At 35.4% G+C, this 57,671-nt stretch carries 30 protein-coding genes (1 of these 30 running past the window's edge); 6 read left to right on the forward strand and 24 right to left on the reverse strand.

Annotated elements, in window-relative coordinates; translation table 11 throughout:
* On the reverse strand, window positions 1–6,090 hold a 6,090-nt coding region (locus tag ACFSC2_RS25080), incomplete at its 3' end, for a beta strand repeat-containing protein (protein WP_379818737.1).
* A gap of 917 nt (window positions 6,091–7,007) precedes the next feature.
* Between ACFSC2_RS25080 and ACFSC2_RS25085 the strand changes: the two genes are divergently transcribed.
* The 4 genes from ACFSC2_RS25085 (at window position 7,008) to ACFSC2_RS25100 (ending at window position 12,854) form a co-directional block, all read left to right on the forward strand.
* Entirely contained in the window at window positions 7,008–7,358 is a 351-nt protein-coding gene (locus ACFSC2_RS25085) for a hypothetical protein (RefSeq protein WP_379816584.1), read from the forward strand.
* 258 nt (window positions 7,359–7,616) lie between these two features.
* Window positions 7,617–8,612, forward strand: coding sequence for an SDR family NAD(P)-dependent oxidoreductase (locus ACFSC2_RS25090; protein WP_379816585.1), 996 nt, complete (start codon window positions 7,617–7,619; stop codon window positions 8,610–8,612).
* 29 nt (window positions 8,613–8,641) lie between these two features.
* Window positions 8,642–9,454, forward strand: coding sequence for a helix-turn-helix domain-containing protein (locus ACFSC2_RS25095; protein WP_379816586.1), 813 nt, complete (start codon window positions 8,642–8,644; stop codon window positions 9,452–9,454).
* An 82-nt stretch (window positions 9,455–9,536) separates the two neighbouring features.
* Window positions 9,537–12,854 carry a TonB-dependent receptor gene (locus ACFSC2_RS25100; RefSeq protein WP_379816587.1) on the forward strand — a complete coding sequence of 1,106 codons (3,318 nt, stop codon included), beginning with the start codon at window positions 9,537–9,539 and terminating at the stop codon, window positions 12,852–12,854.
* Window positions 12,855–13,006: 152 nt separating this feature from the next.
* On the opposite strand, the gene ACFSC2_RS25105 is transcribed toward ACFSC2_RS25100, so the two are convergent.
* From ACFSC2_RS25105 to ACFSC2_RS25160, 12 genes are all read right to left on the reverse strand, one after another.
* A complete protein-coding gene (locus ACFSC2_RS25105) occupies window positions 13,007–14,302 on the reverse strand; it encodes a glycosyl hydrolase family 8 (RefSeq protein ID WP_379816588.1) in 1,296 nt (431 codons plus the stop codon).
* A 25-nt stretch (window positions 14,303–14,327) separates the two neighbouring features.
* A complete protein-coding gene (locus ACFSC2_RS25110; protein WP_379816589.1) occupies window positions 14,328–15,284 on the reverse strand; it encodes a glycoside hydrolase family 43 protein in 957 nt (318 codons plus the stop codon).
* A gap of 2 nt (window positions 15,285–15,286) precedes the next feature.
* On the reverse strand, window positions 15,287–16,882 hold the full coding sequence (locus tag ACFSC2_RS25115) for a glycoside hydrolase family 43 protein (RefSeq protein WP_379816590.1): 1,596 nt from the start codon (window positions 16,880–16,882) through the stop codon (window positions 15,287–15,289).
* Window positions 16,883–17,014: 132 nt separating this feature from the next.
* Window positions 17,015–19,543 carry a glycosyl hydrolase 115 family protein gene (locus ACFSC2_RS25120; protein WP_379816591.1) on the reverse strand — a complete coding sequence of 843 codons (2,529 nt, stop codon included), beginning with the start codon at window positions 19,541–19,543 and terminating at the stop codon, window positions 17,015–17,017.
* Between the two features lie 28 nt (window positions 19,544–19,571).
* Window positions 19,572–20,498, reverse strand: coding sequence for a sialate O-acetylesterase (locus ACFSC2_RS25125; protein WP_379816592.1), 927 nt, complete (start codon window positions 20,496–20,498; stop codon window positions 19,572–19,574).
* Window positions 20,499–20,548: 50 nt separating this feature from the next.
* Entirely contained in the window at window positions 20,549–21,769 is a 1,221-nt protein-coding gene (locus ACFSC2_RS25130; RefSeq protein WP_379816593.1) for an SGNH/GDSL hydrolase family protein, read from the reverse strand.
* 46 nt (window positions 21,770–21,815) lie between these two features.
* Window positions 21,816–23,540 (reverse strand): glycoside hydrolase family 43 protein, encoded by a 1,725-nt coding sequence (locus ACFSC2_RS25135; protein ID WP_379816594.1) that lies wholly within the window; start codon window positions 23,538–23,540, stop codon window positions 21,816–21,818.
* A gap of 136 nt (window positions 23,541–23,676) precedes the next feature.
* Window positions 23,677–25,617, reverse strand: a complete 1,941-nt coding sequence (locus tag ACFSC2_RS25140) for a RagB/SusD family nutrient uptake outer membrane protein (RefSeq protein WP_379816595.1) — start codon at window positions 25,615–25,617, stop codon at window positions 23,677–23,679.
* Window positions 25,618–25,629: 12 nt separating this feature from the next.
* Window positions 25,630–28,719: a SusC/RagA family TonB-linked outer membrane protein gene (locus ACFSC2_RS25145; protein ID WP_379816596.1), complete on the reverse strand. Its 3,090-nt coding sequence runs from the start codon at window positions 28,717–28,719 to the stop codon at window positions 25,630–25,632.
* Between the two features lie 590 nt (window positions 28,720–29,309).
* Window positions 29,310–29,645 (reverse strand): NrtR DNA-binding winged helix domain-containing protein, encoded by a 336-nt coding sequence (locus ACFSC2_RS25150; protein WP_379816597.1) that lies wholly within the window; start codon window positions 29,643–29,645, stop codon window positions 29,310–29,312.
* 111 nt (window positions 29,646–29,756) lie between these two features.
* The gene (locus tag ACFSC2_RS25155) at window positions 29,757–30,011 is read right to left on the reverse strand and encodes an NUDIX hydrolase (protein WP_379816598.1); all 255 of its coding nucleotides are present in this window, start codon (window positions 30,009–30,011) and stop codon (window positions 29,757–29,759) included.
* 154 nt (window positions 30,012–30,165) lie between these two features.
* On the reverse strand, window positions 30,166–31,197 hold the full coding sequence (locus ACFSC2_RS25160) for a LacI family DNA-binding transcriptional regulator (RefSeq protein WP_379816599.1): 1,032 nt from the start codon (window positions 31,195–31,197) through the stop codon (window positions 30,166–30,168).
* A 187-nt stretch (window positions 31,198–31,384) separates the two neighbouring features.
* Here ACFSC2_RS25160 and ACFSC2_RS25165 point away from each other — a divergent pair, with 187 nt between their 5' ends.
* Window positions 31,385–34,012, forward strand: a complete 2,628-nt coding sequence (locus ACFSC2_RS25165; protein ID WP_379816600.1) for a glycoside hydrolase family 3 protein — start codon at window positions 31,385–31,387, stop codon at window positions 34,010–34,012.
* Window positions 34,013–34,112: 100 nt separating this feature from the next.
* Here the strand turns inward: ACFSC2_RS25165 and ACFSC2_RS25170 are convergent, their stop codons facing one another.
* The 4 genes from ACFSC2_RS25170 to ACFSC2_RS25185 all read right to left on the reverse strand — a co-directional run bounded on the left by ACFSC2_RS25170 (window position 34,113) and on the right by ACFSC2_RS25185 (window position 44,869).
* Entirely contained in the window at window positions 34,113–34,496 is a 384-nt protein-coding gene (locus ACFSC2_RS25170) for a hypothetical protein (protein WP_379816602.1), read from the reverse strand.
* 2 nt (window positions 34,497–34,498) lie between these two features.
* Complete coding sequence (locus ACFSC2_RS25175) at window positions 34,499–35,404, reverse strand: hypothetical protein (RefSeq protein WP_379816603.1); 906 nt, start codon at window positions 35,402–35,404, stop codon at window positions 34,499–34,501.
* Between the two features lie 66 nt (window positions 35,405–35,470).
* A complete protein-coding gene (locus ACFSC2_RS25180) occupies window positions 35,471–43,993 on the reverse strand; it encodes a LamG-like jellyroll fold domain-containing protein (protein WP_379816604.1) in 8,523 nt (2,840 codons plus the stop codon).
* A gap of 9 nt (window positions 43,994–44,002) precedes the next feature.
* On the reverse strand, window positions 44,003–44,869 hold the full coding sequence (locus tag ACFSC2_RS25185) for a tail fiber protein (RefSeq protein WP_379816605.1): 867 nt from the start codon (window positions 44,867–44,869) through the stop codon (window positions 44,003–44,005).
* Window positions 44,870–45,783: 914 nt separating this feature from the next.
* Between ACFSC2_RS25185 and ACFSC2_RS25190 the strand changes: the two genes are divergently transcribed.
* On the forward strand, window positions 45,784–47,070 hold the full coding sequence (locus ACFSC2_RS25190; RefSeq protein ID WP_379816606.1) for a tetratricopeptide repeat protein: 1,287 nt from the start codon (window positions 45,784–45,786) through the stop codon (window positions 47,068–47,070).
* 98 nt (window positions 47,071–47,168) lie between these two features.
* Here the strand turns inward: ACFSC2_RS25190 and ACFSC2_RS25195 are convergent, their stop codons facing one another.
* From ACFSC2_RS25195 to ACFSC2_RS25225, 7 genes are all read right to left on the reverse strand, one after another.
* Window positions 47,169–49,400: a DUF6055 domain-containing protein gene (locus ACFSC2_RS25195; RefSeq protein ID WP_379816607.1), complete on the reverse strand. Its 2,232-nt coding sequence runs from the start codon at window positions 49,398–49,400 to the stop codon at window positions 47,169–47,171.
* A 624-nt stretch (window positions 49,401–50,024) separates the two neighbouring features.
* Window positions 50,025–50,747: a toxin-antitoxin system YwqK family antitoxin gene (locus tag ACFSC2_RS25200; RefSeq protein ID WP_379816608.1), complete on the reverse strand. Its 723-nt coding sequence runs from the start codon at window positions 50,745–50,747 to the stop codon at window positions 50,025–50,027.
* A gap of 146 nt (window positions 50,748–50,893) precedes the next feature.
* On the reverse strand, window positions 50,894–51,445 hold the full coding sequence (locus ACFSC2_RS25205) for a toxin-antitoxin system YwqK family antitoxin (protein WP_379816609.1): 552 nt from the start codon (window positions 51,443–51,445) through the stop codon (window positions 50,894–50,896).
* 6 nt (window positions 51,446–51,451) lie between these two features.
* Window positions 51,452–53,314, reverse strand: a complete 1,863-nt coding sequence (locus ACFSC2_RS25210; RefSeq protein WP_379816610.1) for a PAAR-like protein — start codon at window positions 53,312–53,314, stop codon at window positions 51,452–51,454.
* Window positions 53,314–54,051 (reverse strand): hypothetical protein, encoded by a 738-nt coding sequence (locus ACFSC2_RS25215; protein WP_379816611.1) that lies wholly within the window; start codon window positions 54,049–54,051, stop codon window positions 53,314–53,316. Before ACFSC2_RS25215 ends, ACFSC2_RS25210 begins: the two co-directional genes overlap by 1 nt.
* Window positions 54,052–54,054: 3 nt before the next feature.
* Complete coding sequence (locus ACFSC2_RS25220) at window positions 54,055–56,127, reverse strand: T6SS phospholipase effector Tle1-like catalytic domain-containing protein (RefSeq protein ID WP_379816612.1); 2,073 nt, start codon at window positions 56,125–56,127, stop codon at window positions 54,055–54,057.
* Window positions 56,128–56,163: 36 nt separating this feature from the next.
* Window positions 56,164–57,671: the 3' portion of a DUF2931 family protein gene (locus ACFSC2_RS25225; protein ID WP_379816613.1), read on the reverse strand. The gene runs 19 nt beyond the window's last position; 1,508 of the gene's 1,527 nt are visible here — the last part of the coding sequence; the start codon falls outside the window, past its right edge; it ends in the stop codon at window positions 56,164–56,166.

Genomic DNA, 57,671 nt, shown 5'->3' on the forward strand with positions numbered 1-57,671 from the left:
GACTGCCGCATTAGGATTTACCGTAATGCTGCCGCTCAGGCTTGCGCTTGAACAGCCTCCTGTTGTGGTCACCGTATAGTTGAATGTTCCAGAAACTGTCGGCGTTCCGCTGATGGTGAACACGCCGTCTGCAAAACTTCCTGTAACACCCGCAGGCAGTGCGCCTGCTGTAAGTGCCGCTCCTGTTGCCCCAGATGAAGGCGTGTACACAATGCTTGTCAATGGCGTATTGATGCACAATGTCTGGCTTGCTGTTGCCGCTGCAGAACTCAGAGCGATTGCCGCATCAGGATTTACCGTAATGCTACCGCTCAAATTCGCGCTAGAACAGCCTCCTGTTGTCGTCACCGTATAGTTGAATGTTCCGGAAGCTGTCGGAGTTCCGCTGATGGTGAACACGCCGTCTGCAAAACTTCCCGTAACACCCGCAGGCAGTGAGCCTGCTGTAAGCGCCGCTCCTGTTGCCCCAGATGCTGGAGTGTACACAATGCTTGTTAATGGTGTATTGATACACAATGTCTGGCTTGCTGTTGCCGCTGCAGAACTCAGAGCGATTGCCGCATCAGGATTTACCGTAATGCTGCCACTCAAATTCGCGCTAGAACAGCCTCCTGTTGTCGTCACCGTATAGTTGAATGTTCCAGAAGCTGTCGGTGTTCCGGTGATAATGAAGACACCGCCTGCAAAACTTCCCGTAACACCCGCAGGCAGTGCGCCTGCTGTAAACGCCGCTCCTGTTGCCCCAGATGCTGGAGTGTAGACAATATCTGTTAATGGTGTATTGATGCACAATGTCTGGCTTGCTGTTGCCGCTGCAGAACTCAGAGCGATTGCCGCATCAGGATTTACCGTAATGCTGCCGCTCAGGCTTGCGCTTGAACAGCCTCCTGTTGTCGTAACCGTATAGTTGAATGTTCCAGAAGCTGTCGGCGTTCCGCTGATGGTGAACACGCCGTCTGCAAAACTTCTTGTAACACCCGCAGGCAGTGCGCCTGCTGTAAGCGCCGCTCCTGTTGCCCCAGATGCTGGAGTGTAGACAATATCTGTTAATGGTGTATTGATGCACAATGTCTGGCTTGCTGTTGCCGCTGCAGAACTCAGAGCGATCGCCGCATCAGGGTTTACCGTAATGCTGCCGCTCAGGCTTGCGCTTGAACAGCCTCCTGTTGTCGTCACCGTATAGTTGAATGTTCCGGAAGCTGTCGGAGTTCCGCTGATGGTGAACACGCCGTCTGCAAAACTTCCCGTAACACCCGCAGGCAGTGCGCCTGCTGTAAGTGCCGCTCCTGTTGCTCCAGATAAAGGCGTGTACACAATGCCCGTAAGAGGAGTGCTGATGCACAATGTCTGGCTTGCTGTCTCAACTGCAGAACTCAGAGCGATTGCCGCATCAGGGTTTACCGTAATGCTGCCGCTCAGGCTTGCGCTTGAACAGCCTCCTGTTGTCGTCACCGTATAGTTGAATGTTCCGGAAGCTGTCGGAGTTCCGCTGATGGTGAACACGCCGTCTGCAAAACTTCCCGTAACACCCGCAGGCAGTGCGCCTGCTGTAAGTGCCGCTCCTGTTGCTCCAGATGAAGGCGTGTACACAATGCCCGTAAGAGGAGTGCTGATGCACAATGTCTGGCTTGCTGTCTCAACTGCAGAACTCAGAGCGATTGCCGCATTAGGGTTTACCGTTACTGTTGCTATCCCACTTTGAGTTTGTTCACAAGCAGTAGTGCTGCCATCCTTAACGCTCACTAAAGTATAGCTGAAAGTTCCCGCTACTGTTGTTGGAACCGCGATTGTTGCTGTTTCAGAAGTAAGGTCAGTACTAGAGGATGAGACTGTCTGCGTTGCGCCTTTATCATCTGCATAAGTAAAAGTATATGGCGTTTTTCCATTTGCTCCCGTAAATGTTACCTGAGGTGCAGTTCCATTTAGGCAGACTGCTGTCGTTCCTGAAATTGTAGCCGTTGGCAATGCATTTACAGTAACTGTAGCAAAACCTGTTTGGTTTTGTGCACACGATGATAAACTACTATCTTGGACGCTCACTAAATCATATCTAAAAATACCTGCTGTACCTGTATCAATCGAAATACTTGTACTTTCTTCTGTTCCGTTTGTTTGTTTTGTTAAATTATTTCCGTTATTAATTTTGTACGTAAACGTATATGGAGGTGTTCCCCCCGCACCCGTGAAGGTCACTTCCGGCTGCGGAGCATTCTGGCAGACTGCTGCTGTTCCTGTAACCGATGCCATAGGAAGGGCATTGACCGTAATTATTGCTGTTCCTGTCTGAGCATTTGCACAGCTGTTTGCATCGCTTACGCTTACAAGCGTATAATCAAAGCTTCCCGCAGCGCCTGTCGGAACGGAAACAGTAGCCGAATCTCCCGATAGGGTCGTTGCGATCTGGTCTACTCCCCCGTTTATCCTATAGGTGAAGGTGTAGGGCGCCGTTCCTCCTGCCCCTGTGAAGGTCACTTCCGGCTGCGGAGCATTCTGGCAGACTGCTACTGTTCCTGCAATTCCAATAGTTGCTGTTGGCAATGGATTAAATGCTACCACAACTGGCATGATTGTACTGCATCCATTAGCATCTGTACCCTTTATATAATAGGTTCCTGAGGTTGATATGGTACTGGGCGAATTTAAAGGATCTGTTCCTTCTGGATTTGTGAAATAGGTAAACGTTAAATTTGGCGTACTTCCTGCTGTAACATTAGCTGCTGTAATATCTACCGATACTCCTAAACATACCGCTGGCGGATTTGTAATTTGAATTACAGGATTTGCGTTGACCGTTACTATAACCACTTTAGCTGGAGGAGGAATTGAGCAGACTCCATCTGCAGAAACGGTAACGTAATATGTAGTTGTTACGGTTGGGCTAACGGATGCTGTTGCTATATTACTGATAGAAGTTTCTAAATCAGGATCGGTATACCAAACAAACTGCGGATTTACAAGCGGGCTTGTCGCGGTTAATACAGCAGTTTCTCCCGCACATATGGTCTGATCTGATGTAGTAATATCGGTAAGCTGCGCTACGGGATTAACCGTAACGGTTACCGCTTTACGGTTCCCTGCTTCATTTACACAAAGATCTGTTCCTTCTACACCAATATAATAGGTAGTTGTAGTTGTCGGACTGACAGTAAGATGATCGTCTGTTCCTAATATCGAGGCCGACCCCAAATTACTATCGTACCAAGTAAAAATAGGATTTGATATTGAAGGCGCAAAAGCTTCTAAAAGTATATTATTTTCATTCGGACAAATCGTTCTTCCTTCTGCAATGATCTGAGAAACATCTGCACGCGGACTCATCACCACTGTAAAATTTGTCGTTTTATCTGTTCCGCAACCACTTGCTACGGCTGTAATAACAGCTGTTCCATTAAATGCTGTATTCCATTCAACTCTTTCAGGTATACCGCCTGCTCCCATTGTTCCCGCTTCTGGAGGAGAAATATGATAGCTTATTGATGAAGCATTGGGTGCCAATGCCGCATAATCAGAAAATTGCGGCGATACAGACTGACATAACAAACCAGCACTCGAAGCATTAAAAACGGGAACGCCTACTTCTGCGAGCGGATTTACAGTTACCATAGTAGAGCCATTTATAACACATCCAGCTGTAGAATTAATGCTAACTTTATATTCACCGCTATTTGCTGCAGTAAGATTTGGAATATTTAAGGTGTTACCGGTCACGGTAGAATTGTTTGGCAATGTCCAAACGATACTCGAAACTGGTCCAACTGCTACGGTCGAAAAATGAAGTGAAGCACCGCTGCAATAGGTATTATCACCAAAAATAACATCGGTAAGCTGCGCCAAAGTTGCCAGCGTAAAATACTGGTTTACTTCATAACAGCTTGTTTTTGCTTTCACAACATAAACTCCTGGCGTTAATCCGGTAAATACTGTACTAGTCTGACCCGTTGCTGGAAAAGCCGCATCGGTATCCTTTTTTATATAATACGTAACTGTTCCTACGGCATTATTCACTTTTACTGTCAGGCTCCCAGTTGAATTGCCTGGACAGATAACACCTCCCGACTGCGTAAGATCAAAAGCAGGAAAATTGGGCTGCACGGTTAGCGGTACAACGGCGGTATTTTCAAAAACTTCAGAGGGCAGTAACAATCGAGAATCATTTTTTCTACTTAAAGCTATTTGATAATCTCCTGACAAATCTGCGGCAAATGTGAAAGGAATTACAGCACTGCCTTTAAGAATAAAACTGGCGTCTGTTGATATAAAAGTAGTTGCCCCAGCAGGAGCACTTAATAACCTCGGATAAGAATACTCATTTCCATATACGGTATACAAAACTCCAGAAGTATCAAGCTGATTTCCAACTGCCGTAACTTTAATTTCCCCTTTTTTAACATAACGGTCACAAATTGTAGTACTCGGTACAGAGGTAACATTTTGTAATGCTACACTAACGATATAACTTCCGAGTACTATGTCGTAATCTGCTGTAAAACATTGTGAATCCCGTATCCTAATTTTATAAGTTCCAGGAGTCAGATTATTTCCCAATCCAATAAAATTACTTGATGCTGTAGGTGTTACGGTTAGGTTAATAGGTGATGGTCCGCTGACCGATTCAATGTATACAGGTGCAACAAGGCCAAGAGTCGTTGTAATACCACTTACGACAAGAGCCGATTTGCCAATGTATTTACTACTTAAACCATCTGTAAAAGTAATTTTATCTTTATTCGATTTAGGAGTATAATAAGCAGGGTCAATATAAAAATTATTGGGATCTGTTTGTCTTGGGGACTCGGTTATTGGTGAACTTGTTGAATTTACAAACACGTATGTAGGCAGCAAAGCTCCTGTTCCGTCTTTTGCTACAAGGGTGTATCTTTTGCCTATATCGAGTTTAAATTTAAAATTTTGAGGAAGCACATAATGCTGTGTATTTGATGTTCCGTTTTCGGTAACATCTAATGTTATAGGCTGACAACCTCCAGATTGAAAGGTGCTAGTCCAGACCTCAACCTGAGTTGGTGGTGTACAGGCTTCTGGTGTCGAATCATCATAAATAGTGAAACCTACATGTACAAAGGGTGTTATTTTAAATTGATTATATTGCGCTAAATCGAGCTGAGTAGTTTTTGTAATCCCACAAATGGTCACAGAAAGCTTGATTAATCCCCATTTACTCCTGTCATTTGGCAATGGATAATAAGTAGTAGGAGACGAAATCTGTGTCGCTGTTATGTTATCATAAACATCAAAACCTCCCGAAGCATTTTGAATTTCGATTTTATACATTTCGTTTCGGCCGTTAGGAAACGATGGCCCACCTGTTTGTGTTGTAATGTCGGAGATTGTTGCATTAAGTACGTAGGCAAGATTTTTTACCGAGGCTGATGCAATTCCGGAACAAACATCTCCTGGAGTATTATATATTACATTAAAAGAAGTGGTTGATGGCTGCGGGTTTACTGGTGCTAAAGTAAAATCAGTATAGGGTACGTTGGGCTGTACAGTTACAGTATTGGGAGCATATACTACTGTGCCGCAAGCATCTGTAGTTCTTATAGTATAAACGCCCTGAGGAACACCATCAAACGTTGCTGATGTTCCGGAACCTGATGTTTGTTTTTGCTGTATTACAGTATTCCCTGAATCTAACAATTCGGCAGTATAAGGCTTATTTCCTCCTGTCATCGTAACAATCACCCTGCCAAGAGGATCACCCGATGAAGGACAATACGTTAAACGATTAGAATAATAACTCGGGATAGATGGCGAAGTAGTATTGTACTGATTTGCTATAGAAATAGTATTGGAAGAAGGAACAAAAACGGCTCCATTGTAATAACCATAATAATAATTACCCGGTGGTAAAAAAGAAAAAACCGGAGACGTACTGCTTATGACATCTGTAGCTATATATGGAGATTTTGCTATGCCATAAATAATAGGAGTTGGCAGACCTGTTGCTGTAATTTCTATTTTACCATTTGCAGCACAAGTTGAGGGGGTCGCTACAGCGGTAACGGTTTGGGAATAGATACTCCATAAAGGCAAAAGAAGTAACAATATCAATAAAGTAATTTTTGTTTTCATAAAATCGTTTTTCATTAAACAATAGTTACGAATTGCCCAGTTTTCTTTAGAAGATTTCACTATATGTGTTTTTAGATTTTTTTGTTCTTAAAAATGCGGTGCAAATTTCAGTCACAATAGAATCTTAAAATGCCTCTGGAAGCCTGTAAAATGATAATCTAAGGCATATTTAAAGCAACTTTTAATCTTTAAGAGTTGTTTTTATTAGTTGATTGTGGATTATTACAATTGTCAAATTCTCAAAAAATTGTTCAGTACATTTGGCAAAAGGCAGATAGCAGTAAAGAGATGAAGAAGGAAATAATAATGAATGAAAGAAAAATAATCTGCTCGTTATAAATAATTAAATACAAATATACTGATTTTCAAATACTTAAAATTAAAAATTAATATTTTTATTAGAAGATATGCCTTTTTACAGGGCAAAAGTTAAGGTGCTTTAAACAGAAATTACCATAATAATGTTTGGCTTCTTTTTGGTTTGTGCGTTTAAAAATCAAAATGACAAAAGCAGCCCGCTAAAAAATAGTAATAAAAAGTTCCTTTTACTCATGACTCAAAAGTTTTAGATTCTGTTATTTAAAAAGTCTGCACCCTGAAAGAAGATGGTTATATGGGAAAACTATTCTACAAGGCTTTTCATCAAAATTATATAATAGCACTCAGCTATTCTTTTTAAAGATGTTGCAGATTATAAAAATGAAACATGTTTGTTTGACCTTTAAATCCGAACCTGATCATAAACACGTTGCAAATTATAATATGCAACCGAAACAAAATAAATGAAGTCTCTCGATTAATTAACTAGATTGCTCGTAGTTTCTCAAGAACTGAAAAATTTAATTTTGGAGTTGATACAGCTGCTGGTATATCAATTTCAAAAATTAGTATCTTGGAGTCTTTTAAATAAAAATTAAATGAATATAAAGTTAAAATGTTTACTCTTATTATGTATTCCGTTATTCTCTTCATGTTTGAATGCCGATTGTGAACAAGTATCTGAAATTTATAGAGAAAAAGAATGTTTGCTGATTGTAAAAGAAGTTCCTCATAAATACGGTGTTTATTTTAAAATAAAAGGCACAAGTTTAAAAACTGGAAAAGATACATTGTATGATGAAGAAAATAGATGGTTTAGTCTTTACCTTAAAAACATTAAAAAAGGTGATACAATTATTAAAAAGAAAGGAGAGCTAGTCTTTAGTATTCATAAAAAAGATACCGTTTTCAACTTTAATTGGGAATGCCACGGAAAAATTTATAAATAAAAAATTAGGAGAAGAAAAAGATAATTTCATAGATGTTTTTTTAACCAATATCGCTCAGATATATAGACAAGATTAGCGCGGAAATTTTTCCGTGCCCGCAAAGTGAATCGAGAGTAATGACTAATCCTCAGGGAGCGAGAAGATACATTATCTCAATTTAGCGGACGTTTAAACAAAATATATTCGGACGTTTAAACAAAACAGCAGCTTTTCATACCTTTTAACTTTGTCCATTATAATAATTAAAAATTAAAAAGAATGGAACAGAATAATTATCAGGGCATTTTACAAAAATCAATCAACTCTGGATTTAATAAAAATTCCACAGCTGCTGAAGTAATAAAAGGAATTGATCTGAATGGAAAAACGGCTATTGTAACTGGAGGAAATACCGGCATAGGTCTTGAAACTGTCAAAACACTTTCGACTGCAGGAGCCTCTGTAATTGTACCTGCAAGAGATATAGCTAAGGCAGAGAGAAATCTACGGGGCATTTCAAATGTGACTATTGAAGAAATGGATTTAATGAGCCCCGACTCTATCAGCAGTTTTACTCAAAAGTATCTTGATTCAGGAAGAACGCTTGATCTTCTTATAAACAATGCCGGTATTATGTGGGTGCCGCTTCGCAGGGACAGCCGAGGTTATGAATCACAGCTGGCTACTAATTATCTGGCTTTGTTTCAGCTGACTGCTCAACTATGGCCCGAATTAAAGAAAGACGGTGGTGCAAGAGTCATCAATGTATCTTCTGGAGGACATCAGTTTTCTGATTTTAATTTTGAGGATCCCAATTTCTTAACCCGAGAATATGAAACACTTCAAGCATACGGACAATCCAAAACAGCTGTTAATCTTTTTTCGTTAGAATTAGACAATCGCGCAAAATCGTATAATGTACGCAGTTATTCCCTATGTCCAGGGGCTGTTGGAGGAACGGAATTAGGAAGAGAAGCACCTCTTGATTTATTTCATAAACTTGGTTTTAGCGATGCAGAAGGCAATATACTGCCGGAAGTTAAAGCGTCCTTAAAAAGCGTTGAACAGGGTGCTGCCACAACAGTTTGGGCCGCTACAAGTCCATTGCTAAATTCTATTGGCGGGGTGTACTGCGAGCATGCAGATATAGCTGAGCTGCGTTCTGATGTATCTGTTATCGGCGGCGTTAAGCCTTATTCCCTAGATCAGAATAGTGCCGAAAGATTGTGGAAATTAAGCGAAGAGTTCACGGGAATAAAATTTGATATTGCTTAGATTTTGTATCTTTATGCCACATCAGTACTATGGATTATCAGGTAAATTATATAAACCCAGAGATTAAACTTTCCCTTTACAACGGTAAATTGTTTAAGACCGAAGCGGCATTTGATGACCATTTGCTGGTGTGGCTGATTTCAGGCGAAACCAAAATTATTCAGGCCGATGAGACTTTTATATTTGAAGCTGGGAGCACATTCTTAATTCCCAGAAATCAGCTAGCCGCCATAATCAACAGACCAAAAGACGGATTGCCGCATAAAGCTGTTGCAATGCATTTGAAGTCCGAAAGATTACGTGAAATTTACGGCCATGAAAATCCAAGATCCAAAACAGTACAGTCAAGAATATTCAGTTTTCATAAACATCCTCTTTTAGAAAGCTGTCTGGCTTCGCTTATTCCTTACTTTGAGATGCAGGAGAATTTCCCTGAACACATCGCTTCATTAAAAATCAATGAAGCAGTTTTCATCCTTAAAACAATTGAAAGAGATATAGACTGCATTCTAGCCGACTTTGAAGAGCCAGGGAAAATTGATTTATTGGCTTTTATGGAAAAAAACTTTATGTTCAACCTGCCTTTAGAAAAGTTTGGTTATCTAACAGGCCGCAGTCTTACCACTTTCAAACGTGATTTTTTCAAAGTTTTCAGTTCTACGCCACAAAGATGGCTTACAAAAAAGCGACTTGAAGCAGCGCATTATCTCCTTTCTCAAAAAAATAAAAAACCAGTAGATGTATTTTATGAAACTGGTTTTGAAAATTTTTCACATTTTTCTTTTGCATTTAAAAAACATTATGGTTACCCGCCAAGCCGACTTAACTCCCAAGATGTTTGATGTTTTTTTGTTAATATTACGTTAACACGACTCATTTTATATGTTATAATTTTGCCAAAAACTTTAAACTTATAACACCAAAATGAAAAAAATTCTATTTGTTTTATTTATTTTTCTAACAGCATTGGGACATGCACAGGTAACTGGTTCGGCTATGTCAGGTATTGTTAGATCAACTAAAGGAGAAGCACTTCCCGGAGCTACTGTAGAAATTATTCACAAACCTACTGGTACAAAGTACTTTTCTACTTCTGATTATGACGGAGGTTATTCTGCACAGGGTTTAAGACCCGGCGGACCGTATACTGTTAAAGTAAGTTACGTAGGATATAAGACTTCTGAAATAACGGACATTAACGTTGGATTAGGAAGTAACTTAACTGTTAACATTAAAATTGAAGAAGAATCAAATGCCCTTCAAGAAGTTGTGGTTTCTACAAAATCAAAAGGAAACTTCAACAAAGGCCGAACTGGAGCATCACAGCAGTTTTCAAACAGAGAAATTACAGCTGTTCCAGTATTAGGATCAAGATCTGTAAACTCTGTAACAAAATATAATGCAAATGCTGGTGCCAATGGTACATTTGGAGGACAGGATTCAAGATTAAACAACTTTACAATTGACGGTTCTGTTTTTAATAACGGTTTTGGTCTAGGTTCTGAGTCACAAGCTGGAGGAAGAACTGGATCTACAGCAATTTCTTTAGATGCTATTGAGCAGCTGCAGGTAAACATTGCTCCTTTTGATATTCGTCAATCTGGCTTTTTAGGTTCAGGTATTAATGCTGTAACTAGAAGTGGTACAAATGAAATTGAAGGTTCTGTTTACCATTCTTTCAGAAATAACAAAAAGAGTTTTATTGGGACTCATCCTGGTAAAGATGTAACAATTAAACCTGGAACATTCGACGAGAAAATTTGGGGAGCACGTGTGGGCGCGCCAATTATCAAAAACAAATTATTCTTTTTTGGTAACTTCGAAACTATCGAAAATGTAAGCCCGGCTACTACTTGGACATCTACTGGTTCTCCATCTGGAGGTTCGCAAATTTCTAATCCGACTTATACTGAAATGCAGACACTTTCAAATTACATGAAAGACAAATTCGGATACGAAACAGGTCCATGGGAAAACTATGATGCTAATAAAACATCTAAAAAATTCTTAACTCGTATTGACTGGAATATTAACGATAATCATAAACTTACAGCTCGTTACGTATTTCATAATTCATCTTCTGACGAATTAACTTCAAATTCAAACTCGTTAGGTTTTGGTAACCGAAGAACAAGTGTTTTGGCAATGTCTTACAAAAACAGCGGTTATACCATTTTAGATAACACTAGATCTATCGTAGTAGAATTAAATAGTAAATTTGGAAACTCATGGTACAATAACTTCATTGCTGGTTATGACAAACAAATTGAAGATAGAGGTCTTCAAGGCGGTGGATTATTCCCAACAATTGATATCAAAAATGGAGCAAATACTTATATTTCTGTTGGTTTAGATCCGTTTACACAAGGTAATAAACTTAGCTACTCTACGCTCCACTTTACTGATAACTTAACTAAAACTATCGGAAAACATTCTATTATTTTAGGAGCTAACTTTGAATATTTCAAATCAAGCAACTTGTTTTTCTCTGGTTCAAACGGAGTTTATGTATTCAACTCTTTAGCAGATTTTTACGCTGCTGCTGATGAATCTGCTGCAAACGGTGGTGCGCCATCTTCGGCTACAACTACTTCTCCAGCACGTTTTCAATACAGATATTCTGCATTACCTGGAGGTGAAGAGCCAATGCAGATTTTAAAATCTAATAAACTTGATTTATATGCTCAAGATGAGATCAAATTAAGCGATAACTTTAAATTAAGCGTTGGTCTTAGAGCTTCAAGAGTTTGGTTTGCTGATACAGCATTAGAAAACCCTACAGTAACTGCAATGACTTTTGCAAATGGAGAAAAATTCAATACAGGAGAGATGCCTGATGCACAATATTTATTTGAACCTAGACTTGGTTTCAATTTAGATTTAAACGGAGATGCTTCTACATTACTACGCGGAGGTTCTGGAATTTTCACAGGAAGAGCTCCATCAGTTTACCTTTCAAATCAAATTGGAAACAATGGTGTTCTTACAGGATTTGTTGATGTCAGCGGTGCTGCTTTAGCTGCAGGAGGATACGGTTTTACCCCTAGACCTGCAGATTATTTTACACCGGCAACTCCAACCTTGCCTACAAGTTTTGATTTAGCTTTTACAGATAAAAAATTTAAATATCCTCAGGTTTGGAAAACAACAATGGCTGTTGATCAAAAACTTCCTTTTGGTTTCGTAGGTACTGTTGAAGGAATCATCCAGAAAAACATTAATGCTATCAATTATTATAATGCTAATTTTGATGCACCTGTAGGAACTTTTGGAGGTCCTGACAACAGACCAAGATATTCTCGAAATGACGCAGGAACAAGAGTAAATGATAATGTTTCTAATGGAATTGTATTAACAAACTCTGACAAAGGATACTTCTACTCTACTACTTTCAAATTAGAATACCCATATCAAAATGGTCTTTGGGGATCGATTGCTTATACCCATTCTGAAGCTACAGATTTAATTTCTCCAGGATCAATTGCATCTGGTTCATGGACTGGTGCAAGATCTATTAACGGAAACAATGACTTAGCTGTTTCGGCTTCAAATAACAATACGCCACATAGAATCGTTGGGGTTATTGGTTATAGAATTGAATATGGTAAAGGTTTAGGCGGTGCTACTTCTATCAACTTAGGTTATATTGGAGAACAAGCAAACCCATTTACATATGCTTACGGAGGAGACATGAACGGAGACAGAGTTAACGGAAATGATCTTATCTACGTACCAAACAGTGCATCTGAAATTCGTTTTGCTCCATTATCAGTTACTAATGTTGTAAATGGTGCAAATGTTGTAACAACTTATTCTGAGGCACAACAGCAAGCAGCATTTGATGCTTACATTAATCAAGACAAATACCTTCGTACAAGAAGAGGTCAGTATGCTGAAAGAAATGGAGCTATTCTTCCAATGCTTCACAGATTAGATCTTTCTGTTACTCAGGATATCTATATTAAGATTAAAGGTAAAAAGAATTCTTTCCAAGTAAGAGCAGATATTCTAAACTTTACAAACATGATTAATAAAGATTGGGGAGTTACACAAAGAGCAACTAATGCAAACGTTCTATCTTACAACTCAACAGCTGCAGGAAATGTACCAGTGTATCAGTTAGCTACACAAACAGATACAAACGGAATTAGAACATTAATAAAAGATACATTCCAAAAAAACACATCAACGTTTGATGTATGGCAGGCACAATTTACCCTTAGATATACATTTGGTAATTAAAAAATTGTTTTTTTACCCCGTTAATTGTTTTTAAAAAAAAGCCCTCTCATTTACTTGAGAGGGCTTTTCTATACTAAACAGATTTGACGTGCTATCATAATGAATTTCAAATTTTGGAATTATTAACTTAAAACCTATTTGATTTGACCTGATCAATCCATTGGAGTTATAATTTGATAATTACCGCTAAGATGCATCAGACTAAAAAGATACATTAATCCATCATAATAGGGATCAAAATAACCATCTTTATACGGTTCTAATTTGGCGTTCCAGACAGCATGAACAAAATCCATACTTCCTTTTTTTGAATTTATTAATGAAGTTGCAGCAGCTGTTGATACCAATCCGATGGAATGTCTGAGTTTTTTTACCGGACCTGCCTGAAGTATAAAATCTGGAGTAGAACCATCGAGATTATATTGATCTACATAAGTATCCATTCCTTTTGATCGCAGAAAGTTTTGAAATCTTTCGGCATATTCTTGCTGCCATTTTTTATCTTTTCCGTACCAAGTATAATCCATTGCAATATTCATTGGGACACGCCATGAATCGTAGCGAAATGCCGCCGGCATCCAAGATGTTGAATGTGGTTCTCCGTTAAATTCGGTATAATCTGCTGTTAAACCTGTTACCGGATGGCAGGCTTTGTGCAGAAAATTACGAGAAACTTCTGCACATTCTTTATAAAACTTTTCGTGGCCGTCTTTGGCATAAACTGCCCATATTTCATAAAATGCAGGAACATGATAAGACGGATCGGTCCAATTATAACCGCCGGCTTCAGGAACAAAAGTTATTTGTTTGTGTTCAGTATTGATGATATTGAATACGTTATCGGTACCGTCTTTTTTCCACATAGCATCTAATATTCTTCTAGCTTCTTTATAATAATCTATTCCCGTATCATTACCCCATTTATTTGAAGCAAAAAGCAGACTTGTAATATAATACAGTTCTCCATCTGAAGCTGAACCCTGCGAGTTCTGTTTTTTTGTATGCGGATTTACACTCCATGCAAAATAAGCTTCACGAGGGCCGTTCTGATGCTGCATATACTTTACTGACCATCTCCAGAGACGGTCAAAAGCATCTTTTTTGTTGAGCTGCACGGCAATCATCATTCCGTAAGACATTCCTTCTGTACGAGCGTCATTATTTTTAATATCAGAAACATATCCTAATGAATCCCCTTCTATAAAATATACACGGTTTGGTCCTTCAAAAATATCGTAATAAGCTTTAGCCATTTTTTTATCTATTTCTGACTGACTGTAACCTGCTTCTTTAAAAAGATTACGGCAATAAGGTCTTTTTATATTTGATTTGTCTATTTTATTTTTAGTTTGCCCTATCGCCAAAATTGGAATAAGAAATAGATACATCATGATCAAAACTGGGACAGAGTTCCTGTTTTGCGTTTTAAAAATGCTTTTTGCAGTCATGAGTTTTATTTTTTTATAATGAAAATTACTTGACTTTCTTAACTCCTTCAGTAGTCTGTACTATTTTTTTAATACTTCCATCTTTATTATAATACAGATAGTCTACACAAATGGCACGTCTGTAACTGCCTCCAGTTGGCAGACTTCCGTTATGATAAAAAAAGTATGATTTGCCTTTGTAATCAATAATGCCCGGATGTGTTGTAAAACTGTTTGGTACATTTTCCTGAATTATTCCTCGATAATCCCACGGTCCTGTTGGACTTTTAGAGGTACAATATTCTATCATTTCAGGCTTCGTGCCTTCACTCGCATAAACTAAATAATACAACCCTTTTCTTTTGTACAGCCAAGGACCTTCTATATAATTTTTAAGCTCTACGACTGTTATAGAACTATCCAATTCTATCATGTTTTCTTTAAGTTTTACCCATTTACAGCTGCCATTTCCCCAGTACATATAGGCTTGTCCATCGTCATCAACAAATACAGTCGGATCTATGTCATCCCAAGAATGTTTCTTGTCTGTTGTCATTTCGTTAGTAATCAATGCCTTGCCAATTGCATCTTTAAAAGGTCCTGTAGGATTATCTGAAACTGCTACTCCTATTGCCGCCCCTCCTTCGCTTACATTATCCTTTTTATGAAATGTAGAAACAAACCAATAAAATTTCCCATTTCTCTCCACACACTGCGCAGCATAAGCATCTCCATTGGCCCAAGAAAATATACTTGGCGAAAGTACCGCTCCATGATCTTTCCATGTTTTCATATCTATAGTAGAAAACACATGCCAGTCTGCCATTTTGTAATTGGTATCCTCAGTAGTTGCTGTATCGTGTCCAGTATACAAATAAAGTATGCCGTTATGTACAAGAGGTGCTGGATCGGCAGTAAAAATATCTTTGATTATAGGATTTTGAGCTTGTATCTTAACTGATAAACAAATCAACATCAATAAAATTCTAACTGTATTTTTCATTTTTATCTTTTTTGTTTAATTATTTCCAAATCGCTTTTATCACTCAACTTGAAATAGTCAAAATCGACAAAGCCTCCCGTGTTTTGTGTTGCATAATTGAACAAACCAAATCGGTAGCCCATAAAGTGTGGAAGCGTATACGGCATCTTTATAGGTTTTCCAATGCTTATCCATTTTTTTCCGTTTAGACTGTAATAAAACCTGCCAGTATCGGCTTTGTTTTTAAAATCACATTCTGCTTTAAAATATATTTTGTTTTGGTGTAAAGGCACACTTTCAATTTCTTTTGCATTTCCTTTTTCAGCATCAATCATTACGATTTTTTTCGTGCCGTTTTCAACTTTCACGGCAATAAAACCAAAGTCTTTCTGCAATAAAGAAAGTCCAGCCATATCGCCTTCTTTCATATTAGAAAGTTCCAGCATGGTACTTCCCAAACATTGCGGACCAAAAGTTCTTTGAGTTAATGTATTTTTAGACTGAACAAAACTGCTGTCTATTCGCGCGGTTTTCAATCTTAAATAACCTTTTCTTTCGCTCAAAGACCAAAGTGAATTATCTGGATTATGATTCCACTGCCAAACCAGCGGAAGATTATTCTCGCCATTTTTACGGTTAAAATCATCTGAATTTACAATTCCGGGAATAAGGCTTTTATTGACAGGTAGATCCAGATTTTCCGGCACTTTGCCATTTTCACCTAAAACCGGCCAGTCGTTTTGCCATTTTACAGGAACGAGATACGGAATACGCCCTACGCCCCCGGCATCTCTAAATAAATAGGAAAACCATTTTCCATCTGGTGTATCAATTAGGCCGCCTTGTGCAACGCCAAAATCCTGCAATCCTATTTTTCCTTCCCAAGGTCCAGAAATAGTATTGGCTTTGTGAATAATGACTGTGCGCATACCGTCTTTGGGCCAGCAGATAGTAAACAAATAGTATTTTCCCTTTACTTTAAAAAGCTGTGATCCTTCAGAGGGAAGCATAATATTATCTCCGGCTGGAGCGTTGGCATTTTCGATCAAAACTCTTTTCGTTTCTTCTTTAACTGCTGAAAGATCGCTTTGTAATTCTGTGATGTATATTTTGCCGCTTCCCCAGACCAAATAAATTTTTCCATCATCATCAAATAAAAGCGAATGATCATGATACGAATGGTTTAAAACAGTTCTTTTCCATGGTCCTTTTTCAATGTTTTTTGTAGAAAAAATATACGTTTTGCTCGTTGTTCCAGAAAAAGTGCTTACATAATAAATGCCGTTATGAAAACGCAGACTGCTTGCCCAAGAACCTCTTCCATAATCGTTTTTACCGTTATCAAGATTTAATTTATCATCATCATTTTCGAGTGTTTGATAGGCGTAATTAACCAGTTTCCAATTTATTAAATCATTTGATTTCATGATAGGAACACCAGGATTCATGTGCATCGTTGTACTGCTCATATAATATGTTTCCTGAACGCGGATTATCGATAAATCTGGAACATCAGCATAAATGACAGGATTATGCGCTGTGCCTATTTGAGCCATAACATTTATGATGCTAAAAATCAACATTAAAACGGTATATGAAAGATGTCTTCTTGTTTTCATAATCTTTTGTTTTAGGCTGTTCATAATTCTTCGCAACTCACGGCTGATAAATCTTGGGCTTCCACTCCCGTTTTTTAATACAGCAGCAAATTTTATTTTTCATTTTATTCCGTATGTTATTAATAAAAGACTTTACTCAGCAGTCATTTTACTTTCTGGAGCTCCCAAATAAGAAGGTTTTAATCCGCCGGTATCAATTAAAATTTTCTGCAGTACGATTCCAGGATCTAAAACACGAAAACGAAGTATATGTTTTCCTGTTTTTGAAATGGTATGTTTGGTAACAGAATGAATTATATGTTCTGCCTGCCATTTCCCTAATTCACCGCGATAATGTCCATTAAAATTTACTTGCTTCGGTTTTTCTCCGTCAAAAGAAATTTCGTAGCGAAGTCCTTTATTGCTGTTGAAATTAAGCGTTGGAGCCAAAAGAAGTTCTACCGTAAATTCTCCAGTAGAAGTAAAATTAATTTCATATTCTACAAAAATATTTTCATCGGTGGCTGGATAACTATTTTGTGGAAATGTTGTAATACCGCTGAGTGTTTTTCCGAAATCCGGAATCACTTCCCAATGTATTTTTTTTGAATCTGCTGCTTTAGAAAAATGCTGTGCTTCTATCGATATGAAACCGTCTTTTTCCTGAAAAACTTTAGGTTCAATAATTTCTTTTTCCGAAAGATACGTTACTTCTGGCAGTATATTTTTTGGAGTGTCATGCCAGGCTTTGTATCCTATACGCATTTGATCAATCATATGTGTCCATTTTCCGTCTGAAATTTCGTTATTGTATTTATTTTGAAGGATTGAATCACGCTCAAAATTCTTTTTTACCTCAACCGCATAATAATTAGCAAGGCTGTTTTTTTCTTCTGCCAATTTTTTATTTTTCGCTTGAGCGAAATACATTTCATAAAGATTACAGCACGCATCGATTGGATATAAAATCAACTGAAAATAAGCATCTTTGTACACTGCTGGAAGTTCATTATAAACACGGTACGCATCTAGCGCTAAGTTTTTGTAGTCATTCACAACGGTTTGAAATTCGTTGTAATTTTCTAAACTATACGTTTTGCCGTCAAGCATTTCGGGTGTAACACGGCGGTTGAATTTTGGATACGTATTTAACAATCTGGCAATTTCTGCAGCATGTTTTTCTCCAAACTGATCTGCTGCCCATCTCTGGGTAAATTCAAAAAGGTTTTGTGAATTGAAATGCTTCGGATTCCAAGCCATATCGAGGAAGAAACTGATCGGAAATTCCATTGGTTTTAAATCGCCGACATTTACAATCCAGATTTTATCGACTCCGTGTTCATAACTCAAATTCATCTGCTCCCAAACTCTTTGTATTGGACTTATATTAATCCATTTTGAATTTCTCGGACCGCCGACATAATCAAAATGATAATACATACCGTAACCGCCTTTGTGTAAAGGTTTGGTAAGATCCGGCAGTTTACGCACATTTCCCCAGTTGTCGTCGCAAAACAAAAGTATAACATCTTCTGGCACACGCATTCCCTGATCGTAATAATCCTGAGCTTCTTTGTACAAAGCCCAGACCTGTGGTGTTTTATTGGCACTTTTACCTGTTTCTTTTTCTATAATTCGGCGTTGTTCTTTTACAATATTTTCCAGCAGAATTATATTAATGCCTTCGCTCATCGCTTCATCACCATCACCGCGCATGGCTATCGTGACTATTTTTTCCCAATTTTTACTGCGCTGAATTCCGGTTGTCCAAAATTCATCTAAAACGGTTTTGTTTTTAGAATAATCCCAAATGTTCGGAAGGTTATTTTTTTGGATGTAACGTCTCCAGTCAGTTTGTGCCAAAGCCATAGGTTCATGATGTGAAGTTCCCATTACGATCCCCATTTCATCTGCCAGCGGACCGCTCGCTGCGTCATCATCATAAAAAGCATTTCCCCACATAGCAGGCCATATATAATTAGCTTTTAGTCGAAGCATTAATTCAAAAACTTTTTCGTAAAATTTACTGTTAAAGCCTCCAAATGTGGCTTTTGCCCAGCCGCTTAATGCAGGCGCTTCATCGTTAAGAAAAATTCCTCTGTATTTTACAGCAGGTTCGCCGTCTGTATAAATTCCTTTTACAAAATAAATATTCTCTTTCTGTTTTACCGGAACATCAGCCCAGTAATACCAAGGCGAAACACCAATTTGTTTTGATAATTCGTAAATTCCGTAAATCGTCCCGCGCTTATCACTTCCTGCAATTACGAGTGCTTCATCAACTCCTTTAAACGGATTTTTTACTTGTTGTATAATGAATTTTTCATTTTTGCCTTTGAGTTCTTTTCCGTCGATTTTCTTTTGTTTAACTAAATCATCAATAATAGAATTAGAACCAATCATTCCGATAATAATTAAGGGTGAAGCCATTTTTGGACTTTCATTAAAAACAGCGGGACGATGTCCGGTTACTTTTTCAAAATCTAATTGAAGATTATTTACGGCACGCAAAATTCCGGCGTCTAAGCCTGCATTTACAAAAAAGGAAAGAGATTGCGATTTCTCTTTTAAAACCATTACGTTATCCGTTTTTGTATTCGTTATAAAAGGTTGTGACGCTTTTGAAACATGAAACAAAAGGATAATGACTGTAAAAGAAATCAATTTGAAATAACTTTTCATTGCGGATATTTTATCAATTATCAAATTCTTAGTTCTTTATAGCAGCTGGTACGTTTGGATTTAAAACATCAAATCCTAAAGGCGCCTGAATGATAACGGGTTCGGTAATATTACTTACTTTATACCCCAATAAACTTAACATTTGATCGGCGTAGCGTTTTCCTAATTCTTTGTAACCTTCAGTATTAAAATGTAAAAAATCGGCAGCAACGGCACAGCCTTTTGAAGAAATAACATAGGCTGTTGGAATTGTTTTAGGAAGTACAGCAATAATTTTATTCATGCTCGCGCATTTTCCTTTTTGTTCTTCGTGAACGGTTTCGCCAGAAAGCAAAGGCACTTTTCTAGGATCTAAGTTGAGATCTTTCATCAAATTATCATATACAATTTTGACTTTTTTCGGCCAAAGTGTATCGCCTGTATTCGATTCTCCCTGATGCAGTAAAATTCCCTTTATTACTCCTGTTTTTTGTGCAATTTTTGCCATTTCAACCAACCTGGCGTACGGACTTCCGTTGTATTCTTTTATCATTCCCTTCATCCAGTCGGGTGCAGTGGCAGTGTAACTTTCGGTTTTTTCAGGATCAAAAAGTTCAATTTTACAGCCTCCTACTGCAACGTTTACAACACCTACTTTGATATTTTTTGGAAGATTGGCGACCATGATTCTTCCAAAATTATCGGTAAGAGTAAATCCTGTTTTACAGCGACATAACGGTGGAATCGCGGTGTACCATTTGCCCATTTCACGTCCTAAATCTGGACAGTTAACAGCTTCTAAAACCTCAAAGCGAGGATCTACACCCAGTTTATCCTGAGGTTCTAATGGCGCCGCTCCTTCCATATTGGACTGTCCGAAACTGAGATAGATATGAAAATTGGGATCTTGAGAATACGCGTTTTGCATTATGAAAAAAACAATTGTAAATGCAAAGACTCTAATTAGTAATTTCATGAGGATGATTATTAAGTGAAAGAGCTAAAAAAAAGCTCTTTTTAATGTTATTACTGAAATAATTTTAAATCTACTGCTTCGCCCATTCGCTTATATCCCAGTTCATTTGGATGCAGAAAATCATTATCGTGCATGTTGGACAATATGGTTTTTGAACCAATTTCGGATTCCATTTCTTTGTCAAAGTCTATTACGGCATCAAAACTGCCGCTTCTAATCCATGCATTTACAATATCTCTGGCTTCCTGCTTAAACGGGGCATCATAAAATGATTTTTGAAAAGGCAGTATCGTACAGCCGTAAACTTTGATTCCTTTTGCGTGCGCTTTGTCGATCATTATTTTATAGGCGTCAATAATTTCCTTTGCTTTTGCGGGCGCCTCTTCGGCACGTTTAATTCCGCCAATATCATTGATACCTTCTAAAATAATTAGCCATTTTGTGCCAGATTGCGAAAGTACATCACGGTCAAAACGCTCGAGTGCCGTTGGGCCTAGTCCGCCTTTTACTACACAATTTCCTCCGATTCCTAAATTCAGCACGCCAATATGTTCTGTATTTTTATTAGCGCTCAATCTTGCTGCTAAAATATCTGTCCATCTATTTTGTTTGTTGGTGCCAGAACCTCTTCCGTCTGTAATTGAGTTTCCTAAACAAACAATATTTGAAGCTTTTTTTTCAGCAAGAACATCTAATCCCATAATGGTATACCAATGATCTGTTTTTACAGCCTCAGAAAACATTTCATCTTTTTGATGATCGCCTGACAAAATATAAGACGTCGTACGTGATCCGGGATGACCGGAGATAAGTTTTGGCGCTTTCTCGTAATGAATGGTAACCGCTAAAAGCTGTCCAGCCTGAAGCGGAAAATTAAAAACATCTGAATATATTTCTTTTTCAGGTTCGATTGTTACAGCAGTATTTCCATTAAAGTAAAGCATTTGCTGTGTTTTGATATCAATCGCTGGTGCTTCGGTAACATTTGCAATACTCACCGATTTTACAATCATTTTCTCATTAGTAAAAAGATTTGAAAAACGAAACCGCAACTGATTTCCTCCAATAGAAACTTTAATAATCTGCCTTAATGTATTGCCACTCAAACCCGGTTCTGGAGGCATATTATGAGGTTCTACCTGCATTTGCGCGCAAGTCCATGTTCCAGTCCAGCTTTGGTTTTTAACTTTGGCTGTTTGATTTGATTTACAACTTCCAATAAAAATGAGAAGGATAAAAAATACTATGTTTATGCAATGTTTTTTCTTCATGTTTTTTATTTTCTAAAGTTAAATTATCAGCACATTTTGGTTTATGCTACAATTTCGAATTATTAGCCGAAGTCGCATATAGCCCTACCAATGCACCTGTAAAACCTCCTGCGACATTTGTTGAAAGAATATCTCCAGAAACTGCACCGCCCAGATTTTCAAAAGTGGCATCTGAAACTGCAAAATTGAATTCGTAACTGTCTCCCTTTGCTTTTACCTGTAATTTAACTGTTTTTTTAATTTCTATTTTTTTACTGGCGATTATTTTCGACGCTCCTTTTTCTGTTCTTTCTAAAAGAATATAAGTGTCTTTTCCTTTTTTGGTAATCCCAAAAACATAATTAAAACGTTCGTTTTGCAGACAAACAATTCCAGCAAGATCTTTTTCTGATGCTGGTTTGTAATTTAATGTGGTTTCAAAAGAAAACGTATTGTGCTGCTGTCTGTAAAAAAGTGTCGAAGTTGGTTTTAATTCTTTGATATTGGTTTCAAAAGGATTAATTACAAGGCCTTGTTTGGTAATCGAAATAAAATTTTCGCGAGGCCCTCTTAATCCGATCCATCTATAATCCAATTTACTGGAAGTGAAATTTTCGGTGAACATGAAATTTCCATTCGGTAAGAAGCCGTCTTTCCCTGTTTTGTTTTCGACTCCTTTTGGCATTTTCAATTTGGGTTCCATCAGTACTAATCCATTTTCAAATACAGGAAAAGTTCCAGACCAGTCAACCGGAAGCATAAAAGTCTCACGGCCAATATTTACGCGGTCTTTATCGTTTGGACGAATGCCCAAAAATACGCCGTAATATTTATTATCTGGTCCTTCAATAATATCGGCATGTCCCGTCCAGTCTACTTTATTGGCTCTGTTTTTTGGAAAATATCTTTGGGTAAGTATCGGATTATTGGATGAAGGTTTAAAAGGCCCTTTTGGATTATCAGATATAAAAATCACTTCACTGTGATTGCCTCCAGTTCCACCTTCGGCACACATTAAATAATATTTTCCATTTTTTTTATATAAATGCGGCGCTTCAATCCAGATTGGCTTTTTTGAAAGATCTACTCCTCCATCGACTATAATTTTATCGGTTCCTGGAATTACTTTATCATTTTCGGTATCATATTCCCAGACTTTGATTACGCGATGACCGTTGTAGAGTTCTTTTCCTTTATCCGGCGCATCGTTATGCACTACGTAACCTTTACCATTGTCATCAAAAAAAATACTAGGATCAATACCACCGAAATCTAGTTTTATAGGACTTCCCCAGCCCTTCATCGGATCTTTTGTCTTTACGATGATATTACCCATTTTACCTGTAAAAGCGGTAACAATCATGTAAAAAGTATCGTTATGAGGATTGTAGGTAATTCCCGGAGCGTAAACTCCTTCACTGATTCCCGTATCATGAGGATTAAATTCTTTGACGTTATTTAGTACGCCGCCCAAATCTGTCCAGTTCACTAAATCTTTAGAATGAAAAATAGGAACGCCGGGAAACATAGCAAATGAAGAACAAACCATATAATAATCGTCTCCTTTTTTGGCAATCGCAGGATCTGGGTAACATCCCTGCAGTACGGGAGAGTAAAATTCGTCTGATTTTAGCGGATTTTTGGTGTAAATATTATCGTTCCCATTATAGATAACATTAGAAAAAACAGGCGATGGCACGCTTTTTTTCTTTGCATTTTTTTCCTGAGCTCCTGCTTGAAGAATAGTCAGGAAGGTTATGGAGAATAAAAGAAATCCTTTGCTTGAAATCATTTTTTGTTGTTTTAAAATGTAATGAAGAATGTCAAAAAGCCGAGAGAATTACTCTCGGCTTTTAACTAACAAAACTTAAACTTATGAAATAAACTCAATGTATTGTGATGCTTATGATAATTGTCTGTATAACTTCTTAATATCCTGGGTTTTGATAAGCTGCTTTATCTGCAGCAGACATTTCCATACCATCAAGCTGTCCCTGTGGTATTGGTCTTAGATAATGATGCGCATCAATAACTCTGGTTACCATTTCTGGCGTATGCTGTCCGTAATTAGATCCTCCAATCGAATATTTTCCTGCCAGTTCATTCCATTTTTGTGTTCTCACTAAGTCGTACCAACGGTATCCTTCTCCAAAAAGCTCACGGGAACGTTCCGCTAAAATGTAATTAATATCGATCACTGCAGGCGTAGCGGTTGTCATTGCGGTACTGTTATCTACAATTTTTGCTGTATTTCCGTTATTATCCCAACGCCATTTTCCTGCTCTTGCTCTAATTACGTTAATAAGAGTTCTTGCTGTTAAACTTCCCGTTGCACCTTTTACTGCCGCTTCTGCTGCAACAAAATACAATTCAGAAAATTTGGCTACAGGAAATGGTCTAGTACTTGCTGCATTTGGCTGTCCTAATCCTCCCGCGTTATCCGTACGATATGGACCTAATTTCCAAAATCCTGGATATACAATTCTGCTTATTCCGTTTGGAGAAATAACATAATCTGCTCTTCCCGGAAGTGTTCCTGCTCCTACACCGCTGTCTCCTTGTCCAGAAGGATAGGTAATTGCTGTTAATGGTTCGTCGTTTAGAAATGATAAAACAGCATCTCCCGGTTTAATTGTTAAACCATTGGCATTGGTTAAAGTGGCTACAGTTGTTAAACCAGTTCCCTGTAAATTCCAGTTACCGCGGAAAGTAGTTGCAAATGTTCCGTCGTATCTTGAATCATTTGTTTTGTCTGCAAATGTTTTTGTGAAAACTTCAATTGGCGGTGCCATCCTTGTCCAAGGACGTCCTAAAAACTGATTCGCTTCACGCTGTACAGACGAAACTGCAGCTGTTCCATTTTTACTTCTGATAGCAGTGTAATTCCACGTTACCATCCATCCGGCAAAGTTATCTGGCGCACCTCCGTTACCATACGTTAAACTTGAACCATTGTAGTATTCACTTTCCTGTGTATGATCAGCGTAAAGCATTACTTCTTTGTTTCGGTCATTTACACCTGCATTTACATCATAAAACGAATCTAGTAATCCGTAAGGGCCAGGATTATTAATTCCTGCCACTGATAAATTATATGCTTCCTGAAAATACCACTGCGCATTATGTCCGTCTGGATCTACTCTTTGAGCATCTGGATATGTTGGAATATTATTTGGATTCTCAAGCCACCATGCGTACGTTAAATAAGCTTTTGCCAAAAATAAGCGCGCCAGTGTTTTAGTTGCTGTACCTGTTAATCGAGCTGCATCTGGAAGTTCAGTTACCGCATCTCTTAAATCTGGAAAAATAGCTTTAGTGTAAACTTCAGGAACTGTATTACGTTTTGAATTTCTTGACGGTTTACTATTAAATCTTAATTCGCCTGCTCCAAGATCCAGAGGAACTCCTCCAAAAGTCTGTACCAGTAAAAAGTAATCAAAACCTCTAAAAAATTTAGACTCCGCAATCAGACTGCTTGCAATACCTACAGAGGCTCCATTTTCTATAATGCCGCTTGCTGTATTAATATCATAATAAGAATTATTCCATAAAACATCGGAACGACTTGAATTCGGATTTATAACTCCAACTCCCGACAAATCATGGTCTTTAAAGTTACCGTCGGCGCTTTGTGCGTAAGTAGCTTCATCGGTACCAGTTTGGCATGCGTTATAAAAATAAGCCTGTCCGTAAATCCAGCGCAAATGTGCGTAATGAGACGTTAATCCTTGTTTAACTCCTTGCTCTGTTTTGAAATAATTTGGTTCGTAAAAATCGTGCGGCTTTTCTTCTAATATATCAGAACAGCCAGCTAAGGAAAAGAAAACTGCAGATCCTACTATTATGTTTTTTAAAATATATCGTTTCATAAGAATGTCTGATTAAAAAGTTAAATTAAGTCCAAATAGATAATTTCTAGTGGTAGGAGTATTAGTACCAATAACCAAAAACCTTCTTTGGTAAGATGCTACAGCCTGATTCTCGTCTCCAAATGAATTTGTTTCTGGATCCATTCCGGATTTTCTATGATAAGGAGAAAATAGTACAAACGGATTTTGAGCGGTTACATAAAGTCTCAAATTGTCGATCCCCAAATTTCTTGTGAAATTTTTATCTAAAGTATAACCCAAAGTCAAAGCCCTGATTTTTACATAAGATGCATCAAAATATCCCATTGTTGAGATGTATTTTGGGTTATCCCCGCTTCTGATACCTCTTGGATTTGGAAATTCTGCATCTCTGTTATCTGGTGTCCAGTAATCAACATCGACATTGGTTCTTCTTCCGTTCATTAAGTTCAAATAACTTGCTCCTCCATAAAGTGTACTGATTAAGACACCACCGCTTTTAAATGCTCCAACAGCAGAAAAATCAAAACCTTTGTATGTTAAATTAGTATTGAATCCTCCTTGAAAATCAGGATCAGTTTCGATAATTTGTCTGTCACTTGCGTTGATGGCACGTGTCGGCGATCCGTCAGCATTGTAGTCTCCAGTATATTTTACTTTGATAGAACCTACTACTGTTCCCTGCTGATTAATTCCTGTTGGTCCTGGTTCTAAGATTGACATGTATGGATCTCCTTCCTGCCAAATACCTACTTTTTGGTAATCGTAAATAGAGTTAATGTTGTAACCTACAAACCAGTTATTTGCTTCATCACGGCTTGCTCCAGAGGCAAGTGCTACTAACTTATTTTCGTTTTTGTAAAAGTTAACGCCAACTGTCCAGGTTAAACCTTTTGGATTATCCAAAATAACGCCATTTAAAGAGATTTCGTAACCTTTGTTTTCTGTTTCTCCCACGTTCGCCACATAACCGCTTACACCAGAAGTTGCCGGTAATCCCACTCTTTGCAGTAAATCTTTGGTATTAGTTTTATAGTATTCGATTGTACCTGATAAACGATTATTGAAAAATCCGAAATCCAAACCGTAATTCCATGTTGTAGAAAATTCCCATCCTAAACTTGGGTTTGGAAGTTCTGTTACATAAACACCTGTTGAATTTGTGGTTCCAAAATTATAAGGCCTTGTACTTAAAGCTCCTAAAGTAGCATACGGAGCAACTGCTTGATTGGATGTTTCACCGTAACCTGCACGTAATTTTAATAAATTGATGTGTTTAACATCTTTAAGAAATGACTCATTTGAGATCGTCCATCCCGCAGAAACAGCTGGATACGTTACCCATCTGTTATCTGGCGAAAGTCTTGAAGAACCATCAGAACGAACTGTTCCTGAAATGAAATAACGATTATCGTACGAATACATTAATCTCGCCATATACGATGTTAAGCCCCATTGTGTGTAATCCTGATCGGCTGGGTTTATGACCGCTTCTTCTTCACTTTGTCCTAGATTGTAAAACTGAAAGGCATCAGAAGTAATTCCATTTCTGCTGATTCTAGAACTGTTTCCAGTATATTGTTCGTTAGAATATAACCCCACAAAATTTATCGTATGTTTTTGAGCAAAAGTTTTGTCATACGTAATTAAGTTTTCAAGAAGCCATTGTGTAGACCAAAAATTACTGATAGAAGCATTTGATAATGTTGAAGGGTTTACATCAAATACGCCTTGTCCTTCGTAGTAACCACTGTTTGAAGTTCGAAAATTAAGTCCTGTATTAAGTCTGTATTTTAATCCGTCGATACCCGGAATTTTAACCTCTGCAAAAATATTATTGTAGGAACTAAAAGCTCTCGTTTGATTAACATAAGCATCGCCCAGATTTTCGATTGATTTTCTGGTGTAAACCCAGTTATCATCTGCAGCCATACTTACAGTTCTTCTTAGTGATCCATCAGGATTATAAGGATTAGCAAGAGGCGAAGTCGCTAAGATAGTTCCTGTTCCGATATTATCGCCGTTTGAAAGTGTATAGTTTGTATTGGTATTAAAGCCTAAACGAATCGATCTGTTAATCTGCTGATCTAATCCAGCTCTCAAACTAAAACGCTCATAACTCTGGCCAGGTAAAACAGATTCTTCTTTATAATATCCTAGACCGGCATTATAAGCGCCCATTTCTGTACCTCCAGAAACACTTACGTCATGGCTGATCATTTCGCCAGCTCCGTATAATGAATCCTGCCAGTCTGTATTTACATTACGAGACTCTCCTACACCATCAACATACAGCCCTGTATAATCACGAAGTGCAGCAAATTTTGGTCCGTCCATCATAGGATATTTTCCAAACACCTGCTTTATACCACTGAAACCATTATAGCTGAATGTCGCTTTTTGGTTTTTGCGTCCTTTTAATGTTGTTACTAATATAACTCCATTTGCACCTCGAGAACCGTAAATCGCAGTGGCTGAGGCATCTTTTAAAATATCTACCGATTTAATATCCGTTGGGTTAATATCTCCAATAGAACCTGCAAAAGGAACACCGTCTAATACCACCAGCGGATCATTACTTCCGGTTAACGATCTGGTTCCACGGATTCTAATCTGCATCGCTGCTCCAGGTTTAGAAGAGGTTTGTGTTAACTCTACCCCTGCAAGTCTTCCTTGTAACGCTTGAGTAATATTGGCAGAAGCTACTTCGTTAAGATCTTTACCTCCTAATGTCGCAACAGATCCCGTTACGGCTTCTTTTATTTGTGTACCATATCCAATTACAACAACTTCTTTCAAAGTATTTGTATCCTCCTCCAACAGTACATTTATTTTTGTTTGTCCATTAACAGCTACTTCTTTGTTTTTAAATCCTATAAAGCTAAAAACAAGTACACTGTTTGAAGGAACACTTATAGAATAATTACCATCAAAACTGGTACTTGTTCCACTCTTTGTTCCCTTTAAATTAACATTAGCCCCAGGAATAGGACCATTAGCATCTGAAACGGTTCCGGTAACTGTTACCTGCGCACTTAAATGAGAAGAAAGCAGGAACATTAAGATCAAAAAACCAAAGCATCTTAAATGCTTTGATCGACTCGTAACAAAATAGTTAGTCATAAAAATTGATTTAAATTAAAACTGGTTTATGGTTTAGTTAGTAATCTTAATACAGCGTCTTAAATAAAATAATGAAGTCTATTTTTAAGTGTATCTTTTAACAAATATAGGAAAGACAATTAAATACACAATCGGTTGTGTTATTTTTTTTTATTAATTTTTAAAAAAAGGCGTATTAAAAAAACATTTAACATATAAAAAAATACAATTTATTAAATATAATTAAAAAACAAATACAAGCAATCAAACACATTTAAGGATTGTATTACGATTTGAAGCTATTATTAAAAAAAAGATAAAAAGAAAAATTTTCAGTTAATTGAATTAGATTCATAGACAAATACTTACAAATAGTAAGATTTAGAGTTTTTTTATTTTTGTATAATGAATTTACTTTGATGATTCTAAGACAAATCATTCAGCTAAAAAACTAAAAAACAATCGATTGCTCAATTAAAAACAGAAAAAATATATTGAAGAATTGTAAATTGATTTATATCACTATTTTGTATTTCAAACAAATACAAAACCCAATAACGTTCTATGACTATCAGGTAGTAGAATTGAAGTTTTGCGAAATATAATCTGGATTATTTAGGTCTGACGTTTTTGTCTTTTCCAGCTATATTTAGAAATTCGTAGTAAGGGTATTTTTCGTAATCTTGATTCAAAGTATAATATTTTGCCGCACGATGAGAAACATTTTTTTCTTTTTCTTCAGACGCTTTAAGTAATCCTCTTTGAAAAATTTTTCTTCTAAAATTCGATTTATCAATACTGAATCCAAAAATCTCTTCATATAAATTAACAGCTTGGAGTATCGTAAACTTTTCAGGCAGTAAATAAAAAGCCGCTGTAGTTAAACTGCTGTTGCTGCGCAGTTCCTTCAAACTAAAATCAACGATAGCTTTATTTTTATCATCCAAAACATCCAATTCATTAAACAAGACCCATTTTACATTTCCATTTAGCAAAATATGATCCGATGTTTTTATTTGTTTTTTAACGAGCGCACAGTAACCAATCGTAATATTTTCTTATATTGAATTTTCGTTTGTATAACCAAAAGCTTTTAACTGCGCTAAAAAATAATAATCATCGCTAGTATATTTCTTTATTATTTTATGTACCGTATTTTCAATCGTTTCTCCGCTTTTAATAGAATCGCTGGGCAAACTCCATTTTATCTTCTGCATAGAATCTGTTTCTTTCACAAGAAGAATTTTAAGATGATTATCGTCAAGATTGAAAATTACGCAGTCAATTTCTATTTTACTTTTCCCATTACTCATAAAAAACAACTTCTAGATAATACTTAAGGTGTTCCGTAATCAAATTTCACGCTTTAATCAAATTGCAATCGGTTGTGCTAATTTACAATAATTATCGAATCCAGGAATAAATTCTCACTTTAAATTAATGTCACAAAAAAACAAATCTTTAAAGTTATATTTTCTTTGAGGATTCTCTAACAAGAACTTCTGTATTAAGAAAGGTAATTTCTTTAGCTTCGTCTTCTCTGCGTTTCTCAATATTGTCAATAATAATTGATGCTGCAGCGCTTCCCATTTTTTCGGCCGGATGTGTAATGGTAGAAATGTTGGGTTCAATAATTTCTGAGATCGGATCATTATTAAAACCGATTACCGCGAAATCATCTGGCACTTTGACACCTCTTTTTTTTGCTGTCTGCACCGCACTTACAGCAAGAAGATCTCCAGGTGCAAAAAGTCCGTCGGGCATTGGTTTTAAATCAAAAAGTTTGTTGCTGGCCCTTACACCTTCTTCATAAGTCATTGTTTTCAGGGTGATTATCAAATTTTCATCGAAAGTTAAGCCATGTTCTACAATAGCATCGATATAACCTCTTTTTCTTTCGTTGTAAAGATGACCAAATTCTGATCCGGTTGTAATATGTGCGATTCTTTTACAGCCTTGATCAATAAGATGTTTTACTGCTTTGTAGGCGGCCGCATAATTATCGATGACTACTCGAAACGTATTGTAGCCTTTTGGAACACGATCCACAAACACAAGGGGAATATTATTCGCCGAAAACTGATCAAAATGCGAGGTGCTTTTTGTTTCCATTGCCAGCGAACAAATAACACCACTCACTCTGCTTTTAAATAAAGACCTTGCCATATTCACCTCATCACTATACGAATCATGAGACTGCATAATAATAACCGAGTAATCTGATTTTCTGGCCGTAATCTCTATACCACTGATTAATGACGATAGAAAGGGCTGTGTAATAGTCGGAATCAAAACGCCGATTGTTTTCGTTTTATTTCCCCGCAAACCAGCCGCAAGAGTATTAGGAACAAAACCCATTTCTTCGGCAGCCTTTTTTACCTTTTTAATGGTCTTATCACTTATGCTGTGATGATCTTTTAAGGCTCTAGAAATTGTAGATGTTGCAAGATTTAGTTTCTCGGCAATATCATAAATTGTTACATGTCTATGTTCTTCCATTTGCGAATCGTTAAATTGGAATAAATTTTAAATGCCTATTTTTTATTACAAATAATGAAATATTAATGATCTAAAAATGCATTTATATCAAATAAAAATATAAAATTAAAAATATTTTTCATTCCTTTACACAATCGGTTGCATTATTTTATTACAAATATGTCTTAATGACTTAAATTAATCTAATATGAAAACAAAAAATATCCTTCTTCAAATTACGCTGTTAGTATCGTTTTGGTGTTCTGCGCAAAGTAAAACAGAAAAATTTCCTTTTCAGAACAATTCCAAAAGCTTTGAAGAAAGGGTTGATGATTTAGTCAGTCGTTTAACGCTGGAAGAAAAAGTATCGCAAATGCTGAATGCCGCGCCTGCAATACCCAGACTGCAAATTCCCGCGTACGACTGGTGGAACGAAACTTTGCACGGCGTAGCCAGAACTCCCTTTAAAACAACGGTTTATCCTCAGGCGATTGCCATGGCCGCAACTTTCGATAAAAATTCCCTTTTTAAAATGGCCGATTATTCTGCTCTTGAAGGCAGGGCAATTTATAATAAAGCGGTAAAATTAAACCGTACCAACGAACGTTATCTGGGTCTGACTTACTGGACACCAAATATTAATATTTTTCGTGATCCGCGATGGGGACGCGGTCAGGAAACGTATGGTGAAGATCCTTATCTGACAGCTGTTTTGGGAGATTATTTTGTTAGAGGACTTCAAGGAGATGATCCAAAATACCTGAAAGCAGCGGCGTGTGCCAAACATTATGCTGTACACAGCGGACCAGAATCTTTACGCCATACTTTTGATGTTGATGTAACTCCATATGAATTGTGGGATACGTATCTGCCTGCTTTTAAAAAACTCGTAACACATTCTAAAGTTGCGGGTGTAATGTGCGCTTACAATGCTTTTCGAACACAGCCTTGCTGTGCAAGCGATATTTTAATGACAGATATATTGAGGAATCAATGGCAGTTTACCGGATATGTAACTTCTGACTGCTGGGCGATTGATGATTTCTTTAAAAATCATAAAACACATCCCGATGCTGAAAGTGCGTCGGCAGATGCTGTATTTCATGGTACTGATATAGATTGCGGTACTGATGCGTACAAAGCTTTAGTGCAGGCTGTAAAAAATGGAAAAATCAGCGAAAAGCAAATTGATATTTCTGTAAAACGTCTTTTCATGATCCGTTTCAGACTTGGAATGTTCGATCCCGTTGCTATGGTAAAATATGCGCAGACTCCTGATTCTGTTTTAGAAAGTGCGGAACATCAAAATCATGCTTTAAAAATGGCAAGACAATCAATTGTTTTACTTCGAAATGAAAAAAATACGCTGCCATTAAATAAAAATCTTAAAAAAATTGTAGTGCTTGGTCCAAATGCCGATAATGCTATTTCTATCTTAGGAAATTACAACGGAACTCCAAGTAAACTAACAACTGTTCTACAAGGCATTAAAGACAAATTGGGATCTAATACTGCGATTGTATATGAAAAGGCCGTGAATTTTACCAGCGATACTTTACTAGTTTATCAAAATAGTTTAAAACAATATTCTTTTGAAGGAAAACAAGGTTTTAAAGCTGAATATTTCAAGAATAAAGATTTAACCGGCGAACCTGAAGCAGTAAGAACAGAATCAGAAATTAATAACTTTTGGCAGGAAGGTGAAATGGTCGTAAAAAGCATTAAAGCCAATCATTTTTCATCGCGATATACGACCAATTATACGGCAGATAAAGATGGCTCTATTACTTTTGAAATTAGTGCTGACGATGGTTATCGTTTTTTAATTGATGGAAAAGAAGTTATTAATGCCTGGAAAAAGAACAGATGGGGAGAAAAAACGTTCAAATTGACTACCAAAAAAAATACGGTTTATAATTTAGTTTTAGAATATTGGCAAGGCGAAGGAAAAGCCAACGTTGCGCTACATACCGGAAATTTTGAAAAAACCGATTTCAAAAAACTTATTGAACGCCATAAAGATGCTGATGCTTATATTTTTGCAGGCGGTATTTCACCACAATTAGAAGGTGAAGAAATGCCGGTAAATTACCCTGGATTCAGTGGAGGCGACCGAACTTCTATTCTTTTGCCTAAAGTACAAACCGAATTACTGCAGTCGCTTCAATCTTCTGGAAAACCTGTTGTTTTTGTGATGCTTACAGGAAGCGCCATTGCCATTCCTTGGGAAGCAGAAAATATTCCTGCTATTGTAAATGCGTGGTATGGAGGACAATCTGCAGGAAAAGCTGTTGCAGATGTGCTTTTTGGAGATTATAATCCGGCAGGACGATTGCCTGTGACCTTCTATAAAAATGATACCGATCTGCCTTCGTTTGAAGATTACAGCATGAATAACAAAACGTATCGCTATTTTAAAGGAACACCGCTCTACGGATTTGGTTACGGTTTAAGTTACACAACTTTTAAATATGATGCTTTAAAAGTTACTCCAACAGTAAAGAAAGATTCGGAGCTTACTCTAACTGTCAGAATAACTAATACAGGAAAAATAGAAGGCGAAGAAGTACCACAGCTCTATGTCATGAATCAGGATTCAGGGATAAAAACGCCTTTAAAAAGTTTAAAAGGTTTTGAGCGTATTCATTTAAAAGCAAAAGAAAGCAAAACCATCACTTTTAAACTGCTGCCTGAGGATCTGTCATATGTTACCGCAGATGGAACATTAAAACCTTACAGCGGTAAAATAAAAATAGCTGTCGGAGGTTGTCAGCCAGACGAGAAAAATAAGGTTAACGCTAATATTATTTCTCAAACTATTCAAATTGTAAACTAAAGATTTTTTCAAATCTTAAATTATAATTCTGCTATCCTTACAAAACAAAAAAGAGCTGCCAAGTTATTGACAGCTCTTTTATTAATAAAACTTTATTCGTTTATTCTACCAGTTCAAAATCTCCCTGATCGACATATTTAAGAACCGTTTTTTCGTTAGTTCCTACAATCTGTGCAGTATTATCACCATTAGTCAACGTAATTGGATTAACCAGAGAGGTACTAGTGGCAAAAGTCATTGTATAGATCACGCCATTTACAGAATAATCTACTCTGAAAGGTCTATAAACATCAACAATATTGGTTTCAATTTTTATTCCATATTTTACATTTGGACTGATACATTCACCTTCAGCTATTTTTGAACCATCTGCATGTACAAAAGAAATGCTTTTAGCATTAATAGTTACTGGTTCTTCGTGATCTGAACATCCCAAAAACAAAAACATGACTAGTGCTAAAATGTAGTATTGCTTAATTTTCATTATTATTGTTTTTGATTTATTACTATTTCTTTATTCGTACTGCCTATAGTCACAGTATATTTTCCCACTTCTAAATTATCAAAAACTGCCTGACCGTTTTGAATGTTCTGGCTGGTGATTTTAACACCGTTTTTCAGTAAATCAGCTTGAACGTTATTTTCATCGTATAAGACTTTGATAACCCCGCCTGCATAACATACAGCATCTTTTTTATAAAATTGTGCACTGCCTAATTTTACAGTTACTGTCCATTGCTTTACAACTGACTGATCTTCTGAAAGCACCTGAAACTGTACCGGATTAGTAAAATCAATGCTATTTGATCCTGAAACTTTAGACGTTGTTCCTATAAACAATCCCGCTCCAGGGCTTAATTCGAACAAAGCATTTAATGCCGCAACATTTGTTCCTTTTGCTGCATAAAGCGTAATCTGTGAACCATTAATAGTTTTAGCCGTTTTTAAATCTTTAAAGCTGAAATCTGTAATTTCAGCTGTACTTCGCAATGCTGGGCTTGCAAAACTATAAGACTGGAACAGATCACCGTAGTGTTTGTTGTTTTCGAATACTTTTGTCTTGTCTACATTTTTAACAGCATTGTTTGCTGCATCATAGATTTTGAAACTAACAATTTCGTTATCTGTATTAGCAAAAACGGTTAAGTAAACTACATACTTTTTTTCACTTTGTACATAAATCGGGCTGGCAATACCACGGCATTCTCCATTTACAAAAGCCGCTACTTTATCATTACTGCTTGTTAAGTTCTTTCCATCAACATTGAGGAAAGCTTCAAATGACATGGTGTATTGAAATTTATTTTCATTTACGGACCAGTCCGGCGATTGGCCAAATACAGTATTACTTATTATCAAAAGCAATAGTGTTATATGGATATAATTTCTCATTTTTAATTGATTATAAACTCCCAAAACAACTTTAAAAGCTGTTTTAGGAGCTCAATTACTGGTTATTTAATTTTTGATCACTTTAGTTCTAATCAGTTTTCCGTCTACTCCAACCTCAACAATGTAAACACCTTGTGCTATATAAGGAGAAATTGAAACCACATTGTTACCGCTTTCAATAACTGTTTTTTGGCTGAATACCAATTGACCGTTTATTGAGAAAAACTGAATGTTTACTTCCTGCTTCTTAGCTGCATTCAATTCTATGTTTAAAGTCGTTGCAAAAGGATTTGGATAAATGCTGTTTTCGTTTTTTGAAACTTCTTCCAAAATCACTGGATTTGTAATGGTTCCTAATACTTCATTTCCTTTAAAAGTGAATGATTTAGAAGTTCCTTTTTTCGCAAATCCATCTCCCAGCGTAAACGAAAGTTCTTCGGTATCATCTCCAAAAATGGTAATGAAACTTAATTCTTTTCCGTTTATCATCTGGTTTCTTGCATTTCCTTTTAGAACACCTTTTGAATCGTATACAAATAATTCATCGTATCCTTTTGGAAGTAAAACAACGGCATTCATATTTTGTGAATACGTTGTGAACTCTGATCCGATTTCTACCTGTCCATTCTTTGATGCAGATTTTCCGGTTTTGCTTTTCTCCAAATTATCTGGATACTTGAAAGTTTGCGGTTTACTTGATTTAATCATGTACCCTTTACCTGCTTCTAAGTATTTTAAAGTTCCGTTCCATCCAATGATCGGGTCATAGATTGCAAACAAATTCTGCGATTTAATAACATCTCCATCAGTTGCATCAAAATAAGCCAAAGCCTCATTTGTCGTTTGGTTAGATCCTAAAGGATAGGCAAGCCAGTTCCATTCTTCTTTTATTGGGAAACTCCACGCTGTAACGTCTACGCTTTTTCCTTTGATTTTTAAAGTCTGTTCTTTTGTTACATTTATTTTGTACATTTTAGAAGAAGAAAGTCCTCCGTTTGCACTAATGGTACCCGACCATCCGCTGTTTGCAGGATTTGATTTATCTTTAAAATACGTATCCAATAATGCAGGAGAATGACTCAAAATACGGTTAGAAGTTTCTAAAGTTAAATTCTTCGTCAAGGCATTTAAATCTGAAAAATTAGTGTCGTTTGTGTTTAAAGAAACCCAAGTCCATCCTTTGTTCAGTTTAATTTCCTGTTCTACTAAACCTGAATTCACAAAAATATAAGGCTTGCTTAAAGTTCCTAATACTTCGTTATTCATGAAATTAATCGATGGAATAGTCTCTACAGAGGCTTCTAAAATTTTACCCTGAGAAGCGTCCCAGATTTTAAATTTCAGGTTTTCACCAGAATTTGCATTGCTGTAAACCGTTAAAAAGGCAAAATATTCTTTATAAGCTTCATTATAAACCAGTTTTGCAGATCCTCTAACTTCGTCATTATAAAAAGCAGCAATTTTATCATACGAATCAGCAGACAGCACGCCGTCGACTTTTATTTTTCCGATGATGTTCATACTGTAATCAAAATGCGTCGGATCAACAGTCCAGTTTGGTTCCGGAGCCAAGACTCTTAATTTTACCTGTAGTTTTTGGTCGTAGCCAAAATCAGTCTGTAAATATAAATTCTCCAGATACTCTCCAACAGCAACATTTTCATCTACGGTTGCTTTGATAGTCGTTTTAGTATTTGGGTCAATTGATCCTGTTGTTTTGCTTAAACTTAACCAGCTTGGCACATTGGTAATGGTGTATGGCTGTTGTTTTCCTCCTTTGTTAACCAGCGTAATTTCGAAAGTTTTTGCTTCGCTGCTATTCTTTGTAAGAGTAACAATTTCGTTGTATCCTTCGGCAAACCAGCTTACTTCGTTACGATTAACATAAGCCGTCCAGGTAACCGGAGATTCCTGCATATTATTGGCACTGTCAAACATTCTGTGTACCGTAATATCTAAGATTTGTCCTTCTAAAGATGCCCAGTCTGTAACAACCGGTGCGATAATCATTTCGCCATCTTTGATAACATTTGTAGTTACAAACTTAACAAGCTCACGTTCTGGTTTTATCGCCGGCACATCATTTGAATAATTTACTGTTCCTCCGCTCAAAACTGCATTGTTTACCACTACAGTCTGATTAGTATCGGCATGATAATATCTTGGTCCGTTTCCAGTAACCGGATCTGGAACATTTAATCGTGAGTACAATAATAAACCGATGCTTTCTACATCGACTTCATTATAACTATCTCTGTTGATTTGCTCCACATTACGAAGCGTATTCCATAAACGGAATTCGTCTATCTTACCTGTAAAAACACGATCAACTGTTTCTTTGCCTGAAAGATCTTTTGCTCCTCTGGCTCCCAGCCAAATTTTATTTCCAGAGAAACCGCCAATAGCCGTCATCTGGTTTGAAGATACTAATTGTGTATCTACATACGTTCGTAACGATCCTGTTCTGTTGAACAATAAAGTTACATGGTGCCATGTATTATCAGAAAGTCCTTTTGTTGTTAAAACATAAGACTGGCCTTCGCTTTTTAATAAAAGATTACCAGAATTATTCATATCAACAGACCATTTATTCGATAATCCATTGCTTTGAACAACGTCTGTACCATCGCCTTTTCCGTTTGAGAAAATAGTTGCTTCTTGTGAAGCAGGCGTTTTAATCCAAAACTCCATCGTAGCGTTCATTTCTTTAGTTACCTGAACAAAATTTACATTGTCCATTACTAAATATTGCCCGTTAGCAAAGTCGTATGAAGTTCCTTTTGGTTTGATATCCCACGAAGCATTTACTGTTGCGTGTTTAAATCTCACTAAATCTTTGGCTAATGCGTCTCTTCCTTCGTTCATTGGCCAATAACCAACAAGGTTCGCTTCGTTACCCATTAATTTAGAGTACATTTTTGAGTAAGCATCTTCTCTGCTCAATGTTTTATTCCATAAACGAAAATCATGCAGGTTTCCAACAAATGCGTTGCCGCCCACTACTAAAGCGTTATTATTAGCAAATTGTGCATTTGCTTTACCACTTTTAGAGCCGATTTCGGTATCATCTTCAAAAATTCTGTAATCACCGTTACTGCTGTTGTATGTAAAAGCATAATGGTGGAATAAATTATCGTTTTTCAATCCTCCCTTTACGGTAACATCGCCTAATGTGAAAGAAATATTTCCGTTATTTAGTCCAATGTTTAAACCGCCGTCCTGAGAAATTACAGAAGCACTTGAAGCCTTGGTTTCGTTATTTAACCAGAATTCAAGACTTAAATTTCCAGAACTGATCTGAGGGCTGTTGATTACTGCTGTATTATTAGTTCCTTCGAAACGTAAACTCACATTGTGACCAATTTTTAATTGATTGGTCTGTCCTTTTATTTCGATAGTACTTACTGCAGGATTATAGAAAATATTTTCATTAAAACTTAATTTCAAATCATCGCCAGAGCTTAAAATACCATTTGTTGGCAACGGTGTGCCGAATAATTGAGGCGCACTTAAATCTACTGTTCCTGAGATAATTTCAGAAATAAATTCGGTATTATTAGTACAGGTACTTCTAGCTCTAATTTGATATTTACCATCTGATAATTTTAAGCCAGCAATATCAAAATTATAATTTAAAGTCGTCGAAGCACCTATAGATGAAATCTGAGTTTCTTTATTATTTAATGCTTCATCATACAACTCCTGAGTTCCATAATACGTGTGAAGACGAATCCAGTTTGGGCTTGTCGCTAATTTATACTCAAGATCAATTTTCTTGAAGCTTTTAAACTTAGTATTGTAACCTGTCAAGTTTATGGCTAAAGGCTTAGTAGATCCATCTGTATTGAAAGCTTTCTCTCTATTGTAAACCCAGTTGTTAAGCGGTGCACTTACGGTTACGCTTGAACAAGAAGGAACAAAACTTGCTGAAATTAATACTTCCGAGCTTACATCTGCACCGTCACATAATGACTGAAGTCTGACTTTTATGTTTTTATATTCATAAACATCTGAAATAGATTTTCCTAAAGTCAGTTTATAGATTACTTCTTTTCCGTAAGGAACATATACTATTGTACCATTTGGTTCAACATTAATTAAAGCATTATTCGGATTTGTTGTATTGTCAACGACTAATAAGAAGTTTGCATCCAACCCTGCTGCGCTATTATTCGTAAGTTTTAATTCGAATTCAGCATTTTTGTTTTCTACAACATTAGTTATGTCATTATCTGTTACAACAATTTCCGGAACCTCAACTTTTTGAGTTGCAAAATTTAATGACTCTCGTTTATCTTCAGGTAGATTTTCAATTACTTGAGCTGTATCACTATAACTCGCTTTATTGTAAAAAATCGTTTTATCCTCTGCTTCATGCGGACACGATGTTTTACCACCTTGTGTAATAAAAATTGGTCCGTTACCATCAAAAGAATCTACTACATTTACACTTAAAAAGTTTGCAGCATCATTATCTTTAATGGTGTAACTTATGTTTGTAGTATTTACTTTTTCTTGAGACAATGCAGAATTTATATCCTGCTGGAAAAAAGTATTGGTATGTGTATCGATTCCTAATTTATTTACAGTAAAACCAAGCTGTAAAGCTACAGACTCATCTATTATAAGATTGTATGATAAAGATGATGCTGCGACAACACTTGTCTCCACACTTTTCGTATAGGATCCCAGACCTGAATCAAATGAAAGATTCTTTTGAAAATGATCTTCTAATAATTTTTTAATTTCATTTGATTGATTAAGCTTATTTGTCAATCTTTGTTTCGACGCTGGATCATTTACTTCATCATAAACTTTATTAATTTCATTTTTAAAATTATTTATAACGTTTGACAAACCAGCTTTGTATTGTTCAGGAGTATTTTTTGCAATGTATTTAGTTTTTTCATTATCTAAAATTACCTTTCTCCATAGTCTAATTTTTTCAGCATACTGTTCTCTCTTTTTTACGTTTTCAGCTGAATTTGGATTTGGACCATTCAGATTATTAGTAATGAATAACTCATATTCTGGAATTAATGTATTCAAAATGTGTTTTTGCGAATACATAAAGAATGTTGGACTGCTTTGATCATTTAAGATTAAAGCTTTTTGCTTACTAACGTATATCTGATCAGCACCAGTTCCAAGAGTTATATGGTCATTATCAGGTTTTGTTTTTGACACTTCAACTTTATCAAAAGTACCATAAAACATATTTTTTGAGTTGCCAATATATAAATCACCATCTGATCCTACATAATCTGTTGCATCACTTGTCGATATTGCATTATTGAAGGTAAATGTAGTTGTATTAGTTCTACCATCATTAGAAGTACTGGTTAACCCAACTCCAGTTTCTAAATCATTTTCAGTTTCATTTTCAACTACTGGTACAGGAACCAATCCTCCCGCTACATAAAATTTAAATCCAGAATGGACAGTAACATTTTGAGAAAATCCTTCCTGATGAGTAAGAGATGACTCTGAAGTGAATGAAATACTTTCTCCTTTTTCTATAGTAGCAAAACTGTTAGAACCTGGAGGGTCTCTTAAAATAATAGCAGGAATTTCTGGAGCCTCAGTAATAAATGTCTGACTTCCGTCTGATGCACCTCCCAAAATAATTCCAGTATCCTTAAAATTCTCAACGAGGTAATCTACTTCGTTTAATCGATATTTTAAAGTACTTTTTATTTCAAATGGCGGCGTAATTGAAGGAATTCCTCCTTTAAAAGAATAAGTCAGTGTACTTCCTTCTGATGTAATTGTTTCTGAGTCTGGTAAAGCTAAGTTGTTTGTTTTTACCAATTCCCCATCAGTTACTGGTACTTTCACCTCTATAGCTGTTCCTGAATCATTATTAATATAACGTTCAAAACGATTCATTACAATTTTATACGGCATAAACTGCGTGTAAATTGGTTTTGAAAAGTTTTCTGTAGATACTTTCGTTCCGGTAACATCAATAATCTTATCAGAAGTTTGTTCGACAACCTGTAAAACAGGAGTTGATCTGTATGTAAAACTTTTTTCGTGATGGTACGGAGTTCCTGTTAAAGTTTTTTCAACATTATTCTCTTTATACTTAAATTCAGGTGTTTTGGCAACTGGTATTACAGAAAAATCAAATGTTTCTGTAGTTCCTGCTTTTAACAACGAAATGTTTGCGTTGCTTTTTACAACCAAGTCATTTGCTTCTAAATTATAGTTTAAAGGCATTACTGAAACTCTGTATTCTCCCGAAGCTTCATTAGTAGTATAAGTAAACTTTGTATAAGGTGTAACATTAGCGCCAACTGGTGCGTAACCTAATGTAAAATCAGCTACACCAATGTTGTTTTTAGCACTTACTTCAAGATTTTTTGTGATTCCGGCATCTGTAATCGTTTTTGTTACTACGCCTGCGCCTCCAAAACCAATAGTTTTTTCAGCTTCTACAGAACCTCCTACTACTTTACCAACTACAGTAACTTTAGTATTGTTTACAAAATAAACTGGTTCATTGGCGTCTTCAAAAAACTCTTTAAATTCGCTTGTAGATGCAGGAAAACGTCCATTATAAGTAAATTGATGCCCGTCTTTTTTAATTGTAATATAATGTTTTCCAATTGGCACACTTACATCAAAATAACCATTATCATCTGTAACTACCGGCATGTTATTGGCATCCAGCACAATATTACCGTCGATATATATATTTGCTCCAACTGTATAGATTGAAGCATAACGATCTAAATAATCGTCTGATTTATCTGTTGGAGTTCCTGCATCATTTTTCCAATATTTAGCTTTAGGAAATTTTTCGCCATTGATTTCGTAGTAGTTATATCCCTCATCAAGAATATTAGCTCCTCCATCAATCCATGCGTCATTTTTATTTTCAGTTTTCTTTCCCTCAACCCATACATAAGATGGAAAAACACCTCGAGTATCATAAGCCACCACACCTTTAAAACTAAACGAAGACTGGTCGATAAAATCAATTTTGTTTACTACTTCGGAACCTAGTCCTAAATAAACCAATTGTTGGTTAGGCTCAAATTTATGCTGACCGTACATTGGAGTAATATTATAAGATTCTCCTGTACCTGAATATTGAATCGCACTGATTTGGTAATTTCCTTTACTATCCGTTACCCCTAAAATTCCTAATTGAGAAGTTGTTGGATAATTAGCTGCATCTACAGCCCATAAAACTTTATTGTTTACAGCCGTATTGGCATCCCAAAGTTTACCATGATTTTCGTTGTAATTAAAACCGCTTCGAGACAAATCATAAGCATAACTTCCTGCTTTTTCATTAGCTCTTAAATACGTTACCATTCTGGAATCGTTTCCGCTAATAAATCTAGAATAATCTGTTCTAATTACAGAAGATTCTAAAGCCGCTTTCCAGATTCTAATCTCATCAACGTAACTTGATTTTCCTCCTCCTACTTTAGCATTATTCCAATTTACTCCAGAAAGAATTGTTTTGCCAGTAGGAATTACGGCACTAAAATTAATATCCTTAAAAGAGGTATCAACAGTTTTTAGTTTGTCTATTTCATTAACATACACTTGTGTAATCTGTCTTCCGTTAATGTATAATAATGGAGTCTGATTATCATTTACAACTACTGTAAAATGCACAAAAGAGTTATTAAATTCTGAAACAGGCACAAACACATCATTTCCTCTCGAGTTTAAATTACCCGAAGGAAAATAATTATTCAATGTATATTTATTTCCACCGATATTAACATCCAATGATTTAGCCGCTGGATTTAATTTTACAGTAACATCAAGATTATCGGTACTTGTTGAACTTGAAATATTAAACAATCGAATAGCACTTTGAGAATCATTAGTATAAGCTCCGTTTGGTTTTACCCATGCCTGAAAAGTTGCCGCATTAGAAATTGTGGTACTTAACCCGCTAATATCTACAAAACCTGAGGCAGGAATATTTAAACCACTTCCTTTAGCAACAGCGCTACCGCTTGGAGTGGCCGTAACTACAACGTCTTTTACCGGATTTCCACCTTTATAGCTGATATTACCCGTTACAACCGCTGTTGGATTTCGATATCCAATACCTGTTATGTAAGTGCTGTACAATATTGGAATCGTGCTAATTCCTTGTGCTTCTACTTTATACTCGTATAAAACTCCTCCTTCGACATATTTATCTTCATAGGTAGTTTCTGTAGAAGAAAGTCCGACTACTAAAGTATAAGGAAGATTTCCTGCTTCTGTATATATCCTTCTATAGATTTTAATACTTTTCACCAAATTTTCATTGGCTCTTAAATTCCATGAAATTAAAACCTTATCGCCATAAAAACCTTTTGAAACATTAAAAGATTCTTCTGCAAATGTGTGATACAAATACAAAGTACTCCATGGGAAACGAATATCAGCAGGATTCGTTTTCCTTGGTTCTGTTTTGTTTTGGCCCAAAAAGGGAAGTCCAACCTGTATGTTGAAACCATTTTTTTGAATTGCCTGCGAAACGGGTACTATTCTAGCTCCTCCACTGTTATTTTGAGCATAAAGTCCCGCTCCCAGAACAAACATTCCGAGAACTGCAATTATTTTCTTCATAATTACAGTTTATAATTTGATGATATAGTTTACACCATAGTTTATTGGGCGTGATTCTGTTGCAGTACCATCTGCATCAGTTCTAAAAGTGTGATTATGATTGCCGCTTAAACCTGATTGTATGTTTCTTCTTCCTATCTTATTATCTCCTCCACTAAAACCTCCATCTACATTGCTTGGATCATATATATAAGTGCTCGACTCGGTATGGCTGTGCTCACCATTTGTAGCTGTAGTACCTGTGTGCGTATGGCTTTTATTAGTTGACTTTTGAACCGTATTTAGACTGTTTGCTTCTATTTCTGCGGCATTAGATGTGTTAGCATTTTGGCCAGCTCCTCTTAAAAACATACCTCTTAAATCGGGTGCATTTGCTCCTACCATACCAATCAAAGTTTTAGCAGTAGTTGGCAATGGCGCCCCATTACAAAGTGCCCATCCTTCTGGAGCAACAGTACCAATAAATGGCATAATAGAACCCGTTGGAACACCGTTATTAGCAGAAATTGCATAAGGAACATGACGTAATTTTTCATCAGAAATAACTTCAGAACCTTTTTCAATTCTAAGATAAGCGGCATTGTTGGCAAACAAACTATTGTTAACAGCTGTTGGATCGATTACGTCTGAAAAGACACCAAATGCATCTGTCGTTACATTTCTAGTAACTTTATAAATAGTCTGTTCAATACTTGAAGCATCCAAATAATACAACGTAAAAGTAAGATTGATTGTTTGATTTGTTAAAGCTGTATTATTAACATCTCTGGCAATACCCTGCACCGCTATTCCTGATTGAGTAGCTGAACTACTTTGAGCATAATTTGAAATTGCTGCTAAAAAAAGGCACAGCATTAAAAGTAATTTTGTTTTCATAGACGTCATTTAAAAATTAATATTTCGGTTGGTAAAAGATCCTTTTCCAGATCATAAATTGAACCCTCGAAAATATTTCAAAAAAAATGATTAGCTAAATTATAGATAGGGACAAAACGAGGACAAAACCGCAGTAACAAAAAATTAAAACACTAATTTACAAACAATTAAGAAATTATTTTTTTTTCAGCATTTGAATACAGCTTTTCTTAGTAATAATTATGCGTCTTTGGTTGTAAATAAGTACTGTTAATTCCTTTCTATTTTATTGAATAGAAATTTCTTTCAAAAACTAATTATAACGTCAATTATTTTTAAAAAAATTTCTGCTCATCAAAAGATATTTTAAACAGTCTATCAGAAAAATTTTATATTTAAGATTATCAAGATATTAGTTTTGAGTAATTTCTTTTTATCTCCAATTTTATTACGAAAAAACATTTATTTTTTTATAGTTTAGCGGCCGTTAAAGCCCCAATTTCAAAATGATTTTCTGTACAAAAAAAAATAGACTCTTTTTTGTCTTATACGCCTTTGTTTTTTTTCAGCAAGTAAACGCTCAAAAACTATCAGCTGCATCTACGGAGTTAATCAGTGATATTGAATCTATAATTTTAAAAAAAAATAATTTAAAAAAAGATACTGATACTATAGAGCTCCAAAAAAGTCTTTCTTATTTAAAGAATTCTTCAAACAAAAAATCAAATATTTTATATCATGTGCTTCTTGCAAATGGTTTTTCAAGCTATTTCGATAAAACAAATAAGAGAAGTGAGTATTTTTATTTAAAATCAATCGAGGAATCAAAAAAGCTAAATAATCCGAGCCTTATTATTTGGACACAGATAAACTACTCAAAATATTTATATTTCTACTGCCAGATTGACAAATTAATTCCAATTGTTCTGAAAACAATGGAAGAAACCAATCAAATTGATTCTTCTGAAATTATTTTTCCCGAAGAAACCTTTAAGTTTTTTGGCTGGATCATGTCTACCATAGAAGATGATTCTGCAATTACTTACTACAAAAAATCGATGCAGTATATGAAAAGTCCTTCTTCAGAATTTGCTGGTGTTTTAAACGCAATTGGCAATTGTTATTTTAAAAATAATGATTTATCAAATGCCATGCATTTCTTTGATCAGTCTGAAGCCATGGCTTTAAAAGTTTCTGACAGTATTCGATATGCAAAGATTCTGGGAGATAAAGCATTGGTTTATGAAAAAAAAGGAAATCTCCAAACTGCCGTACACTTTTTAAAACAAGATATTCTCTATTCTCAAAAATTTAATATTGAAAAGAATGAGATGTATGCTTCTATATTATTAGCCAAAATTCTTTTTAAACAAAAAGAAATAGATCAAACCGAAAAAATTCTCGTAAAAGCCGGGCAAATTGCTAGTTCAAAATCCTACTACAGAAGTTCCTTAAAAGAAGTGATCGAACTAAAAATCAGCATTCTAAATGGTAAAAATCCTAAAAAAGAACTGTTGTTAAGACGTCAACTAAAACAAATTGAGGAATACCTCCTTAGCACTAATGGAAATACTGTCCTTCAAAGATCTTATTGGCTTATTCAGAAAAAGAAATATGAATACAACACTAAAAAAATTCGATTAAAATTAGAAGAAGGAGAAAAAACGAAAAAAATCATTGTTGTAATTTTAATCTTAATTATCTCGGCAAGTCTAATTACCTATATTTCTTTAAAGAAAAAATTAAAGAAAAAAAGATTAAAAATTGAAAATGACAGACAGTTTTTTCAACAAAAACTTAATGATGCCAGCTCTAATATAGAAATTTATACGGAATATCTTAAAAATAAAAACAAGCAGATCTCAATTTTAGAAAATCAATTAGAAGAAATTAAAAATTCTGCGTCTACACAATTAGAAGAAGAAAAATTAAAACTTCAGGAAACCCTGAATTCCCATTTAATGACAGATGAAAACTGGAATACTTTTAAGAGAGAGTTCATAAAACAACATGGTGATTTTTATAATACTGTAATCGAAAATTTTCCGGAATTAAAGGAATCCAATCTCAAAATAATAATGCTCCAAAAATTAGATTTAAGTAATTACGAAATGGCTAATTTGTTAGGAGTAACAATCGACGCAATTAAAAAAAGTAAACAACGATTAAAGAAAAAATTGGGAGACCGATATGATTTACTATTCGAGATTATAGATAAATAGTTTAATGTCCAAATAATATCTTCGATATATACAAAAAAGCCTGCCCGATTGTAGTATCAGACAGGCTTTCTAACTAAAAAAAACAAAATAAAACTAACTTACTGTTTAACAAATGATTTGTTTATGACTTTGTTTCCTGCTTGAATACGCAGTAAATAAACTCCTTGTGCTAAATGGCTGCAATTATAAGGAATATCAATTCTACCGACTTCAAATGTCTGATTGGCAATTATATCTATTTTTCGTCCATTAGCATCAAACAATGATATAGATACTTTTTCTTGTTCTGTCTGCATAAAAGAGACCGTTAAATTTCCTCCTGTCGGATTTGGGAAAACACTTAAACTAATATCTTTATCATCTGTATTTTTTTGAGTTGAAAGCGTTGCGACGGTACAAGTTGGCGTTACGCTGAATGCCATTGAAGCTGCCGAAAAATTCGTAAAAGCTGGGTTAATATCGATATTAGAAACATCACTTGCTCCTTTTCCATCACATTCGCTTCTACCATTTCTCCAATAAGGAAATTGCAGATAAACTCCCGCGGTAGAACAGCTTCCAATTTCTGCATCGCCACCCACAACAACAGATCCTCCAAAGTTTCCTGCAAAAAGCATGGCATTTCCTTTAATATTTGCTGTATTGGTTACAGAACCGCCTTCCATCCAGCCATTTCCTTCTACAATTGCACTGCCCGATAATGCGGCATTATAAACACAACCATTATCTCTAACAATAGCGTTACCGCTAATATTACCGCCTTCAACCATTGCATAACCCTCTATACGAGCATTACCAGATATAGTACCGCCTCTTACTACCGCATAAGGACCAACATATACTGTTGACGCAATATTAGCATTATTAGATACCCATCCGCCACCGTTTGCGTGCAGACGTCCATTTGTTTTGAGAAACTTTCTAAAATCTGCTGCTGGTTGAAATCCTTCTGGATTAGCATTGGCAATTTTCAATTCATACGGATATCTTCTTTGTTTTGGATAACCAACATCCATATTATAATTGACATGTACTATTGGCGCCGAAAAAACTACCAAATAAATGCCTGCTTCTGTTGCGGTATTAAGACTAAAAGAAGCTTCTCCATCTGTATTATACATCGGGCTGTAACGCGAAACTGTGCCATCAGCTTTTGTTGTCACAAAACCATATCGCCATCCTGCCTGAGTTGGATTTACTTCTGTATGTCCTTTAAACTTTATAGTAACTTTCTTTTCAGTACCGCTGCATGTTGGGTACAACGGAATAATATTCATTCCATAATCCTGAGGTGCCCAATCGTTATTGGTATAAAACTGATCAGTTGTTCCATCAACTTTGGTCAATAATGTAAATTGTCTGCTGGTATATCTTGGCAAATAAGTTTGAATTGATTTATATACTTCTCTAATTTTCTTACCGAAATTACTAGTCGTATTGATTTGAGAAGTCCACTGAATCGGATAATCAAACGCGGGTTGTCGTTGTGCATAATTCCACAAATAATCGTTTAACTGTTCTTGTGTAAAACCTTTCAGCCTTTTGATCGTTTCTAGAGGATGTTCTTGATTTTTGGATTCGGCCCACATTCTTCGTGTAAAATCAAAACCTTCTTTTTCCTGAACATAATACATTAAATGAAAGTTGGTATAATGATGACGATTTGATGACCACATAAAATGTCGGGTCTGAATCCATCTGGTCAGCGTTCCGTCAATCTCTGCCCATTTTGAATACGCCTGCGCTCGCATAAAATTAGCATGACCCTCAAAGAACGGTCCCGCCCAATCATATCCCGAAAAAGCATTACCATTACCAGGATTTTCCTGAATCTGCATCATCATTTGGAGCGTATGAGCAAATTCGTGTGATAAAGCACCACCATCTCTTGTTGCTTCTGGATGTACAAACATGGCGCCAATAGTATTACTGAAAGAGCTAGCCTGCGCAAATGCCTGTAAGCGTGGATCTGTAGAATTCCAAGTATTCATCATCATAATAATGATTTTATACTTTCCTAAATTTTTTGTTGACGCATTACTAACAAATTTTAAATCGGTTATATAACGTTTAAAACTTGTTTCTAAAGTATCTGCAACCGATTTTGGCGTAAAACGCAAAGACGCATCTGAGTATGCTGCCGGATTTGTTCCTACTTTGTCTCCCCAATAAACTACAAAGTTTGTAGACTCATACATTCTGGAAGTGGATACATTATTGTAAAATTCGTTGTTTGGATTACTCCATTCTGTGGGTATAAAAAGTGTTTTCTGCCCAACTGCTAGATAACTACAGAGAAATAGGGCAACTTGCAATAAAAGTGTTTTCATATATTAAATGATTTGGGGTTTCAACAGCAATTCGGTAAGACTAAAACTTACTTTATTGTAAATGCTTTACATTGATATATCTGATGAAATTATTCTCCAGACTATCTCATTCAAAAAATAAAAAACAAAAATGTGTGATTTATACACTAATTAATTTTTATGCGAATATATATATTAATTTTAATATTAAAATTAAAAAACATCGATAAAATGCGCATTTTATCCGATTAAGTGCATTTCGCACATTCGGATCAAATTTTAAATTTCAAAATAACATCAATAATTTTGAAGTTTTAGGGAGTAATTGTTTTTCGCTTGCTGATAAATACATATTTATTTTTATGTATTCTAAAAAATGCCATTTTACAACTTGGTGACTTATATGCATCGAAGGTCTCAAATGCATTTAATGATCTTAAAGAAGTTTCATCAAGTACAAAAGTAAAAGTAAAATATGAGGGGAACAGCTTGGTTATAAGAGTGAAGCGCCTAAAAAAAATATGAACAGAAACAAAAAATATAGGATTTATTGTTCCTAAAATAGCTCCTACTTTTTGTAAAAGTAATGTTAAGTATAAGCCACATTTCTTTATACTTTGGTTTATAAAATTATAATTTTAGAATCTAATGACAAGGTTCTATTTTATTGAAAATACAATAAGGAAAACGTACATCTACTGAATCTTTTAAAGTATAAATTTTTGTACTATCTATTTTTCCTTCTTTATTGTAATATTTCCATTCTCCAAATTTGAAATTATTCTTTATTTCACCTTCAGATTTTAAAATCTCCTTTGAGTAATTCTGCGTCTTACCATTCCATTCACCATAATAGTAGTTTTTCAAAATACCATTTCCTTGTAAAAGAAGAACATTTTGTGTAATAAAATCATAACGTACATCTCCTTGAGCATTAGATGATACAGAATACATACTTGGACGAGGATTATTATTTACATTTATCGTATATCCCGTTGCTTTACCCTTGATTATATATATTACATAATCAATTTCTTCATTTAAGCGATAAAAAATTTGAAGACTATCAATTTTATTTTTTTTATAATACAATACTCCATTTTTCATAGTATATAGCTTCTTAACAACTTCAAGACTTTTGGAGTGTTTAAAATCATAGTTTATTATTGTGGCCTTATTTTTATCATTATACCAATTATCTGTTTTCCGAAATTTGGTTCCTGAATCTCCACAAGCCGGTTTATTTGGTTTTGAAATAGATATCGAAACTAGCTTTTGAGGTATGTTTTTTTCTTGCGCAATACCACTCAAAATCAAAAAAGCAATTATAACTATTAAAATATTTTTTTCATTTTGAAAGGGATTCATTAAGTTTCTCAATGTCAGTCCAGAAATTACGCTCTAATCATAAAGCACGTTAATCTCATGTGCATACGAAGATTAATTTGTAAGATTGTAACCGAAAAAAATCGTTTTCTGAAATTTACAGGTTGTCATTATTTCCTCTTGTGTTTCTATATTTTTACTTCAATATCTTTTTTAAAAAATATTTCAGTTAAAACTTGTCCTTTTTCATCATAAGTAATCCACTTACCATCTTTTTTATCATCGCTATATCTTCCTACTGTTTTAATCATATTAAATATTCTCTCATAATAGCCATCCTTTTTACCTTTTTTATAGGTAATTATTTCTGAATTTCCAGTATCACTAGAAGATTTCCATGGTCCATCTTTTTTCCCATTTTTATAAACCCCTGAGCTCTCTCCACAAGAAGAATACCCATTAAGCATTCCATTTATATAATGCTCTTCACACGAAAGATGCCCGTCAATAAAAAAAATAAAATGACCGTGCTTTTTTCCATTTTTATATTCACCTATCTGATTAACTACGTAACCAATTCCTTTTACATATCCCTGATATATTACTTGCCCGTTAAGACTTTTTGGTATACCTTTTTTATCAAAATCATCTTTATCAAAAACAGAATAATTCTTCATTTGAGCAAATGTCTGTATACTACCAGCAAATAATATAAAGAACAAAATAAGCTTATATTTCATGTTATCTTAGTTATAATATTTAATCGTTTCTTCTTGCATCAAATCCCAATGCCATTTAAAAAAAGCTTTACGTTGATTAGGATTAGGCGTTATCTTATCTATTTTGACCATATAATCCATGATATTATCAGTAGTACCTTGTTCAAAAACACATAAATTGACTAATCTTAGACGATCTTCTAAGTCACGTATACTATCATTTAATTCTTTATTTTCGTTTTCAATCTTTTCATTTTGTTCATCAATTGCTTTCTGCTGTTCTTTTCTTATTTCCAAAACACTTTTGTTTGTACCATCTTTAAATTTTATCACTTCCGATGATAATTTATTTTTAAATTGTTTTAAAAACTCTTGTTTAACAGTAATATTATTTTCAAAAATTTTAATATTATTTTCGTGAATTTTAATATTATTTTCAACTATTGAAATATTTTGAGTATCTTTTTTATCAAATACATGCTCTAAACCTAAGCAATGTCCAATTTCATGTAAATAGGTAGTTTTTGAATTGATCCCACCAGTTCCTATAACAACTGCTTGATTATTTCGAGGATAAGTCCAAGAAAATCCTGCTTCGTCTCCCTTTTGATGAAAAACTGTCATAAAAACAAAAATTCCTTTAAAGTTTTTATTTTTTTCCTTTGCTAATTTGATCAACTCATCTTTTAACAAGTTGTTATCTTTTGGAAATCTTGGCTGACTCAACCCCTCAGGTATGTCGACCAATTTTCTATTTTTAAAATCCTCAAAGTCAATCTTTAAAAAATCTATTTCAGCTACTGACCCATCTTCAAAAGTAGGATTTATCAATGCTTGATTTAAAGAATTTATAGTAAGGGTATTTTTCAAATCTAAAAAGAATGCATCATCAAAAGCATCAAATACTTTTGAATAATAGCTTTTTGATGGATTAATTTCGTCAATAATTAAAAATTTAATTGGTAAATCATATTTAACAGCATTTTTTAAAACATTTAATTTTCCTACTATTCGGTTATTCTGGTCAAATGCTTCAATCACAACATCAGCATTTAAATCTTCATTGCATTTAATCAAAATTTCGATATTACTTGCTTCTTTTGCTTTTAAAACATTAGGAGAAATTTCAATTCCTTTAGGAGATTGTAATAAAATTGTATCAGTATCATCTAAAGCATTTTTTTTTAATTCTATAGAGAGTTTCAACTTTACATCGATACCTACTCTGTTTTTATGTCCTTTAAACATACTAAGCCAGGGAACATAATAATCTTCATTGTTAATTTTTAATGGAGAACCATCAATATTTGAATATACTTTTTTTAAATTTTCAAGTCCTTCAATACAAATTCCTTCTAAGTATTCATCTCTCATCCAATCAAAACCAAACTCTCCATCATAAGAAGATAATGTCCTAAATTTCACAATAAAATCAACTTCAACTTTTTCTAATGGTGGCACAGGCGCACCTGTAGTATCAACTTTTTCAACCTCATTACGTTGTCCGCAATCTGTAATTTTAATAGCAGTACCTCCATAATCACATTTTACTGTGCTTTTTAAAAGCAATGGAAATTGATCCTGGAAATATACCGTACCTACATCTTTCCAGTCTCCAAGCTTCATTACAGAGGCACAGGGACTAGCTTGATTAGGGCTTTTTTTACAATTACCTTTAAACATTAAGCTACTCATGTCTTTTTCGACAACTGTAACTACTTTTTTATCTTGTATGGTCGGTGGATCAAAACTTACTTTTACCTCTCCATCTGGAGCAGTACATAAATCACATTTGATTTTGGCACCGTCAATCACAAATTTTAAACCATCCTCGGCCTCTTCTTTTTCCTCGCGTTCTTTTCGTTTTAAAGTATTATCTGGTTTTGCCATTAAAGTGTTGTTTTATTAATGTTATACAAAATTGTAGATGCTTCTTTTTCTATTTCTAATGCTGCCAATTCTACTTGGCCATTCCTATATTCGATACAACCTTCATATTTTATAAAATCATTACCTTCAATTGGAGTTCCTTCAATTAAATAAGTATCGAATTTTTCATTTTTTGGATAACGATGTTCAGCTGTCAAATTACTGCCGCAATCTATTATTTTTCTTTTCCTTTCTACAGCATAAGAGTTTCTATGTAAACTTGAAAAATATAAACCAAACATCTTATAGTCAGAAATAAAGGATATTAATTTTTGTTCATCGTTTAATAAATTGCTAATGTCCTGCATGTATGATATTGCTGCATAACCTACATTATCTATAGCAAGTTTTTCAGAAGTGATTTCCCACCGTTTAGCTATTTCTTCAATATTTAATATTTTGATTATCTGCCCATAATCATTTATTTGTACTTCAATTTCATCAAAGGCTCCCGCAATTTTTTTTAGAAAAAAAATATTTTCAATAGATACATTACTGGTGATTTCTATCTCTGAAAGAAATAACTGAAACAGCATATCATTTCGGTTATTTTTATATCTCGTAATAGAAATTTTTCTAATATAACTTATCTTTTTTACCTTTTTTAAATTAGAAAAATCTTTTGTTATAGTTTCAAATATGTAGTCATTTATTTTATCCAGTTCTGGAAGTATAATCTGGTAATCTAAATAATTCATATTTTAATGTATTTGCCTTTTTCGATTTGTATTTGGCTGCATACCAAACCAATCTCTTGTTGAAGACCAATGTAAGTACTCATTTCTTAATTTTCTTAACATGGTTTGAGCATTGTAACCTATAACTTTAACCTCTGGTAAATCAATAGTTCTTATTTCAGGTTCTTGTGTGGCAACTGGCTGTGGAACTTTTTGAGTAACTAAATCAAATCTAGGTTTATATTGCTCTACCCTTAAATTGTCTATTGGTACTTTTAAGTTTTCATGTTCATAAGTATGATCTCTGAGCTTCTGTTCTATGCTTTTAATTTCATCTTGAAATTTCTGTTTTTCTAAAGCCTCACGTTTTTTTCGTTCGATTTCTTCGTCAGAAATAAACTCCCATTCTTTAACTTCATTAGTTTCATCGAGCGCATAAGGTGTTAAATAACTTTCTACATGTGTTAGAAAATCATCTAATGGAAATTTTACATCTGACTGTTCTACAAAATAGTCCTTCATTTCAGTACTTCTGGCGTAGGTTTCCATAAAATGGAGCGGAATATAACTGTATTCTTTTTTTACTCCTTCATACTCATCCTCAGTTCCTTCAATTTTTTTTCCACGAATTCCTGTGAGTTTATCATACGGAGGAAAACTCCACTGTGTATTTACTCTAATTTGCTCCTCACGATACCAATGTTGCTTTATCAAATCGCTTCTAAGCGCTCTTAATCCTATTTCAGTATAATAAGAATTAGCTGGAGCTGGAAAAACAGAAACATAATTTCCGTCTTTCATCTGAGTTCCTATTTCATCTATAACTTCCTTCTCTGTCATATAAGCGCCACCAATATCACAATGAACTCCTGGGAAGTTTTTCTCGATAAATTTACCTGGAATTTGATTTATTTTGGTTAATGCAAAATTTTGACGGTGTTCATCTTTAGCAGTAAAATGAACCAATTTTTGACAGTATAAAGTATTAAGATGCAATTCTGCAATATCATCATTGAAATGAGTTGACCAAGCTTCTTTTACTAGTTTTCCACCTTCATCTTTTAATTTTCCATGACTGTCATAATGATCCCAAACACCATTTTGTTCAAAATAAGACGAAACTGTATCATAAATTCCAACAAACCTTACCACTATTTCTATATCTTTTAAATCCTCGAACTCAAGATCTGTTTTTAGAAGTAAACTATATCCTAAATGTCCCATTTTGGGTAAATAATCCTGTATTAAATAGCTGTTGTCTATCTCATAATTATCTACATCTACAAATGCAGTACGTGTTTTTTGTACCGCGATAGGCCCTCCTCTTCCTGAGACAGGCTGCTGATATTCTATTCCGTTTGGTATTTGTTTTTGTAGTGCTTTTGCATAATTATAGTCTAGATTTACTTCATAGACTAGATTTCTTGCTGTAGCAGCGCCACGACTAAAACCAAAAACATCCAGTATAATTTTACTTATTTTACTTTCTTTCTTAGGATTGGCTTTCATTGCTTCAGAAACCTTGTCAGCTATTTGCTCACAGGCATTACGTACTCTGGCACGAATACCTGTTTGCCCAGATCCGAATGCAAAACCATCTTGACTGTCTCGCATTAGGTTATCTGTTCCCATACCAGGTACATAAATTGCATATTTTTCTTTCTCACAGCATTGCCACATTCGTGCGACATTGGTATAATCGTTACTATAGCTATTGTCTGTACCCATACGATCTAGACCAAACTCATTTAAAGGCACTCTGTATGAAGCTACAAGATATTTGTCTCTTTCAGGGATAGCATCAAACTCAATTTGTTCTGCAGGTGTTTTATCTTTTTTTGAAAGAAGATCTTCTATTCTTCCTTTATTCTTTATTTTCTTATACTTTGAATTATCTTCACTCTCCAGTACATCATTCCCTTTAGAATAATCAACTTTTCCTTGTGCATCCATACCTCGACTATGCTTACTGCGCATATCGGTATTGTTCTTATTGTTAAGTGTTCCGTCTATAAATACTCCAAAAGTAAGAGCAATTTCATCTTGCTTTTCTTCGTCTTTACCTGTTCCCGTATTGTATACAAATGTTTTTCCCATAACAACTATTCTTTTTTGTATTTCTGCTCTACGTTATTACTTCCAATCGTTTGCTTTAAATTTCACTGGCATTTCTTTTCCATTCCCCTTGAGATTAATACTGAAAGAATGAGGTGCTTTACCTATTTTAATTTCCATTTCCAGAGGAGCGCCAGGGTTAAGTTTATCAAGGCTTTTAAAAGTTTGGGCAACTTCTTCTTCTTCAAATATTAAATCTATAGCTTTTCCGACTTTATCCTCTTCATAACTTAAACTTATTCTATTGGGAGGTGAATTTTGTTGGAATGGCATATTAATAAATGCTTTGTCTTTAAGCACCTCTTGCAATGTTCTACGTCTAATATTAATTTCATCCGGCTTTTTTGCCCCCTCTGTAAAGACAAAAACAGGTCGCCAATTGTATGTATATTCTTTTGTTAATGAACGAGACTCATAAACTTGCAGTTTACTTTTCTTTAACGGAATACTGTTTACTCCATTTTTAAGTTCTACTCCTAAATAAGTACTGCCTGGGTTAATCTTAATCTCCAAATCTATGTTTGCTTCCACATTTTTTTTATGTAATTCTTTAAAAGCATCAAAAATTTCTTTTTCCTCAAAATCTATTACACCTCCATAACCTTGTCCATTTTTATCCCAATAACCAATGCCTAAACTTTTAGGGATTGCTCTTTCTTGATATTCATTTTTAGTAAATTCTTCGCCTAATAGTTTTTCTTTTTCTCCATTAAACATTTCAAATCCAAGGTCATCTTGTACCTTTCCTTCTCTAACAAATACTAAGGTAGGTCTCCAACTATACTTTATGCGGTAACTATCCCATAGTCCATAGGGAATGGGTTTGTTTTTATTTGCCTCCTGAACCTCAGGAGCTATAATTTTTGGATTTTTTAAGGTACGTGCTCTATCAGCAGGATCAAACAATAAGCGTTCGTGACTATCTAATGAGGCTATTTCTTCTGGACTTATTATCACTTTTTTTGCCTGATAACGCCCTATTTCTACATTTTTTTGTCCTCCTCCCTGTACCCATACTACTACTACACCGCCAGGAGCAAAGCCAACAGTTATATGATCATAAGTAGTTATTACTTTACCTCTCTTTCTAACACTACTCTGAAATCCTTCATTGAATAGTTTAACCATTTTTTGATAGTCAAGCTCTGTGTTTATATGATACATAACATCTTCTACATACGAATACCAAGTACAATTAAGTCTTTTGGGAATAGATTTTTCACCCTGACTCATACCTGAAGAGTTTTCTCCCCAACCTCCCATACCTGTGGTGGTACCAAAACCAGAAATACTAGTAGAGCTACTTGGGCTTTCTTCGACACCGTTGGATACCAAAGGGCCTTCAAGCCAACCTTTATATACTTGTATTGGATATCCAGAAGGACAACTTAAACCCTCCTGCCATTTAAAATTTGTTTTCATATTAGTGAGAGTATCTTGTATTACAGATTTAGCAACCTGTTTAGTCTGTTTATTTTCTTGGCAAGAACTTGTCAAGATACTTGTTGCAAGTAATATTAGTACAT

Origin of the sequence: Flavobacterium artemisiae (assembly GCF_042678225.1) — a bacterium.
Taxonomy (GTDB): domain Bacteria; phylum Bacteroidota; class Bacteroidia; order Flavobacteriales; family Flavobacteriaceae; genus Flavobacterium; species Flavobacterium artemisiae.

Coding starts and splice junctions, on each gene's coding strand:
- ACFSC2_RS25085 (WP_379816584.1), top strand. CDS start 7,008: ATGAATATAAAGTTAAAATGTTTACTCTTATTATGTATTCCGTTATTC.
- ACFSC2_RS25090 (WP_379816585.1), top strand. CDS start 7,617: ATGGAACAGAATAATTATCAGGGCATTTTACAAAAATCAATCAACTCT.
- ACFSC2_RS25095 (WP_379816586.1), top strand. CDS start 8,642: ATGGATTATCAGGTAAATTATATAAACCCAGAGATTAAACTTTCCCTT.
- ACFSC2_RS25100 (WP_379816587.1), top strand. CDS start 9,537: ATGAAAAAAATTCTATTTGTTTTATTTATTTTTCTAACAGCATTGGGA.
- ACFSC2_RS25105 (WP_379816588.1), bottom strand. CDS start 14,302: ATGACTGCAAAAAGCATTTTTAAAACGCAAAACAGGAACTCTGTCCCA.
- ACFSC2_RS25110 (WP_379816589.1), bottom strand. CDS start 15,284: ATGAAAAATACAGTTAGAATTTTATTGATGTTGATTTGTTTATCAGTT.
- ACFSC2_RS25115 (WP_379816590.1), bottom strand. CDS start 16,882: ATGAAAACAAGAAGACATCTTTCATATACCGTTTTAATGTTGATTTTT.
- ACFSC2_RS25120 (WP_379816591.1), bottom strand. CDS start 19,543: ATGAAAAGTTATTTCAAATTGATTTCTTTTACAGTCATTATCCTTTTG.
- ACFSC2_RS25125 (WP_379816592.1), bottom strand. CDS start 20,498: ATGAAATTACTAATTAGAGTCTTTGCATTTACAATTGTTTTTTTCATA.
- ACFSC2_RS25130 (WP_379816593.1), bottom strand. CDS start 21,769: ATGAAGAAAAAACATTGCATAAACATAGTATTTTTTATCCTTCTCATT.
- ACFSC2_RS25135 (WP_379816594.1), bottom strand. CDS start 23,540: ATGATTTCAAGCAAAGGATTTCTTTTATTCTCCATAACCTTCCTGACT.
- ACFSC2_RS25140 (WP_379816595.1), bottom strand. CDS start 25,617: ATGAAACGATATATTTTAAAAAACATAATAGTAGGATCTGCAGTTTTC.
- ACFSC2_RS25145 (WP_379816596.1), bottom strand. CDS start 28,719: ATGACTAACTATTTTGTTACGAGTCGATCAAAGCATTTAAGATGCTTT.
- ACFSC2_RS25155 (WP_379816598.1), bottom strand. CDS start 30,011: ATGAGTAATGGGAAAAGTAAAATAGAAATTGACTGCGTAATTTTCAAT.
- ACFSC2_RS25160 (WP_379816599.1), bottom strand. CDS start 31,197: ATGGAAGAACATAGACATGTAACAATTTATGATATTGCCGAGAAACTA.
- ACFSC2_RS25165 (WP_379816600.1), top strand. CDS start 31,385: ATGAAAACAAAAAATATCCTTCTTCAAATTACGCTGTTAGTATCGTTT.
- ACFSC2_RS25170 (WP_379816602.1), bottom strand. CDS start 34,496: ATGAAAATTAAGCAATACTACATTTTAGCACTAGTCATGTTTTTGTTT.
- ACFSC2_RS25175 (WP_379816603.1), bottom strand. CDS start 35,404: ATGAGAAATTATATCCATATAACACTATTGCTTTTGATAATAAGTAAT.
- ACFSC2_RS25180 (WP_379816604.1), bottom strand. CDS start 43,993: ATGAAGAAAATAATTGCAGTTCTCGGAATGTTTGTTCTGGGAGCGGGA.
- ACFSC2_RS25185 (WP_379816605.1), bottom strand. CDS start 44,869: ATGAAAACAAAATTACTTTTAATGCTGTGCCTTTTTTTAGCAGCAATT.
- ACFSC2_RS25190 (WP_379816606.1), top strand. CDS start 45,784: ATGGAAGAAACCAATCAAATTGATTCTTCTGAAATTATTTTTCCCGAA.
- ACFSC2_RS25195 (WP_379816607.1), bottom strand. CDS start 49,400: ATGAAAACACTTTTATTGCAAGTTGCCCTATTTCTCTGTAGTTATCTA.
- ACFSC2_RS25200 (WP_379816608.1), bottom strand. CDS start 50,747: ATGAATCCCTTTCAAAATGAAAAAAATATTTTAATAGTTATAATTGCT.
- ACFSC2_RS25205 (WP_379816609.1), bottom strand. CDS start 51,445: ATGAAATATAAGCTTATTTTGTTCTTTATATTATTTGCTGGTAGTATA.
- ACFSC2_RS25210 (WP_379816610.1), bottom strand. CDS start 53,314: ATGGCAAAACCAGATAATACTTTAAAACGAAAAGAACGCGAGGAAAAA.
- ACFSC2_RS25215 (WP_379816611.1), bottom strand. CDS start 54,051: ATGAATTATTTAGATTACCAGATTATACTTCCAGAACTGGATAAAATA.
- ACFSC2_RS25220 (WP_379816612.1), bottom strand. CDS start 56,127: ATGGGAAAAACATTTGTATACAATACGGGAACAGGTAAAGACGAAGAA.